This window comes from Actinoplanes sp. NPDC024001, from assembly GCF_040638955.1.
Taxonomy (GTDB): Bacteria; Actinomycetota; Actinomycetes; order Mycobacteriales; family Micromonosporaceae; genus Actinoplanes.
Window position 1 is genome coordinate 1 of the sequence record NZ_JBEZZB010000033.1, and the last position, 57,671, is coordinate 57,671.

A 57,671-nucleotide genomic window follows, 5' to 3' on the forward strand; every position below is an offset into this window, starting at 1 on the left:
GCGCGACCCACGGGCGGTGGCCGAGGCGGTCGGCGCCCTCGACCGGCTGCGCAACGAGCAGGACCCGGTCCGCTCGGCCGCGCTGAGCGCCCTGGCCGGCGTGGCGGCGCTGGTCACCGCGGACCTCGCGCCGGCTCTCACCCGGCTCGCCACGGACGCGGTGGAGGCACGAGACGTCTCCGCGCAGTCGCTCGGCGCGCTCGGTGATCTCGCCGCCGGGGTGCTGCGGCAGCACGTCGGCGAGGCGGCCCTGCGGGACTGGGCGCTGCGCACCCTCGACCTGGTGGCGGCCCGCTCCACCATGCCGTCGCTGGGCCGGCTCGACCGGGTGCTGCGGCGGGGCCAGGAGTCCCTGGTCTTCGACCGGTTGCGCGACTGGATCGAGGCCGGCATGGCCCGCGGCCACTACGAGCCACTGTTCGCACTCGTCCACGCTCTCGGGCGCCGGGCCCGGCTCGTGCCCGGACTTCAGGATCAGCTGCGCCGATCGATCAGTCGCGGTGTCGTCGAGTCGGTGGCCCGCACCGCGATCAGCCTGTGGCTCGCCGACCCCCGGACGCGGGCTGCCCGGGTCGCCAAGGTTCTGGACTTCGACGCGTCGGCGGTGGTGGTCGCACCGGTCTGGCGGATCCTCTGCACCGAGCGCACCGACCTGCTGGACCGGGTGCTCGACGAGGCGCCGCGGGGCCGCTTCGTGCAGGACGGTGTGCGGTGGGTGCCGGGCCCGCCGGAGCACGCCGAACGGTGGCTGCCCCGGCAGCACGTCGCCTACGCCGAACAGCAGCTCCGCGTCGCCGAGGACGCCGGTGCCACCCCGGCGGCACGAGCTCGCGCGGTGGCCGCGGCGGCCCGCCTGCCGGTGCTCGGCGGTGCGATCGCGATGCGCTTCGCGGAGGCGGCCGACGTGGTGGTCGCCGAGGCCGCACTCGGTGCGCTGGCCTGGTCGGACCGGCCCGGCGAGGCGATGACCACGCTGCTGCGGCACGCGGGCGGCGACCGGGCCCGGGTGGCGATGTACGCCGCGAGCCGCGTCGCCGGGCACCTCCCGCCGTCCCGCCTGCCCGCCCTGCTCGACGACGTGCTGCTCGGCGACACCAAGGTGACCAGCCGCAAGGAGGCGGCCCGGCTGCTCGGGCGGTACGGGCCGGAAGAGTCGATGACCACGCTGCTCCGGGCGTACGAGAAGGAGAACCAGCACCGGGACGTGCGGACCGCGATCGTGGCCGCCGCGCGCAACCGGCTCTGGTCCGCGCCCAGCTGGACCATCCTGGCGGCCGGCGTGCGTGGCAGCCGGGAGGAACACCGCGCCGTGCTGGCCGCGGCCGCGGCCGGCGTCGCCGGGCGCCACCGCACGCGGTACGCGGAGCTGATCGTCGCCGCCTGCCGCGGCGCCGACCGGCAGATCCGGCGGGAAGCCTTCACCCGGCTGCCGGAGTGGGCGCCCTGGGTCACCGGCCTCACCGAGCTGGTCACCGAACGGCTCGCCGACCTGGAGGCGGAGCTGGAGCACTACGAGGCCGGCCCGCTGATCCAGGCCGTGCACGCCGACGGTCTCCGGCCCCTCTGGGAGCGTCTGATCGAGCGGGACGCCGCCGACGACGAGGGGAACGCCGAACGCGACCGCCCCGCCTGGCATCGCCTCGACGAGCTGGCCCAGGCCGTGGTGAGCTGGTCGAACCGGGCCGGCTCCGGCGCGGACCGGGGCCCGGCGCTGGCCGTCGCCCGATGGCTCGCCGGGCAGCCGGCATACCTGGCTCACGCCGTACGGATGATCATCGGCCTCGGCCGCCTGGAGAACCTGGACGAGGCCGCCGACCTGGTCGCCGGCCGCCCGGTGCTGGCCTGGCACGCCGCGCGGCACGTGGCGTCGGTGGTGTCGGCGTGCGAGACGGCGACGGACCCGGCCCGGATCCTGGCGCTCGCCACCGAGCTGGGCCGGCGCGGCGACCTGGCGCGGGGCCTGTTCGCGGTCCAGCTCGCCGGCCGTGGCTTCCGGCACGACTGGGCGGTGGAATGGCGGGACCTGCTGCGCTCGCTGCGCCGCCACCCGGACCCGGACGTCCGCGACGAGGCGACCTCGATCGCCATGAATTGGTGACGCCCGGGGTTTGACCTGGAGCGCGCTCCAGGTCCTAGCGTCGGGCACATGGACACGATGGAACTGGGACGCACCGGGGAACAGGTCAGCAAGCTCGCGCTCGGCGCCATGCAGATGGGCAACGCCACCGACGAACAGACGTCGTTCCGCATCCTCGACCGCTATGCCGAGATCGGCGGCTCGTTCCTGGACACCGCCGACTGCTACGAGTGGTGGTCCGAGCCGGGCAGCCGGGGCGGGCACAGCGAGGAGCTGCTGGGCCGCTGGATGAGGGCCGGTAACCGCCGCGACGACGTCTTCCTCGCCACCAAGGGCAGCGCGGTGCCGGAGCACTCGCCGGACCTCTGGGCCGCTGACGGCACGGCGAACTGGGACCTGGCCCGGCGCACCTTCGCCGGCGCCGGCGCGGACACCCTGCGGCACGCCCTCGACGGCAGCCTGCGGCGGCTCGGCACCGATCACGTCGACCTCTACTACGTGCACGTGGACGACCGGAGCACGCCGCTGGAGGAGACCCTGGAGGCGCTGGCCGGGCTGGTCACCGCCGGCAAGGTCCGCTACCTGGGCTGGTCCAACGTCCGGACCTGGCGGCTGGAGGCGATCCGGCAGCTCTGCGACCGGTACGGGTGGCCGGCGCCGGTCGCGGTCCAGCAGCAGCACTCCTATCTGCGGCGCAGGGCCGGCCTGGACAACGCCTCGATCGTCGACGCCGAGCAGTGGGACTACCTGGCGACGCACCGCGACCTGACGCTGGTCGCCTACTCGCCGATCCTCAAGGGTGTCTATGACGACCCGGCCCGGCAGCGCGAGCACTGGATGATGGAGTCGTACGCGGGTCCGGACACCGACGCGCGGCTGGCCGCGGTGACCGAGCTGGCGGGGGAGGTGGGGGTGACGCCGAACCAGCTGGTTCTCGCGTGGCACCTGCATCAGAGTGAGCCGCCGGTGGTGCCGTTGATCGGTCCGCGCACGTTCGAGCAGTTCGAGAATCTGCTGCCGGCGCTCGACGTCAAGCTCGACGCCGACCAGCTGGGCCGGCTGGACGGGGTGTAGGCGAGGGTTTGCCGGCGCCGGCAAGCCCCCGCCTACACCGCGGCCGGCGACGGCAACAGCTCCAGGATCCCGGTGGCGTCGGCCGGATGCGCGAGCAGATACCCCTGCGCGTACTCACACCCCAGCTCACCCAGCACCGCAAGATCCGCCGCGTCGTCCACGCCCTCGGCCACCGACTCCATCCCGAGGGCGTGTGCCATCCCGACCATCGCATCGGCGAGCGCCCGTCGCGCTGGGTCCCGCGAGACCCCACCCACCACCGTGTGGTCGATCTTCACGATGTCCCACCCGTGGTCAGCCACCCGCGCCATCGACGAGTACCCGGTGCCGAAGTCGTCCACCGCCAACCGCACACCGAGCCCGCGCAACGGCCCCAGCGCCGCCGCGACCGTCTCCGGCGCGGCCAGCCCGGCCTCGGTCAGCTCCAGGGTCAGCGCGGTGGCCGGGGTGCCGGCCCGGCCCAGCGCCTGCAGCACCACCCGGACCGTCGCGTTGTCGAGCTGGCGCGGTGACAGGTTGACCGCGACCGGGATCCACCGGCCGGTGCGGTTGTACCAGGCGCGCTGCTCGTGCAGGGACTGTTCGAGCACCACCGCGAACAGCTGCGTGACCGTGCCGGTGGCCTCGGCGACCGGCACGAACGCGGCCGGCGGCAGCACCCCTTCGGTCGGGTGCTGCCAGCGGGCCAGGGCTTCGACCGAGCTGAGGCTGCCGTCGTCGACCCGGAACACCGGCTGGTAGACGCAGAACAGCTCGCCCGGCCGGGTCAGCGCCCGGTGGAAGTCCGCCTCGCGCCGCAGCCGCTGCACGGCCTCGGCGCGGCTCTGCTGGTCGAACCGGACGATCCGGCCGCGCCCGGCGGCTTTGGCCTGGTACATCGCGGTGTCGGCGTCCTGCAGCAGCGCCTCGGCGTCGGCGCCGGGGTCGCCGGTGGTGCGCAGGCCGACCGAGAGCGACGCGAAGAAGTCGCTGCCGTCGGCGAGGCGCAGCGGGCGGGCGAGGTGTTCGGCCATCCGTTCGGCGACGGCCGCCGCCTCCTGCTCGGTGACGGCCGGCATCAGCACGACGAACTCGTCGCCGCCGAGCCGGCAGACCACGTCGCCGGCCCGGACCGACTCGCGCAGCCGCTCGGCGATCGCCACCAGCAGCTGGTCGCCGGCGTCGTGCCCGAGGCTGTCGTTGACGGTCTTGAAGTGGTCGAGGTCGCAGAAGAGCAGCCCGACCCGGGCCGGCCCGCCAGTCGGCAGGGAGCTGAGCGCCAGCCCCAGCCGGTCCATCAGCAGAGTGCGGTTGACCAGGCCGGTGAGCGCGTCGTGCCCGGCCCGCCGGGCCAGTTCGTGGATCGGCGCGATCAGGCGCAACGCGACCAGCGCCACCGAGACCCAGGTTCCGGCGGTCAGCGCCACGCCCGCGCTCGGGTCCCAGAACAGGTGCAGGGTGGGCAGCAGCAGGGCCGCGCCGAACAGCACGAGCGCGCGGGGCACGGTGAGCATGACCAGCATCGACCGGCGCGGCGTGGTGGTGACCATCGACGGGTGCAGGCCGGCGGTGGCGATCAGGACCGGCATCGCCATCCAGCCCAGATCGATCAAACCCCCTTCGGCGTACGTGCCGGTGAGGCTCTGATGCGTGTAGAGGGCGTCGGAGACGAACCAGGCCACGAGCCCGATCAGCAGGGCGCGTACGCCCGGGGTGCGCAACTCGACGCCGAGTGCCAGGGCGAGCGCGCAGTACACCACGACGAGCGTGCTGAGCGGCGCCGACACCGCGACGAACTGGGCGAGTGGGCTGCCGCCGACGGCCATCGTGGGTTCGACCACCAGGATCCACGCGATGCCGGCGAACGGCGCGAGGATCACCGCCGCGTCGATGAACGCGGTGCGGCCGGCGCGGGCCGCCAGCATCGCCGTGCCGATCGCGATGCTGAGGTGGCCGAGCAGGTAGAGGGCGTCCGCCACCGACGGGAAGGGCGCGGCGTAACTCGCGAAGATCACGTCGCCGAGCCCGGAGGCGGCCAGGCCGGCCACGATGACCAGCCAGCCGGCCCGTCGTTGCGGGCCGTTGCGGACCAGCCCGTACCAGCAGACGACCGGCGCGGTGCAGTTGATCAGGACGTACACCCAGCGGGTGGTGGGGTTCAGCGGCACGGCCACGTATCCCACGGCGGCCACCGACGCGACGGTCAGGTAGATCCACCACGCGTGACGGGTCATGTCCCTCGTATCGGCCGTTGCGGCGCAGGCGGAAGGGGGCAGCGGGTTCTTCGTCGGTGTGGCTGTCCGTGAACCCGCTGGTCTCCATACCGTCATGAAGAGTTGATTTCCAGGATTGACAATCTATGGCCGGAGGCGGAATCTGAGGCGGACGCCACACGTGGCTCATCCCCTCGTTCCGGGAGAGATATTCATGCGCATAAATAAGGTGATCACTGGCGTGCTGATCGCCGGCGTGGCGCTGGCGGGGTGCTCCTCCGGCGGGGCCACCGGGCCGGCGAGCGCCCCCAGGATCGAGCTGGCCGAGACGACCCCGGCCGCCACCGGGGACGTGGCGAAGGTGACCTGGGCACTGCCCACCGGCGAGCCGGCCTCCCTCGACCCGGCCCGCACCGGCGACTACTCGGCCAACACGGTCGTCGCCAACCTCTGTGAGAGCCTGCTGCGCCTGGAGACCGACTACTCCACGTCGCCGGGGCTGGCCAGCGCGGTCACGCAGAAGGACCCCACCACCGTGGTGATCACCCTGCGCGACGGGGTGACGTTCTGGGACGGCTCACCGCTCACCGCCGGCGACGTGGTCTACAGCCTCGAGCGCAACATGGACCCGAAGGTCGCCTCCTACGCGGCGCACGTCTACGCCAACGTCGGCTCGATCGACGAGACCGGGCCGCGCGAGGTGACGGTCCGCTTCACGAAGCCGGACGTGCAGTTCATCCCGGACCTGGCCGGCGTGCCCGGCGCGATCATCCAGCAGAGGTACGCGACCGAGGCCGGCCCGGCGTTCGGCACCGCCGGCGGCGGGATGATGTGCACCGGCCCGTTCAAGCTCGCCGGCTGGCAGAGCGGGCAGCGGATCACGACCGAGCGCAACGACACCTACTGGGACGCCGGGCGCCGGGCGAAGGCGGCCGCGTTCGACTTCGTCTTCCTCACCGACAGCAGCACGCTGACCAGCGCCCTGCTCGCCGGCGAGGTCGACGGCGTCTACGGCGCCCCGGTCGGCAGCATCGCCGCGCTGCAGCGCTCGGAGGCCGGCCGGCTGTACTTCGGGCCGAGCACCGAGACGGTCAGCCTGGGCGCGGTCGCCGCCGACGGGCCGGCCGCCGATCCGAGGATCCGGCAGGCCCTCGACCTGGCCATCGACAAGACCAGCTTCATCACCAGCGTGCTGAAGGGCGCCGGCGAGCCGCTCAAGACCTTCACCCCGCCGCTGGCCTGGCGGGGCAGCCCGGCCAAGAGCGTGTACGACGCCGGGTACGCCGCGCTGCCGGACACCAGCAGGGCCGACGTGGAAGCCGCCAGGAAGCTGGTGGCCGAGGCCGCCCCGAGCCGGACCGACCTGGTGCTGGCGACACCCGCCGGGGACCAGTCGCTGCTGCAGACCGCCACCATCACCCAGGCGGCCGCCCAGCAGATCGGCCTGACCGTCACCATCAAGCAGTTGCAGCCCGCCGAGTTCTCCGGCCTCTTCTACGACCCGGCGCTGCGCCAGGGCATCGACCTGATCGCCACCACCGGCTACCTCGAGGTGCCGGGCGCCCTCTACTACGCGCCGGGCTTCGTCTTCCCGGGCGCCACCTTCAACTGGACCAACTACCACGACCCCGAGGTCATCGCTAACATGGCGGCGGCTGCCTCGGCGACCGACCCGGAGGTGTCGGCGGAGAAGTTCGTCGCCGCGCAGGCCAGGTTCGGGCCGGCCAAGCTGCAGATCACGCTCGCCGGCTCCTACAACCGCCTGTTCCTCAACAAGCGCCTCACCGGCCCTCCCGCCTCCTTCTCCTACATCAGCTCTTCCTGGGCAGCGCTGGTGGGCAGCGCGGCATGACCGCCTGCACCGAGCGGCACCCAGCCGCACCGGCCTGTGACGGTGCAGGCGAGGGCCAGAAGGGCATGCCATGAACAGCACAGTGATCTGGTTCCTGACCCGCAAGCTCGGCGCGCTGGTGGCCACGGTGGCGGTGGCCAGCCTGATCATCTTCGGGGCGCTGTACCTGGCGCCCGGCGACCCGGCGACGCTGCTGGCCGGCGGGCACCAGCCCAACCCGGCGGCGCTCGCCGAGATCCGGGCCCGCTACCACCTCGACGAGCCGTTCCTGGCGCAGTACTGGCACTGGCTCTCCGGCCTGCTCTCCGGCGACCCCGGTGACTCGATGGTGCTCAAGGAGCCGGTCACCGCCCTGATCGGGGCTCGCATGGCGAACACGGCGCTGCTGGTCGCGTACGCCTCGCTGGTGATCCTGATCGTGGGGGTGACCGCCGGCGTGCTGGCCGGCGTCGCCGGCAAGGCGGTCGACGGCCTGCTCACCGTGACCACCACGGTCCTGATGGCGGCGCCGGCCTTCGTGGCCGCGATCCTGCTCATCTGGATCTTCGCGACGACGCTGTCCTGGTTCCCGGTCTACGGCTCCGGCACCGGCTTCTGGGACCGGATCCACCACCTGACCCTGCCCGCGCTGGCGCTCAGCGGCGGCTACCTCGCCTACGTCAGCCGGATCACCCGGACCGAGGTCCGCGCCGAACTCGCTGCCGACCACGTGGCCGCGGCCCGGGTCCGCGGACTGCCGCGCCGCACGGTGCTGCGCCGGCACGTGCTGCGCAACGCCGCGCCGCCGATCCTCGCGGTCTCCGGTGTCACCGTCGCCGGGCTGTTCGCCGGCACCGCGGTGGCCGAGCAGGCGTTCGGGGTGAGCGGGCTCGGCTCGCTGCTGGTGCAGAGCGCCGCCCGCCAGGACCTGGTCGTGGTGCAGGCCCTCTCGCTGCTGCTGGTGACCGTTTTCGTGCTGGTCAACACGCTGGTCGACGTCACCAACGCGGTGCTGGACCCCCGCCTGCTGAAGGAGCGTGCCGGATGACGAAGGTGCCCGTGGCGGCCGGAACGGTATGCCTCGTGGTCGTCTGCGTCGCGATCGCCGCACCCTGGCTGGCGCCCCACGACCCGAACGCGGTCAATCCGCTGAACGCCTACGCCCCAGCCTCGGCGCAGCACCTGCTCGGCACCGACGACCTGGGCCGCGACCTGCTCTCCCGGCTGATCCACGGCGCCCGGACCAGCCTGACCGGTCCGCTGATCGTGGTGCTCGCCGCGGGCACCGTGGGCAGCACGCTCGCGATCACCGCGGCCTGGTTCGGCGGCTGGTTCGACAACCTGATCTCCCGGGCGCTGGACGTGCTCTTCGCCTTCCCCGGCCTGGTCCTGGCGATCACCGTGGCGGCCCTGTTCGGCACCGGATTCGTCACCCCGGTGGCGGCGCTGTCGCTGGCATTCGTGCCGGTCATCGCCCGGGTCATGCGGGCCGCCGCGCTGCGCGAACGGTCGCTGCCCTACATCGAGGCGCTGCGCGTGCAGGGCTTCTCCGGCTGGCACATCTGCCTGCGCCACCTGCTGCCGAACCTGGCGCCGCTGCTGGTGGTCCAGGCGGCGATCGGTTTCGGCTACGCGATGATCGACCTCGCCGCGATCTCGTTCCTCGGCCTCGGCCTGCAGCCGCCGTCCGCGGACTGGGGGCTGATGATCGCCAACGGTCAGCCGTCGATCCTGGCCGGATTCCCGCAACAGTCCGTCGCGGCCGCGGTCGCCGTCGTGGTCACCGTGGTCGCGTTCACCGCGCTCGCCGAACGGCTGGCACGTCGATTCGGTGGAGATCTGCGATGAGCATGCCGTTGTTGCGCTTCGAAAGCCTGCGCGTCCGGCTGGGGGAGCGGCCGATCCTGCGCGACGTGACCCTCGACGTGCACGCCGGGGAGGCGGTCGGCCTGGTCGGCGAGTCCGGCTCGGGCAAGTCGATGACGGTCAAGTCGGTCGTGCGGCAGCTGCCGGAGGGCGCCACCGTCGCCGGGAAGGTCAGGTTCGGCGGCGCCGACGTGCACGCGATGACCGCCGCCGAGCTGCGCCGGATGCGGTCGCGCGAGGTGGCCATGGTCTTCCAGGACCCGCGCGCCACGGTCAACCCGGTGCGCACGGTCGGCGACTTCCTCACCGAGGTGCTGCGGGACCAGGGCCTCGGCAGAGCCGAGGCGACGCGGCGCGCTGCCGGGTTGCTCGCCGAGGTCGGCGTCGACCACGTCGAGCGCAGGCTCGGGCAGCGACCGTACGAGCTGAGCGGCGGGCTGTTGCAGCGGGTGGTGATCGCCGCCGCCCTGGCCGGCGAGCCGCGGCTGATCCTGGCCGACGAACCGACCACCGCCCTCGACGTGACCACGCAGGAGGAGGTGGTGGCGATCCTCAACGAGCAGCGGCACCGGCGCTCGGCCGCGCTGCTGTTCATCTCGCACGACCTGGAGCTGGCCGCCGCGGTCTGCGACCGGATCGCGGTCATGTACGCCGGGGAGATCGTCGAGATCCTGCCCGCCGGGCGGCTGCACTCGGACGCGCGGCACCCGTACACCCGGGCGCTGCTGCGGTCGCGCCCCGGCACGGTGCCGCCGGGCGAACGGCTGGAGACGGTGCCGGGCGTCCCGCAGTCGGCGGACGCCGTGCCCGCCGGCTGCGTCTTCGCCGACCGCTGCCCGCACGCCGAGGAGCGCTGCCGATCGGTGCGCCCGGCGCTGCTGGCCATCGGCCCCGGATCCGCCGCCTGTCACCTGGAGGTGCCGTGCTAGAGGTTCGTGATCTGCGGAAAGTCTTCAAGGGCGGGTTCGTCGCGGTGGACGGGGTGAGCTTCTCCGTGCCGGCCGGCGGATCCCTGGCCCTGGTCGGCGAGTCCGGCTCCGGCAAGACCACCTGCGCCCGGATCGTCACCGGGCTGGAACGGGCCACCTCGGGAACCGTGCTGCTGAACGGTGCGACCTCCCTCGCGGACCGGCGGCACCGTGCTTCGGTCGTACAGATGGTGTTCCAGGACCCGTATCAGAGCCTCGACCGGCGGCAGACCGTGCGCAGCTGCCTGGTGGAGGTGCTGAGACATCACACCGCGCTGGACCGGCCGGCGCGCGAAGCGCGCGCGGGCGAACTGCTCGATCTCGTCGGGCTGGACCGCCGGCTGGGCGAAGCCCTGCCGCGGGCGCTCTCCGGCGGGCAGCGGCAGCGGGTGGCGATCGCCCGCGCGCTCGCCCCCGGCCCGAAACTGCTGGTCCTGGACGAGGCGGTGGCCGCGCTGGACGTCTCCATCCAGGCGCAGATCCTCAACCTGCTGGTCGACGCCCGCGCGGCGACCGGGGTGGCCTACCTGTTCATCACCCACGACCTGTCGGTGGTGCGGCACGTCTGCGAGGACGTGGTGGTGATGTCCCGCGGCGCAGTGGTCGAGTCCGGACCGGTCGAGCGGGTGCTCACCGAACCCTCCGCCGAGTACACCCGCCGGCTGATCGGATCGGTGCCGCGTCCCGGCTGGGTGCCGTCCCGGGCGGTCAGTCGTGGCTGAGCCGTTCCAGCAGACCTTCCGCCGCGGCGCGGACCAGCCCGCCGGAGGCGACCGGCAGCTGGAGCTCGGCCATCATCGAGTTGCCCATGGCCAGGCACCACAGCCCGTAGGCCACGGACCGGCGGGCGCCCGGGGAAGCGGCCGGGTACTCGGCGGCGAGCGCGTTCTCCACCGCCTGGATCGCCTGCGTGTAGTGGCCCTGCATGGTCTCGCGGATGCTCGCGTCGGCGATCCCGGCGGTGATCAGCTCGCGGATCACCGTGTCGTCGTCGCTGATCGGCAGGAAACCGCTGCTGAACAGGTAGTCCATCGCGATCGGCAGTTTCTCCCGGCCGGGCGCCGCGGCGATCTTGCCGATGAACTCCGCCTCGTATCCGGTGTAGAGCCAGCCGGCGAACTTGCGGAGCAGGTCGTCCCGGTTGCCGACGTAGTGCCGGACGTGGCTGCGGCTGAGCCCGGACTCCTCGGCCACCCGCTCCAGGGTCGTCCCGGCCAGACCGTTCTTCTGCAGGCACCGGCCGGTGGCCTGCATGATCTGCTCGGTCCGCGCGGCCGCCATGCTCGGGCGTCCCATCCCGGCCCCCTCTCGCCTCTGCCCTCAGCCTAGTTGATTGTCATTTCGGAAAAGAAAATGAGGATGTTCATGCATGCGCTGCCTGATCCGCGGCTGGTCTTCGCCTTCGAAGCGCGGGTGGACGTGGCCGACTCCCTGCACGTGGGCCGGGGACCCGGCGAGGTGCTGATGTTCACCCCGATCACCGGCGGCACGGTGTCCGGTCCGCGGCTCTCCGGGCGGGTGCTCGCCGGCGGCGGGGACTGGTCCACCACCCGCGGGCAGACGACCGAACTGGACGCGCACTACCTGCTGCAGGCCGATGACGGGGCGGTGATCGACATCCGCAACCGCGGCTTCTGGCGGGCCACACCGGAGGTTGACGCCCGGGTCGAGGCGGGCGAGGACCTGCCGGAGACCGACTACTACTACCGCACCAGCCCGGTGTTCCGCACCGACGCGCCGGGGCACCGATGGCTCGCCGAGTCGGTCTTCGTGGGGCTGGCCCGGGGCGAGAACGGTCAGGTCTGCATCCGCTTCTTCGAGGTGCTCTGATGAGCATCCCGGTGCAGCGAACCGGGCCGGGGCCGCTCTCCCCGGACGCCACGCAGCACATGGTGCGGATGCGCGACGGCGTCCGGCTCGCCACCGACGTCTACCTGCCGGGCGGGGAGGTGCGGCCCGGCCCGGTCGTGCTGACCCGGCTGCCGTACGACAAATGCGGCGAGTACACCTTCATGCCGCGGGTGGCGGCCTACTTCACCGCGCGCGGCTACACCATGGTGGTGCAGGACGTACGCGGCAAGTTCCGCTCCGAGGGCGAGACGCTGCTCTTCGTCAACGAGGCGTACGACGGCCACGACACCCTCGACTGGATCGTCCAGCAGGAGTGGTCGGACGGTGTGGTCGGGATGTGGGGCGACTCGTACTACGGGTTCACCCAGTGGGCGGCCGTCTCCACCGGGCATCCGGCGCTGCGGGCCATCGCGCCGCGGGTCACCGGCACCCGGCTCGGTGAGCTGCCCGGGCCGGTTCCGGGAAAGCGCACCCACGACGTGGAGATGGGCGTCGCCCGGTTCTACCCGCTCAGCGTGTTCCACGATCGGGACATGCTGTTCTGGGAGCTCGACTGGACGCGGCGGCCGTACGCGGCCCAGGTCGAGGAGTTCTTCGCGGCGGTGGGCAGCCGGTCGGCGTCGTACGACATGTGGTTCCCGCACCCGGTGAACCTGCGGCGCTTCCCGGCCGGGCATCCGTTCGACGCGCCGGCCGTGCCGGTGCTGATGACCGTCGGCTGGTGGGACAACTGCGCGCCCTGGCAGTGGCACGACCACCGGGAACTGCAGCGGCGGCCGGCCTGGGCGAGCAACGAATACCTGCTGCTCGAGGCGATCGATCACGAGAACAACAGCCACTTCGAGCGCGGCGTGCCGAACACCGCCCCGTCGTTCCTGCCGCGATACCTGGACCCGGCGATCGAGTTCTTCGACGTGTTCCTGCGCGGGCGGGACACCACCCTGCCGCGGGTGCGGTGGCAGCTCGCCGGTTCCGGGGACCCGTCGTGGCGCACCTGCCCGAGCTGGCCGCCGCCGTCGGCGCACGAGATCGTGCTGCACCCGGCTGCGGACGGCGGCCTCGGCTCCCGGCCCGGCCCCGCCGGCACCGTGACCTGGACGCACGACGCCGCCGACCCGGTGCCGTCGCCGGCCGGCGACGCCTTCGCGTTCCTCGCCGAATACCCGGACGAGAGTTCCCTCGCCGAACGCGCCGACGTGCTCACCTTCACCGCCGCACCGCGAACCGAACCGCTGGACCTGGCCGGCCCGATCCGCCTCGACACCGTCGCCGGCTCGGACGGGCCGGAGATGGACCTGTTCGCCCGCCTGGCCGACGTCGCCCCGGACGGCAGCGCCCGGCTGATCGCCCGCGGGCAGCAGACCGTCCTCGACCCGGGCGACAGCTTTCCCGTCTCGCTCGACCTCGGCCACACCGGTTACCGGCTGGCCGCCGGCCATGCCCTGCGGCTGACCGTGGCCAGCAGCGACGCCCCGGAGTTCGTGCCGGCCCCCGGGACCGGCGAGCACCGCTGGCTGGCCGGCAAGACCACCCCCAACCGCCAGCGCCTCCACCTCGGCGACACCCGCCTCACCCTGACCGTCCTGTGAAAGGTCCTTCGATGAACAACCTCACCGCGACCGAGATCGCCGCCCGGGTGCGCGACGGCCGGCTCACCGCCGCTGCGGTCGTCGACGCCCACCTCGACCGGATCGCCTCGGTGAACCCCAAGGTCAACGCCGTGACGGTGGTGCTCGCCGACCAGGCCCGCGCCGCGGCCGCCGCACTGGACGCCCGGATCGCCGCCGGTGCGGACCCGGGCCCGCTGGCCGGCGTACCGATCACCGTGAAGGAGAACATCGACCTCACCTGGTCGGCGACCACGTCCGGGCTGCCGTTCGCCGCCGGTGCCGTTCCGCCGGCGAACGCCACCCTCGTCGACCGGCTGCTCGCCGCCGGGGCGATCCCGGTCGGGCGCGGCAACATGCCGGACATCGGGCTGCGCTGGGACACCGACAACGACCTGTTCGGGCGAACCGTCAACCCGTGGGACCCGGCCCGCGTCCCCGGCGGTTCGAGCGGCGGCGACGCGGTGGCGGTCGCCACCGGCATGGCCGCCGCCGGGCTCGGCAACGACTACGGCGGCTCGCTGCGGCTGCCGGCCCACGCCGCCGGCATCACCGCCCTGCGCCCGTCCGCCGGCCGGGTGCCCGCGCCGTCGCGGGCCGTCGAGCCGCTGCCGCTCTCCCTCCAGCACATGGCGGTGAACGGCCCGCTCGCCCGCTCCGTCGCCGACCTCGACCTGCTCTTCAGCGTCATGCACGGCGCCGACGACTTCGACCCGCTGTCCCTGACGGTGCCCCACCCGCGTTCCTACGACGGCCCGCGGCGGGCAGCGGTGACCGTCGACCCCGCCGGTTGGGGCGTCGATCCCGAGGTCGCTTCAGCCGTCAGATCAGCCGCGTCCGCGCTGGCCGCTGCCGGATGGGAGGTGGAGGAGGTCTCACCACCCGCCGTGGACCGATGCGCCACCCTCTGGCGGCAGCTCTCCTCCACCGAGAACGCGCCGATGCTGCTCACCCCCGGCGTCTTCCCCGGCCCGCTGTCAGCCGGCACCGTCCAGTACTTCCGCGACAACATCGCCGACGTCGACCTGCTGGACACCTCGGCCGCCTACCAGAACGCGTGGGCCGAGCGCTTCGTGCACGCGGCGGCCTGGCGGGAGTTCCACTCCCGCTATCCAGTGCTCCTCGGGCCGGTCACCACCCAGCCCATGCCCTTGATCGGGTACGACCTGAGCGGCCCCGCCGCGGCCACGGAGCTGTGGCGTGCCCACCGTTTGCTGGTGACCGCCAACTTCCTGGGCCTGCCCGCGGTCGCCGTCCCCACCGGACTGTCCGGCCGCCGCCCGCTCGGCGTGCAGGTGATCGCCCGCCAGCACGCCGACCATGTCGCCCTGGCCGCCGCCCGCGACATCGAGGCCGCCTTCCCCGCCCTGACCCCTCTCGACCCCGCCTAGCTCCCCGCCACCGCAGCCACCCACCCCAGCCTCAGCAGCTCCCAGCCCCAGCCGGGCGGTCCAGCTGCCGGTCAGCGCCCTCTCGGCCCGGCCTCGGCAGCTCCCAGCCCCAGCCGGGCGGTTCGGCTGCCGGTCAGCGCCCTCTCGGCCCGGCCTCGGCAGCTCTCAGCCCCAGCCGGGCGGTTCGGCTGCCGGTCAGCGCCCTCTCGGCCCGGCCTCGGCAGCTCTCAGCCCCAGCCGGGCGGTCCGGCTGCCGGTCAGCGCCCTCTCGGCCCGGCCTCGGCAGCTCTCAGGCGCGGCCGGGCGGTTCGGCTGCCGGTCAGTGTCGTCTCAGGCCGGCTGAGGCAGCTCTCGGGTGCAGCCGGAGGAATCGGCTGGCCACTCGGGCTGTGTGTGCGCGCTTGAGCAGCGCGGAGTGCCGGCTGACCAAGACGGGCGTTGGCATGCGCTCGCGAACGGACACTCCTGCGCCCACGACCGGGCCGCTGACGGGCTCGGCCGTAGCCCATGCGGGTATTCGGTCGCGGTATCCCGGTGTGGGCTACGGCTGAGTGGGTTCGGCCGTAGCTGGTGCGGGTCATGGGGTGCTGGTTGCCGGGATGGGCTACGGCCGGGGTTGCCGCGAGGGTGAGGCTCAAGCCCGCGCGGGCGGGGCCGGTCAGTTGCATGGGCCGCGGCCGGGCGGGATGCGCGGGCGGGATGTGCGGGTGTGGCCGGGCGGGGGCGCGGGGGCGGCTGGGGGATTGTGGGCGCGGGCCGGTGGGGTGGGGTGGGGTGGCAGGGGGGTGGCGGGGCGTGGACCGGCGATTTTCGCGGTGGCTGGGTGGGGGCGGGGCGTGTGAGGCTCAGCCACGTGCTGTTTCCCGGCGGTCGCGCTGGGGCCTGGGGTTGTGGGTGATCGCGCATGGCCACGGGCGGGGTGGTGTCTGGGGAGGTGTAGCGCGTACGGAGAAGGGGTTATGTCAGGGCCTGCCACGCGCTCACCAGTGACTGGCGGAAGCCGGCCGCCTCGGCGGCTGTCAGCTTGCTGATCATGCGTTCTTCCAGGGAGCGGACCGGCTCGGCGACCGACGCCAGGAGGGCGCGGCCGTCGTCGGTGAGGCGGATGAGCAGTTCGCGGCGGTTGCCGGCGTTGCGTTCGCGGCGGATCAGGCCGCGGGTCTCCAGGGCGCGCACCATGTCGGCCATCGACTGGGCGGTGACGAACGAGTCGCGGGCGAGCTGGGCGGCGGAGAGGCCGTCGTGGCGTTCCAGGACGGTGAGCGCGGTGTACTGCAGCGCGGTGATGCCGGCGGAGCGGACCAGCTCGTCGAGGTGGCTGCGGACCGCGAGTTCGAGCTGTTTGACCAGGTAGAGCAGGGACGGCATCACGGGGCTCCTCGGTTTCGCACGGGCCGACAGATTACCCCATTGACAGGAAACCTGATCGTCTACCAGGATCGAGATCAACAGGATTCCTGTTGATGACGCGCCCGTGGGAAGTGTGAGAGGTTGATGAGCATGGATCTGACTGGCAGGGTCGCCATCGTCACCGGCAGTGGGCGCGGGCTCGGTCTCGCCTACGCGAAGGCGCTCGCCGCGGCCGGCGCCTCGGTGGTCGTCAACGACGTGGACCAGGCGGTCGTGGACGCGGCGGTCGCCGAGATCCCGGGCTCGGTGGGCGTGGCGGCTGCGGTCGGCAGCAGCGAGACCGCGGACCGGCTGGTCGCCGCGGCCGTGGAGCGTTTCGGCCGGCTCGACGTGCTGATCACCAACGCCGGCATCCTGCGCGACCGGGTGCTCTGGAAGATGTCCGACGAGGACTTCGACGCGGTGATCGACGTGCACCTGCGCGGCACCTTCACCTGCGCCCGCGCCGCCGCGATCCGGATGCGGGAGCAGGGCGAGGGCGGCCGGCTGATCCTGATCTCGTCGCCGGCCGGGCAGCGGGGCAACTTCGGGCAGACCAACTACGCGGCCGCCAAGGCCGGCATCGCGGCGATGGCGCGGACCTGGGCGATGGAGCTCGGCCGCGCCGGGATCACGGTGAACGCGGTGGTGCCGGTCGCCGCCACCGAGATGACCAGGACCATCCCGGCGTTCGCCCCGGTGATCGAGGAGGCCGAGCGGACCGGGCAGCCGTTCCCCGCCTGGCTGCGCCGCGACGAAGGGCTGGGAACCGTCGAGGACGTCACCGGGCTGATCACGTTCCTCGCCTCGGACGCGTCGAAGGACATCACCGGCCAGGCGATCGGGATCGGCGGCGACAGGCTGGCGCTGTGGTCGCACCCGGCGGAGCGGTCGGTCAAATATGCCGACGGCGGCTGGACGGCCGACGCGATCGAGGCGTCCTGGGACTTCGAGCCGGAGACCTACGGCATCCCGGCGCCCCGGTCATGAACGTCGAGGAGCTCACCGCGATCGACGTGCACACGCACGCCGAGGTCAGCAGGGACGGGCACACCTCGCTGGACCCGGCGCTGCTCGGCGCCTCGGCCGACTACTTCAAGGCGCACGGCCACCGGCAGCCGACGATCGACGAGATGGCTGACTACTACCGTTCGCGCCGCATGGCGGCGGTCGTCTTCACGGTCGACGCCGAGCACGCCACCGGACATCCGCGGATCGCCAACGAGGAGATCGCGGCGAACTGCGCCGAGCACGCGGACGTCCTGATCCCGTTCGCCAGCATCGACCCGCACAAGGGTCGCGCCGGAGTCCGCGAGGCCCGGCGGCTCGTCGAGCAGTTCAACGTCAGAGGCTTCAAGTTCCACCCGAGCATCCAGGGGTTCGCGCCGGACGACCGGATGGCGTACCCGCTCTACGAAGCCATCGAGGACCTCGGGGCGGTCGCGCTGTTCCACACCGGGCAGACCGGCATCGGCGCCCGGGTTCGCGGCGGCGGCGGGATCCGCCTGAAGTACTCCAACCCGATGCTCGTCGACGACGTCGCCGTGGACTTCCCGGACCTGCGGATCATCCTGGCCCACCCGTCCTTCCCGTGGCAGGACGAGGCGCTCGCGGTCGCCACGCACAAGGAGCACGTCCACATCGACCTCTCCGGCTGGTCACCCAAGTACTTCCCGCCCCAGCTGGTCCGGTACGCGAACAGCCTGCTCCAGGACAAGGTGCTGTTCGGCTCGGACTACCCGGTGATCACCCCGGACCGCTGGCTCGCCGACTTCGAGACGCTCGACATCAAGCCCGCCGTCCGTCCCAAGATTCTTCGTGACAACGCCGCCCGCCTTCTATTCAGGGAGAACGCCAAATGACCACCACCGTGAACGGCCTCGACGGACTCAAGTCGCTCGTCGGGCAGGACCTCGGCTCGTCCGAGTGGCTGGAGATCACCCAGGAGCGGGTGAACACGTTCGCCGACGCCACCGGCGACCACCAGTGGATCCACGTGGACGTCGAGCGTGCCAAGGCCGGCCCGTTCGGTGGCCCGATCGCCCACGGTTACCTCACGCTGTCGCTGGTCATCCCGCTCTTCTCCAGCCTGCTGCGGGTCGAGGGCATCAAGATGGGCGTCAACTACGGCCTGGAGAAGGTGCGTTTCCCCAGCCCGGTCCGGGTCGGCGCGAAGATCCGCCTGAACGCGAAGGTGGTCAGCGTCGAGGACGTGCCCGGCAACGGCGTGCAGAGCACCTTCGACTTCACGATCGAGGTGGACGGCTCGTCGAAGCCGGCCTGTGTGGCCCGCCCGGTCTACCGGCACTATGCGTAACCAGGGTCTCGGATCGTGGCCGGCGCGCCGGGCGGCGATGTCGCCCGGCCGCACCGCCCTGGTCTTCGAGGACCGGCCGGTCACCTATGCCGAGCTGCACCGGCGGATCCTCCGGCTGGCGGGGGCTCTGCGGGACGCAGGGGTGCGGCGCGGTGACCGGGTCGCCTATCTGGGGCAGAACCATCCGGCGTTCGTGGAGACGATGTTCGCCACGTATGTCCTGGGGGCGGTTTTTGTCCCGCTGAACTTCCGGCTCACGCAGCCGGAGATCGAGTATCAGCTTCGCGATAGCGCGGCGGTCGCGCTGATCCACGCTCAGCCGGTTGATGCTGATATTTCGGTAAAAATTGGGCTTCAAGCGTATGAAGCGTTCCTCGCGTATGAGCCGGTCGAACTCGACGAACCGGTGACGCACGACGACGTGGCCTGCATCCTCTACACCTCGGGGACCACCGGCAACCCCAAAGGCGCCATGCTCACCCACGGCAACCTGATCTGGAACTGCTACAACCTGCTGGTCTGCGTCGACGTGGCAAGCGACGAGGTCACCCTGGTCAGCGCCCCGCTGTTCCACGTCGCGGCGCTCAACCAGTGCCTGCTGCCGACGTTCCTCAAGGGCGGCACCTCGGTGATCATGCCGGCCTGGAACGTCGACGAGTGCTTCGACCTGATCGCCCGGCACCGGGTGACCTGGATGTTCGGGGTGTCCACGATGTTCGCCGGGCTGGCCCAGTCACCCCGCTGGGCCGATGCCGACCTCTCCTCGGTGCGCAACCTGATGACCGGCGGCGCGCCGGTGCCGGAGGCGCTGATCCGCACCTATCAGGAGCGGGGCCTCGCCTTCTGCCAGGGCTACGGGATGACCGAGACCGCGCCCGGCGCGACCTTCCTGGAAGCGCGGGAGAGCCGCGAGCACGTCGGGTCGGCCGGGCTGCCGGTGTTCTTCACCGACGTACGCATCGAGGGTTCGCCGGGAGAGGTGCTGGTCCGGGGCCCGAACGTCACGCCCGGTTACTGGAACGACGAGGCGGCGACCGCGGCGGCCTTCACCGACGGCGACTGGTTCCGTACCGGCGACCTGGCGGTGATCGACGAGCACGGGCACTTCCGGATCGTCGACCGGACCAAGGACATGTTCATCTCCGGCGGCGAGAACGTGTACCCGGCCGAGGTGGAGGCGGCGATCTTCGAACATCCGGCGGTGGCGGAGGCGGCCGTGGTCGGGGTGCCCGACGAGAAGTGGGGCGAGGTGGGGCGGGCGTTCGTCGTACCGATGCCGGGCAGCCACCTGGACCCGGCCGACGTGCCGGCCTTCCTGGCCGGCCGGCTCGCCAAGTACAAGATCCCGGTCTACGTCGACGTGGTCGACGACCTGCCGCGCACCGGCTCCAACAAGGTCCGCAAGGGCCCCCTGCGGGAGCGCCCGCTCTAGGGCCAGGCGGCCGCGACCAGCTCGGGCAGGCACCGGGCGGCCGGGCCGTGCAGGTTCACCCGGGCGATCGGGTCCAGCGGCGTGGGCTGCGGGTTCACCTGGATCACCGCGGCGCCGGAGCGGGCGGCGAGCCGGGGGATCTCGGCGGCCGGATAGACCAGTCCGGACGTGCCGATGGTCAGCAGCACGTCGGAGCCGGCCGCCGCGCGAACCGCCGCTTCCAGGGCGGCCTCCGGCAGGGCCTCGCCGAACCAGACGACACCCGGACGGATCAGGCCGCCGCAGGTGGCGCACGCCGGCGGGGTGAGCCGGCGGCCGTCCTCCGGCTCACCGGCCGGGGCGGGCAGCGTGGCCGGTTCGGCACAGACCGAACACCGCGGCGCGAACAGGCTGCCGTGCAGGTGGACGGGCTGCGCCGAACCGGCGCGTTCGTGCAGGTCGTCGACGTTCTGGGTGACGACGGTGGCCTGCGGGGCGTGCGCCTCGATCGCGGCCACCGCGTGGTGCCCGGGGTTCGGCCGGACGCTGCTGACGCGGTGGCGGCGCCACTCGTACCAGCCCCAGACCAGGTCGGGATCGTCCTGGAAGGCCTGCGGGGTGGCGAGCGACTGGGCGTCGAAGCGTTCCCAGAGGCCGGTCAGCGCGTCCCGGAAGGTGGGCACGCCGCTCTCGGCCGAGATGCCGGCGCCGGTGAAGACCGCCACCCGCTGCGCCTGCGCCAGCAGCTTGGCGGCCTCCCGCAGCCCGTCCATGCGATCCCCTCTCGACGGTGATCCGTACCCGGCACGCAGAGTGTCGCAGTGCCGTGCCCGGCGCCGCATCACTGTTCCGCCCATGGGTCGTTGACCGGTCGAGCGAGGAGGTGGGTCGGATGTCCGGAGAGGACCAGGTCCACGTCTGGGCGCGCCGCCTGCGGGTGGCCGGCGCGCGCGTCCTCTCCACCGTGGGCAACCTGGCCACACCGGTCGAGCGCCCGGCCCGCTCGGAGTCCGGCGTGAACACGCTCGTCGCGACGGTCACCCTCGCCACCGGCCTGATCTTCCTGCTGGTCATGCTGGTCACTTGGCTCACCCGATAGCGTTTTTTTCTCGGTACGGCTGACGAGAGCGCCCGTGCCCAAACGCGATCATCCAGCCGCTCCGGGCCGCCCGGCGACCGCCGGGCATAAGCACGCGGAGACCCCGTGTGCCCCCGCCCTCCGCCGACAGCCCGTGAAGCAGCAACACACGCGACGTGAAGTCCCCACGCCGGCCCGCGCCGGCTGGCGGTGTGTGAGGTTGTGGCGTGCCGCGCCCGAACGGGAACGTCCGGTCGTGAGCGCGTCCCGCTAATGCCGATCCTGGTCGGCTGGCTCTCAGTGCTGTCCTGAGCGCGCATACACAGCCCCGACGGCCAGCCGGTCCGTCCGGCTGCGCCGCAGGGCTGCTTCGACCGGCCGGGAACGACACTGACGGTCAGCCGAGCTCCACTGTTCACCGGACAGTCCCGACCCCGCGCTGGGCTGTGCTGGCTGGCGGTCTGTGGAGCACGGTGCGCTGTGCTTTTACTTTCCTCACGGTGGGCTATCCGCGAATCTTGGCTACTTTCGCCCATATTCGAACCCGGAATTGCCAAGATCTCGTGCGGCGGCGTCGGAAAGCGGAAAATGCCGCGGATAGCCGACCGATCGCGGTGGGTTGCCGTGCCGAATTGCGGTTGGTTTGCCGTGCCGAATTGCGTGGGTTGGCGTGTCGCCGTCACCGGGCAATTCGGACGACTGTTGCCGTCGCGGAGCGCGCGGCCAGTGGCGGCGTGCGAAACGGGGCGCAAGTCTCCACGGTGGGCCAGCGTGTAGTGGGCGTGTCGACGGGAAGGTGCGGGCTGGTGGTGGGGAGTTGGCGTGGGAGATGCGGGCTGGTGGTGGGGAGTTCGCACGGGGAGGTGCGGGCTGGGGTGGGAGCTGGCGCGGGGTGTTGGGGGTCAGGGGGAGAGGAGCAGGCGGGCGCAGGCGGCTGGGTCGTCGGCGAACGGGAGGTGGCCGCAGCCCGGTAGGCGTACGTGGCGGGCGGTCGGCAGCACGGTCCGGGCGCGCCGTGCCTGGGTGCGGTAGGGCAGGACCGCGTCGCGCGTACCCCAGGCGATGGTGACCGGGATGCGGACCAGCTCGCCGGCGTCGGTGTAGGTCCAGGGGCGCAGGCGGCCGAAGCTGCGCCGCGCGTCGGCGAAGCCGGGCGCGGCGGCCAGCGCGCGGGCCGCGAGCAGGCAGTCGGCGGCGTCCAGCCGGGCCGGATGGGCGTAGAAGACCGCGCAGAACGCGGCCCGGCCGGCGCGCGAGTCCATGATCCGGGGGAGTGCCGGCCCGAGGCGTTCCGCGCCGGTGCGGGCCGCGCCGACGACGGCCTGGCACCAGCGGCGCCCGGCGCCGCCCCAGAAGCCGACCGGGGAGAAGGCGGTGACGCGCCGGGCCAGCCCGCGCCGGCCCAGTTCGAGGGCGATGCCGCCGCCCAGCGAGCTGCCGGCCACCTCGGGCTGCCGCACGCCGAGCCGGTCGAGGAACGCGGTCACCTCGTCGGCGAGGTGGGCGACCGAACCCGGCGCGGTACCGCCCGGCGGCGGCGCGGGCCAGGGCGGGGAGTCGCCGAAACCGGGCAGATCGAGGGCGATCACCTCACGGTGCCGGCTCACCGTGTCGAGAACCGGCGACCACACCTGCCAGTGGCTGCCGATGCCGTGGATCAGCACGAGCGGGGGTCCCTGCCCGCGCCGGCTGTGCGAGAGCTCCGTCATCGCCTCAGCCAACCAGGGTTTGGCGCTCCGAGCCACAACCGGAAGCCCGTTGTTGACATGTTGCCAATAAGGGTGTGATGGTACGGCGATGTCGCACGACTACGACGTTCTCGTCGTCGGCTCCGGCTTCGGCGGGAGCGTGACCGCGCTGCGTCTGACCGAGAAGGGTTACCGGGTCGGCGTGCTCGAGGCGGGCCGGCGCTTCACCGACGAGCAGTTCGCCAAGACCTCCTGGCGGCTGCGTGACTATGTGTACGCTCCGGCGCTCGGCTGCTACGGCATCCTGCGGCTGACCCTGCTCAAGGACGTGCTGGTGCTCTCCGGCGCCGGCGTCGGCGGTGGTTCGCTGGGATACGCCAACACCCTGTACGAGCCACCCGACCCGTTCTACGCCGACCCGCAGTGGGCCGCGATCACCGACTGGAAGTCCGAGCTGGCCCCGTACTACGCGCAGGCCAACCGGATGCTGGGCGTGACGGTCAACCCCGTGGAGACGGCCGCCGACCATGCCCTCAAGGCGGTCGCCGACGATCTCGGCGTGGGGGCGTCGTACCGTCGTACCCCGGTGGGTGTGCTCTTCGGCGACGAAGCCGGCGCCGACGTGCCGGACCCGTTCTTCGGCGGGGTCGGCCCCGCCCGGCGGACCTGCACGTTCTGCGGGGCCTGCATGACCGGCTGCCGCCGCAACGCGAAGAACACGACCGTGAAGAACTACCTCTACCTGGCCGAGCGGGCGGGCGCGGTGGTCCATCCACTCACCACGGTCCGCACGGTCACCCCGCTGCCCGGCGGCGGTTACGCGGTGGACACCCGGCGGACCGGTGGCCTGAAGCGCCGGCGGTTCACCGCCGGGCAGGTGGTCTTCGCGGCCGGCGCGCTCGGGACCCAGCGGCTGCTGCACCGGATGCGCGACGGCGGCCCGCTCCCGAAGATCTCGGCCCGGCTCGGCGAGCTGAGCCGCACCAACTCGGAGTCGATCCTGGGCGCCCGCACCCGCCGCCGCGACCGGGACTACAGCCACGGCGTCGCGGTCACCTCGTCGATCTACCCGGACCCGGTGACCCACGTCGAGCCGGTCCGGTACGGACCCGGCAGCAACCTGCTCGGCCTGCTCGGCACGGTCCTGGTCGGGGACACCGGCGGCCGGAGCCGCTGGATGTTCGCCGCCCGGACCCTGGCCCGCGCCGGCAGGGACCTGCGGCTCTATCTGTCGCCGCGGGACTGGTCGCGGCAGACCATGGTGCTGCTGGCGATGCAGCCGCTGGACAACTCGATCACGGTCTACCGCAAGCGCGGCCGGCTGACCAGCCGGCCCGGCATCGGCGAGCCCAACCCGCTGTGGAACCCGGCCGCCCACGACGTGGCCCGCCGCACCGCGGAGAAGATCGACGGGGTGCCGCTCGGCTCCTGGACCGAGGTGGCCGGACGGCCGGTGACCGGCCACTTCATCGGCGGCTGCGCGATCGGCGCCGATCCCGGCAGCGGGGTGGTCGATCCCTATCAGCGGCTCTTCGGCTATCCGGGGCTGCACGTGGCGGACGGTTCGGTGGTCGCGGCCAATCTGGGCGTGAACCCGTCGCTGACCATCACGGCCCTCGCCGAGCGGGCGATGTCCTTCTGGCCGAACGCCGGTGAGCCGGATCCGCGGCCCCCGGCCGGGGCGGAGTACCGGCGGGTGGAGCCGGTGGCGCCGAAGAACCCGGTGGTGCCGGTGGGCGCACCGGCGGCCCTGCGGATCGTGTCATGACCCGGGTGGCGATCATCGGGGCCGGGTTCGGCGGGGTGGCGGCCGCGGCCGAGCTGCTGCGGCAGGGGTTCCGCGACATCGTGCTGCTGGAGAAGGCCGACCGGCTCGGCGGGGTGTGGCGGGACAACACCTATCCGGGGTGCGCCTGCGACGTGCCGGCGCCGCTCTACTCGTTCTCGTTCGCGCTGAACCCGGACTGGTCGCGCCGCTATCCGCCGCGCGAAGAGATAATCAGCTATTTGAATCGATGTGCTGAGAAATCAGGTGTGAGCGGGCTTATCCGGTTCGGCGTCGAGGTGGCTTCTGCCTCCTGGGACGGGCGGCAATGGTGCATCACCCTCACCGACGGTGTCACGCTGGAAGCCGATGTGCTGGTCCCCGCGGTCGGCCAGCTCTCCCGGCCCAGCATCCCCTCGCTGCCGGGCGCCGAGACCTTCCGCGGCCCGGCGATGCACACCGCCCAGTGGGATCCGGACGTGCCGGTCGACGGCCGCCGGATCGGGGTGATCGGCACCGGCGCCAGCGTCATCCAGCTCGTTCCGGAGATCGCCGGCCGGGCCGACCGGGTCACCGTCTTCCAGCGCACGGCACCCTGGACCCTGCCCAAGCCGGATCGCCGCTACGGTCCGGTGCGCCGCGCCGCGTACCGGAAAGTGCCCCTCCTGATGCGGCTCTCCCGGGCCGCGACCTGGGGGTTGACGTTGATCCAGGGCGCCGCGGTGGCCGGCAACCCGGTGGTCAACCCGCTGGTCCGCGGCTATTCGTGGGCGCAGCGCCGCTGGCAGGTGCGCGACCCGGAGCTGCGCGCCAAGGTCACCCCGGTGGAACCGCTCGGCTGCAAGCGGGTGCTCTTCACCAACGCCTGGCTGCCCGCCCTGACCCGGCCCGACGTCGACCTGGTCACCGAGAAGATCGAGGAGATCACCCCGGACGGCGTGCGGACCGCGGACGGTGTGGAGCACCCGTGCGACGTGCTCGTCTACGGCACCGGCTTCGCGGCGACCGAGTTCCTCGCGCCGATCCGGATCACCGGGCGTGACGGCGTGCGCCTGGAGGACGAGTGGCGGGGCGGCGCGCACGCGTACCTCGGCATGACCGTGCCCGGCTTCCCGAACATGTTCCTGATCTACGGGCCGAACACCAACACCGGCAACACCTCGGTCATCTACTTCCACGAGTCCCAGGCGCGCTATCTCGCGCAAGCGGTGCGGCGGGTCGCCGCCGAGGGCAACCCCTTGGAGGTACGGGCGGAGCGCGCCACCGTCTACGACCAGGAGATTCAGGAACGTCTCGCCGACAGCGTCTGGACCGGGTGCCAGAGCTGGTACCGGACCGCCTCCGGCCGGGTCGTCACCAACTGGCCGGGCAAGGCGGTCGAGTACCGCCGGCGCACCGCCCGCCTGGACCCCGCCGACTTCATCGAGCGGGTGGAAGAGGCAGCGCCTCAGCGGGCTGAGGCCGGTTGAGGTGGTAACCCTGCAGCAGGTCGACGCCGGCCGCCGCCAGGTCGGCGGCGGTGGGCTCGTCCTCCACGCCCTCGGCCACCACGGTCATCCCGAGCGAACGGGCGATCGCGATGACCGAGTCGATGATGGTGGCGTGCGCGGGGGAGTCGTGCATCCGCACCACGAACGAGCGGTCGATCTTCAGCTCGTCGATCGGCAGCTGCGGCAGCAGGCCCAGTGAGGTGTACCCGGTGCCGAAGTCGTCGATGGCGGCCCGCACGCCGGTGGCCCGCAACTCGGTGAGCTGCGCGGCCACCAGGTCCGGCCGGGTCAGCACGGCGGTCTCGGTGATCTCCACGGTGAGCAGGGACGGCGGCAGCCGCTCCAGGTCGAGCAGGGTGCGGATGGTCGGCACGGCCCGGTCCTGCGCCAGGTAGGCCGGCGGCAGGTTGACCGACACCGGCACGTGGTGGCCGGCCCGGTGCCAGACCGCGGCCTGGTGCAGGGCCTCGGCGAGCACCCAGTCGGTCAGCTCCAGGATCACGTCGGAGCGCTCGGCGTCGGGCAGGAACACGCCGGGTGGCAGCAGGCCACGCTGGGGGTGCTGCCAGCGTACGAGGGCCTCCACCCCGTGCAGCTCCCGGCTGCGGGCGTCGTGCAGCGGCTGGTAGTGCAGCCGCAGGTGCCCCGAGCGCAGGCCGGCCCGCAACTCGGTGAGCTGCCGCAGGTCGACCCGCTGGTTGGTGTCCAGCCCCGGCGCCCACTCCACCACGCCGGTCCGCTCGTGCTTGGCGCGGCGCATCGCGGCGGCCGCCCGGCGCATCAGCACGGTCACGTCGTGGTGATCCGCCGGACTGATCCCGACGCTCGCCTCGACGCTGATCGGCAGCCCGTCGACCGGGTGCGGCCCGCGGATGCCGGCGGCCAGACGGCGGCCGACAGCCTGCGGGCTCTGCCCGGGCGGCAGCTCGGCGACGAGCACGACGAACTGGTCGCCGTCGAGCCGCGCCGCCAGGTTCCCGGCGCCGCAGGCGTCCCGCAACGCGGCCGCGACCAGGTTCAGCAGGGTGTCCGCGCCGTGATGGCCGAGCACGTCGTTGGCGTCCTGGAACCGGTCCAGGCCCAGGTGGATCACCGCGGCCAGTTCCCCGGCGTCGAGCCGGCGCTGCCCCTCCGCCTGCACCCGGGCCCGGTTCGGCAGCCCGGTCAGCGAGTCGGTCCGTGACATCCGGGCGAACCGGCCGGCCACCGCCGCCAGCAGCTCGATCACCGAGGCGGCGCCGAACCGGCCGTCCGGCCAGCTGATCAGCACCGGCTCCTCGCGCTCCACGCCGGGCCGGGCCAGCGCGGCCTCGGCGGCGACGTCGATGTCGGTGCCGGCCGCGAGCTCCAGCGCGTCGGCGCCGGCCAGGTCGGCCGGGCCGAGGCCGGCGTGCCGGGCCCGTTCGACGACGGCCCGGCTGAGCAGCCGGTGACCGGTCGCGGTCCGGACGATCACGCCGGGCGCCAGCGCGTCCGCGGCGAGCGCGGCCTCGATCTGGGCGAACGAGGTGCTCGACGGCATCGGCGTCAGCGGTACGCCGATCTCGCCGAGCTGACGCGGGCTGCGCGGACCCGAACCGGGCCCGGTCACGGGGTGCGTCCCCGCTCGAAGCAGGCGACCGCGATCATGGCGTCGTCCCCCTCGCGGTGGGTGCGCAGCCGGATGTGGACGGGACCGGCGGCACCGGTACGCGTGGCGTCCACCCGCTCGCCGCGTACGGCGTCGGCCCAGAGTTCGGCGAGGCTCGCGTGCTCCTCCGGAACCACGAGGGCTTCGAGCGCGGCCGGCAGGTTCGGGCCGGCGGGCGCCACGAACGACGCCGTGGCCAGCCGGTCCACGAGGTCGGCCAGGTCGTGCTCGGTGTTGTGCTCGCGGGTGCGGTCCAGCAGCATGCCGTCCCAGACGGTCGCGCCGCCGGGCTCGCGGTGCGGCCGGGAGACGCCGTACAGCCAGCAGCGGGTGCCGTCGCGGCGGACCGCGCTGCCCCGCCACTCCCAGCGCTGCAGGGTGCGGGCAGACTCCAGCACACTGGCGATGAAGGACTGCCGGTCCTCCTCGGCGATGGTCTCGATCGCCCGGTTCGGGGTCGCGATGATCTCCTGCGGCTCCAGGTGGAAGACCTCCCGGCTCGCCTCGGAGACGAAACTGAAGCGGGTGGTGCCGTCCGGCTCCATCCGGAACCGGTAGAGCATCCCGGGCGCGTTGTTGACCGTGTTCCAGAACCGCTTCTCGCCGGCGGCGAGCGCGGCCTCGCTGCGCCGCCGGGTGGTGTCGTCGATGGCGATCGTGCAGACGCCGTAGACGGAGCCGTCCGGGTCGGTGAGCGGCACCCGGGTGACCACGTACTGGCGGATGTCGTCGCCGAACGGGACCTCCTCCAGGACGGTCTTGGCCGTGCCGGTCCCGATGACGGCGACGTCGTGGGCCCGGCCGACCGCGGCCACCGAGGCGGAGACCAACTCCGACTCGGTGCGGCCGACGATGTCCGCGGCGGTGACCTGGAAGATCCGCTCGTACTCGCCGTTGACGAACAGGTAGCGGCCGTCCAGGTCCTTCGCCGAGATCATCGCGGTGGTGTGCTGCAGGATCGCGCTGATCAGGGTGTTGCTGCGCTGCAGCTCCTGCCGGGCCCGGTGCCCGTCGGTCTCGTCCGAGATGAACGCGGCGTAACCGTCCGCGCCGAGCGAGTCGATCAGCATGGAGATGTGCAGCTCACGGCCGTCACGGTGGCGGGCCGGAACCTCGACGCGGCGGCCGACGGCGTCACCGTCGCCGACCACCAGGCGGCGGGCGAAACCGGCGCTGTGCGCCGCCCGCAGCGCCGGCGGCACGATGGTGTCGGCCAGCGGCTGACCGAGGATCTCCTCGCGGCGCCAGCCGAAGAGCCGCTCCGCGGCCGGATTCCAGTCCCGGATCAGCCCGGCCCGGTCCACCTGCATGAACGCCAGCCCGGTGGCGTCCACGGCCCGGTCCCGGACGGAGGCCACCGGCGGGGCGCTGGTCTGAGGAGCGTCAACGGTCAACACGCCCCGCAATATCGACGCCCCGGCCGCCCACTTGAGGCCACCCCGCCGTCTCGCCCATCCCCGAAATCGGCGCGGAGGGGTCAGGCGAGACGGGCGCGGAGGGGCGGGCGGGGACGGGCACTGAGGGGTCAGGCGGACACGGAGGGGTCAGGCGGGGACGGGCACGGGGCGCCACTGCTCGGAGCCGAAGACCTCGTAGCGGATCCGCTCGTCGGGGATGCCCCGGCGGTGCAGGCCGGCGCGCACCGACTGCATGAACGGGACCGGTCCGCACAGGTAGACCTCGGCGTCCGGGTGCAGCGGGATCAGGTCGGTGTCGATCCGCCCGGCGTAGGTGTCCGGTTCGCCGGCCGGCTGCTCGTACCAGGACAGGCTCCGGAAGGTGCGCAGCCGGGCGCCGTTGCCGCTCATGTCGGTGCGCAGCGGGTGCCGCTGCGGGGTGCGGTCGGCGTGCACCGCGACGACCTCCCGGGTCGGCTGGGTCCGGGCCACGTGCTCCAGGATCGCCGCCATCGGGGTGATCCCCACCCCGGCGCTGACCAGCAGCAACGGGCTGTCGCCGGCCCGCAGCGTGAGGTCGCCGTACGGCTGGCTGAGCCGCAGCCGGTCCCCGGCCGACACGTGGTCGTGCAGGTAACCGGAGACCACCCCGTCCGGGGCACCGCCGGCGCCGCGGACCCGCCGTACCGTGATCCGCAGTGTGCCGCCGGTGGCGGCCTGCGACAGCGAGTACTGCCGCAGCTGGCGCCCGGCGCCGGGCAGATCGGCGGCGACCGTGACGTATTGGCCGGGCTTGAAGTGCGGAGCCGGGCCGCCGTCCGCCGGGACCAGCACGAACGAGACGGTGTCGTGGGCCTCGGCGATCTTCTGGGCCACCGTGTACTCCCGCCACGGGTCGGCGCCGTCCACCCCGGCCTCGGCGTAGATGCGGGCCTCCCGGCCGATCAGCCGCGCGGCGAAGAGCCAGTAGACCTCGTCCCAGGCGGCGGCGATCTCCGGCGTGACCGCGTCACCGAGCACCTCGCCCACCGCCCGCAGCAGGTAGCGGCCGACCATCGTGTACTGCTCCGGCCGGATCCCGAGCGCGCAGTGCCGCTGGGCGATGCGCTCCACGATGTGCTCGAAGGCGACCCCGTCCGGCCCGGCGCCGATCAGGTGCGCCGCGTATGCCGCGACCGCTCCGCTGAGCGCGCTGCGCTGCTCGCCGGTGGCCTGGGCGCTGCGGCTGAACAGGTTCAGCAGCTCCGGGTTCTCACCGATCATCGTCCGGTAGAAGACGCCGGAGATGGTTTCGAGGTGCTCGCCGACGACGGGCAGGGTCGCCTCGATGACCGGGGCGCTGGATGCGGACAGCATGGTTCCTCCGAGTTCTCCCGGCTGACGCCGAGCGCCGCTCCGCGCGGGCGGAGGCAGCACTGGGCGTCAGCCGGGTGGGCGGGCTGGCGCTGAGCGTCGCTTCGCGCGCTCGCGAGCAGCGCTCGGCGTCAGCCGGGTGGGCGGGCTGACGGTGGGTGCTGCTTCGCGCGGGCGGAGGCAGCACTGGGCGTCAGCCGGGTGGGTCAGGGGCGGCCGAGGGTGAGCAGGATCTGGCGGACCGGCGGGGCGGCCAGGTCGCCGATGGTGATCGGGTCGAGTGAGGCGTAGAACGCCTCCTGTGCGACGCGCAGCGCGCCCCGGAGCCGGCACTGGCCGCTGCTCAGCGGGCAGGGCGACAGCCCGGCGCAGTCCACCACCTCGGTCTCGCCCTCCAGGTCGCGGACCAGCCGGCCGACCGAGGCGCCGGCCGCCTCGGTGGCCAGCCGGACGCCGCCGCCGCGGCCGCGCACGGTGTCGAGCAAGCCGAGGTGCTGCAGCCGCTGGACCACCTTGGCGAGGTGGCTGCGCGGCACCGCGACCGAGGCGGCCAGCTCGTCGATGGTGAGCAGATCCTCGGGCCGGGCTGCGGCGAGCATCAGGATCCGGAGCCCGATGTCGGTGGAGCGGTTCAGTCGCACGAGACGAACCTACTAAAAGAGGAGTCTAGAAGTCCTCTTTAAGTGATGAGATCACCGACACAGCCGGGGAGGCTGTGCCGGTGATCTTTCAGCTAGCTGAGCTTGAAGACCGTGGCCTTGCTGCCGACGGTGATCTGCCCGGCGACGTGCCGCAGGTAGCCACCGGTGGTGACCCGGATGGTCACCCCGTCGCGGGACGCCGCCCGGACCACCGGCGTGCCGGTGGCGCCGAGCGACACCGTGCCGCCGCTGACCGTGACGAACTTCGCCGGCTGGTCCACCGACTGGATCGTCTCGGTGCCGTCCGCCGCCGCGACGAACCGGAACTGGGTCAGCTCCAGCTCCCGCGGCGCCCGCTCGGCGACGATCGCGTCACCGGTGTGCTTGACGAACGAGCGCGGCGAGTCGCTGGGGGAGAGCCGGACGATCGGCCCGCCCGCACCGACCGGGATGCCGAACAGCGGCGTGCCGTCGGAGTGCCAGTACAGCTTCTGCACCCGGGTGTGCCGGTTCGGGTCGTACAGCGGGTCGCCGGTGATCGCCTCGTAGTCGCGGGCGTGGTAGACCAGCACGTCGGTCTTCCCGTCCTCGGCCACGGTGAACGAGTTGTGCCCGGGACCGAAGCGGGAAGTCGCCCGGTTGGTGACGAAGATCGGGTCCGGGCTCTTCACCCAGCTCGCGCGGTCCAGCAGATTGTCGGAGGCGTCCGCGGTGAGCAGGCCCATGCAGTACCGGGCGTCGGTGGCGCTGGCCGAGAACACCAGGAACACCTTGCCGTTGCGGATCAGCACGGCCGGGCCCTCGTTGACCTTGAAGCCCTGGATCTCCCAGCTCCTGGTGGGCGTGGCGATCCGGGTCGGCTTGCTCTTCAGCGTCCACGGGTTCGCCATCTCGGCGATGTAGAGGCTGGTGTTGACCGCGATCTCCGGCTCGCTCTGCGCCCACACCAGGTACTGCTTCCCGCGGTGGGCGAAAGTGGTGGCGTCGAGCGTGAAGCCCTCCCACTCGGTGATCAGCTTGCCCTTGAGGGTCCAGCCGGCCGGGTCGCGCGGGTCGTCGAGGGCCGACTCCATGACGTAGGTCCGGATCCGGAACACGTCGTCGGAGTCGCCGGCGGCGAAGTAGATGTACCACTTGCCGCCGATGCGGTGCAGTTCCGGCGCCCAGATGTGCCCGGCCATGGTGCCGCTGGCCGGGCGCCGCCAGATCACGGTCTCCTCGGCGTCCTTCAGCCCGGCGATGGTCGGCGCGCCGCGCACGACCAGGCGGTCGTACTCCGGCACCGAGCCGGTGAAGTAGTACATGCCGCCGACCGGCCTGGTGATGAACGGGTCGGCGCGCTGGGTGATCAGGGGGTCGACGGTGGGCACACCGTAGATTTCAGCATCGCTGCGGAGCTGGGGCGCGCCTTCCGCGCCGCTGGCCGCGAGCGCGCCCAGCGCGCCGGCGGCGCTCACCCCGAGAGAACCCCGCAGCAGGGTACGACGATTCATGAGCTCCACCTATCGGGTCTTGATGCGCAGGAAGGTGACCGAGTTCGCCGGAAACTCGCGGGTGAAGGTCGAGCCGATGCCACTGACCGTGCTGGTCACCGGCTGGATCGGCTCGGCGGAGCGGGTGTTCTGCTCACCCGGGTCACCGGTGATCACGGTCATCCGCGCGGTCCGGGCCACCTTGCGGCCGGCCAGGTCGATCTTCGTTACGGCCGCGGTGTCCTGCGCGTTCACCACCTTGACGATCAGCTCGCGGGCTTTCGTGTCCTCGGTGATGACCTGCGCGAACGGTTCGCTCACCTTGTTGTCGTCGAAGCTGCCCCACTCGACCCCGTCGAGGAACAGGGTCACCTTCGTACCCCGTACCTGGACTTTGAGGTTGTAGGTCTTTCCGGTCTCGACCGAGTTGGGCTTGGTGAGGATCTGCTCCTTGGCGCTGGTGATGCCCTTCTCGACGGCGCCCTGGGTGTTGTTCCAGCCGCCCAGGTTCCACCAGTAGAACTGCCCGGTCTCCTGGATGCCGAACGCGACCAGGAAGCCCTCGGCGCCGGCGGTCTTGGTGGCCGTCAGCGTGTAGTCGTAGTCGGTCTCGCTGATCGTGGCCGCCTTGACCATGGTGTCCTCGGAGGCGGTGTCGGTCTGGGTGTAGGCGTTGTTCGTGACGCTCCAGGCGCCGCGCGGCTGCACGGCGGTCCAGCCGTCCGCGTTCCCGTCGTTGAAGTCGTCGCTGAACAGCACGGTGCCGTCCGGCCTGGTGACCTTCACGTCGTCGTAGACCGCGGCGGTCCGCCAGGTGGAGAGCCCGACCGCGCCGGTGATCGGCTTCGGCTGCAGCACGTTGCCGCTGGCCGTCGACGGGACCACCCGGTCACCGACGTTGTTCATGAACAGCTTCTGCACCTGGTAGCTGGTGGAGCCCCACGACTCGTCGTTGTCGAACCAGATCATGTCCGGCCGCCACTGCACGTTGTCGATGTTCGCCAGCAGCGGGGCGTAGGACGCCATCTTCACCACGTCGGCGTTGCGCTCCAGGCCGGTCATGTACGCGGCCTCGGCCAGCGAGTTGAACAGCTTGTTGTCCAGCGACGCGTACTCGCCGAGGAACACCTTCGGCCCGTTGCGGTCGTAGCTGTCGTAGCGCGCGTTGTTCTGCAGGAACCAGCTCGGGCTGTTGTAGTAGTGCTCGTCGACCATGTCCGAGCCGTGCGCCCGGTTCTTCGCCCACAGGTTCTCGAAGGTGGCGCCCTGGTCGTCCGGCCCGGAGTTGCTGATCACCGTGATGTTCGGGTGCTTCGCCTTGATCGCGGCCTCGAACTTGAGGAACGCCGCCCAGTACTCCTCCGGCAGGTTCTCCTCGTTGCCGACCCCGAGGTGGGTGAGGCCGAACGGCTTCGGGTGGCCCATCTCGGCGCGCAGCCTGCCCCAGGTCGAGGTGACCGGCCCGTTGGCGAACTCGATCAGGTCCAGGGTGTCCTGGATGTGCTTGGCCAGCAGCGCCTCGTCGTTGGTGGCCCGGTTCTGGCCGCAGCCGACGACCATGGCCGGGACGACCGGCAGCGGCATGGCGCCGATGTCCTCGGAGAACTGGAAGTACTCGTAGTAGCCGAGACCGTAGGACTGGTTGTAGCCCCAGAAGTTGGCGTTGGTGGCCCGCGTCTCGACCGGTCCGACGGTGTCCTTCCACTGGTAGGACCGGGCCCGCGGATAGTTGTTCGCCGCGTCGTACGGATAGTGGCTGTTGGTGTTGACCAGGCAGCCGCCGGGGAAGCGGACGAAGCCCGGCTTCAGCGCGGCGATCTTCTCGGCCAGGTCCTTGCGCAGGCCGTTGTCGCGGCCCTTGTAGGTCTCCTGCGGGAACAGCGAGACCTCGTCGAGCCGCAGGGTGCCGGTCCCGTCGGTCTGCACGGAGAGCCGGCCCACGTCGCTGGTGGCGGTGGCGCGCAGGGTGCCGGTGTACTTCGTCCAGGTGTCGCTCTTGACCGCGACGGTGATCGGGGCGGCGAGCGCGGTGCCGGCCGCGGTGTGCAGCGAGACCTTCAGCGAGGCGCCGGCGTCGGCGCGGGCCCACACCGAGAAGTCGTAGCGGTCGCCCCTCTCCACGGCCAGCCCGGTGTTGTAGCCGGCGTTGGTGACGCCGGCCGGGCCGGTCAGCCGCAGGTACGTGCGGTTGCGCTCGTTGAGCCGCTGGTCGTCGTTCACGGTGGTCGCCGTGCCGGTCGCCGTCCAGCCGGTCAGGCCGTTGTAGGAGCGGTTGTCGACCGGCAGGAACTCGAACGAGCGGTTGCGGACCAGCTCGGCGTAGAGGCCGCCGTCGGCCGCGTAGTTGATGTCCTCGAAGAAGACGCCGTACATGGACTTGGGGATGGCCGCGCCGGTCGCGCCCGGTTTCACCGAGATGGTGTAGTCCGGTTCGACGGCGGCCGCGGAGACCGGCGGGGCGACCGCCAGTGGGAGCGAGACCAGAACAGCGGCCGCGCCCACCAGGCGGGTCGGGATTTTGGGCATGGGGCTCCTCCGATGCGGATCGCAACGGTGTGTCGGGGATGTTTCGGATGGAGAGGCTCTGCAATGTGTACGCAAACATCAACGGCCCTGTCAAGAGTCCGGCGTCGATGTCTGTCCTGCTAAAGAGCCTTTACGGTCGCGAGATCGCGATGTTGTTAACGTTCACCAGCGAGAACGCCGGCCGGGGTGGCGCAGGAATTTTGCAGCGCTGCACGAAACGGACGTTCATGTCTCGTTCACCTGAGGGGCACCTCGCCTGGGTGGAGGCCACATCTGGGCTCCTTAGCGTCCGGTCAGCCCGTCACCACCGGTGACGTGAGACCGAGGAGATTTGATGCCCGACAAGATTCGTCGTCTGCTTCCGCTGCTGGGCCACAGTGGCGGCAGCCGGGACGCGATGACCTGTCTGTACCGCTGTGGCAACGCGTGTGACCACCCTGCACCGAACGAGTCCGCCAACCCGTACCTGGGCGACATCGTCAACGCCGAGATGAGCCGCCGCGGCGTGGTCCGCGCCGGCGCCGTCGGCGCGATGGTCCTCGGCTTCGGTGGCGCGGCCGCAGCGGCGGCGGGGCCCGCTGCGGCCGCGGCGCCGGTCGAGACCGCCGCCCGGCACCATCCGATCAAGGCCGGCAAGCTGACCTTCGAGCCGGTCGCGCCGAACACCCTGGACGCGGTCACCATCCCGGACGGCTACCGCACCGAGGTGGTCATGCGCTGGGGCGACGCGGTGGTGCCCGGTGCGCCCGCGTTCGACCTGCACAACCAGACCGCGGCGAGCCAGTCGAAGCAGTTCGGCTACAACAACGACTTCGTCGGGGTGCTGCCGATCCCGGGAAGCAAGGACCGCGCGCTGCTCGTGGTCAACCACGAGTACACCAACGAGGACCTGATGTTCCCGGGCTTCACCGGCCTGGACAACCTCTCCGTGGAGCAGCTCAAGGTCGCGATGGCGGCCCACGGCCTCTCCGTCGTGGAGATCGAGCGGGTCGGCCGCAGCGGCCGGTGGAAGCCGGTCAAGAGCCGCCGCCTCTACTTCAACCGCCGGATCACGGCGCTGGACACCAAGTTCAAGCTGACGGGGCCCGCGGCCGGCACGCCGCTGCTCCAGACCGCTGCGGACCCGTCCGGCCGGATCGTGATCGGCACGCTCAACAACTGCGCCGGCGGCGTCACCCCGTGGGGCACGGTGCTCTCCGGCGAGGAGAACTTCAACCAGTACTTCGTCGGTGGCGACCAGGCGCCCGCCGACGCCAAGCCGAAGCTGGCCCGCTACGGGTTCTCCACCAGCGCCCGTTACCCCAGCGGCAACCGCAAGTGGGACCGGGCGCAGGAGCGCTTCGACCTGGCCAAGCACCCGAACGAGGCGAACCGCTTCGGCTGGATCGTCGAGGTCGACCCGTTCGACCCGGACGCCCCGCCGCGCAAGCACACCGCGATGGGCCGGTTCAAGCACGAGGGCGCCAACGTCATCGTGGCCCGCAGCGGGCACGTCGTCGCGTACATGGGTGACGACGAGCGCTTCGACTACCTGTACAAGTTCGTCTCGGACAAGAAGTACATCGACAGCAAGTCGCCGTGGGCGCGCAAGCACAACCTGACGCTGTTGGAGTCCGGCACGCTCTACGTCGCCAAGGTGACCGGGGACAGCCCGGCCGCCGAGATCGACGGCACCGGCAAGCTGCCCTCGGACGGCAAGTTCGACGGCAAGGGTGTGTGGATCAAGCTGGTCTCCGGCAACAAGTCGTACGTCCCCGGCATGACCGCGGCCGACGTGCTGACCTTCACCCGGCTCGCCGGCGACGCGGTCGGCGCCACCAAGATGGACCGGCCCGAGGACGTGCAGCCCAGCCTGCGCACCGGCAAGATCTACGCGGCGATGACGAACAACACCAACCGCGGTGTCGGTACCAACGCGCCGGCCGACGAGGCCAACCCGCGCAACGCCAACAAGCACGGTCACATCTTCGAGATCGTCGAGGACCGCAACGACCACACCGGCACCAGCTTCACCTGGTCGCTGCCGATCGTCTGCGGCGACCCGAAGGCGGCCGACACCTACTTCGGTGGGTACGACAAGAACGCCGTCTCGCCGATCTCCTGCCCGGACAACGTCGCCTTCGACAGCGCCGGCAACCTGTGGATCTCGACCGACGGCAACGCGCTGGGCAGCAACGACGGCCTGTTCGCCACCGCGATCGAGGGTAAGGAGCGGGGCCACCTCAAGCAGTTCCTCACCGTGCCCAAGGGCGCGGAGACCTGCGGCCCGTTCATCACCGGCGACGACCGTTCGGTCTTCGTCGCGGTCCAGCACCCCGGCGAGATCACCGGCGCCTCGGTGGAGAAGCCGGCCTCGGTCTGGCCGGACGGCGACTACGCCAAGCCCGCCGTGATCGTCACCTGGCGCGCCGACGGCGGCCCGGTCGGCCTCTGATCGGCGTAGCGGGGCCGCGGCGGAGAACGCCGCGGTCCCGCTTTGCATCGACGGGCTTGTCAGTGGGGTGGGTCACTCCTAAAGTTACCGGCGAGTTAACCTGCTGCCGGAAGGGCTGATTCGCGTGGAGTTCTGGCTCGATCTCAACGAGGAGCAACAGGAGCTGCGCGACTGGGTGCACGGCTTCGCCGAGTCGGTGATCAGGCCCGCCGCCGCCGAGTGGGACGAGCGGGAGGAGACTCCCTGGCCGGTCCTGCAGGAGGCGGCGAAGATCGGGCTCTACGGCTTCGAGTTCCTGGTCAACACCTGGTCCGACACGAGCGGGCTGAGCCTGCCGGTCGCCAACGAGGAGCTGTTCTGGGGTGACGGCGGGATCGGCATGGCGATCTCCGGCACGTCGCTCGCGGTCGCCGCGATCTACGGCTCGGGTACGCCGGAGCAACTCGTCGAGTGGGTGCCGCAGTGCTTCGGCGACGCCGACGACCCGAAGGTGGCGGCGTTCTGCAGCACCGAGCCGGAGGCCGGCTCCGATGTGGCGTCGATGCGCACCCGGGCGGTCTACCACGAGGCGACCGACGAGTGGGTGCTCAGCGGGCAGAAGGCCTACGCCACCAACGGCGGCATCGCCAACGTGCACGTGGTCACCGCCAGCGTGGACCCGTCGCTGGGCTCGCGCGGGCAGGCGGCGTTCGTCGTGCCGCCCGGGACGAAGGGCCTGGCCGGCACGAAGAAGCTGAAGAAGCTCGGCCTGCGCGCCTCGCACACCGCGGACGTCTTTCTCGACGACGTGCGGGTGCCGGGCAGCTGCCTGCTCGGCGGCAAGGAGGCCCTGGACCGGCGCCTGGCCAAGGCGCGCGAGGGCCAGCGGGCGTCGAAGCAGGCCGCGATGCGGACCTTCGAGCTCTCCCGGCCGGCGGTGGGCGCGCAGGCGATCGGCATCGCCCGCGCGGCGTACGAGTACGCGCTGGAGTACGCGAAGACCCGGGTCCAGTTCGGCCGTCCGATCATCGAGAACCAGGCGATCGCGTTCGCCCTCGCCGACATGCGCATGGAGATCGACGCCGCGCGGCTGCTGGTGTGGCGGGCCGCCTGGATGGGCCGCAGCGACCGCCCGTTCGCCGCCGGTGAGGGTTCGATGTCCAAGCTGAAGGCGGGCGAGGTGGCCGTGGCGGTCACCGAGAAGGCGGTGCAGATCCTCGGCGGCGCCGGTTACCTGCGCGAGCACCCGGTGGAGCGGATGTTCCGGGACGCCAAGATCTACACCATCTTCGAGGGGACCTCGGAGATCCAGCGACTGGTCATCGCCCGCGCCATCTCCGGCATGCAGATCCGCTGACCGCCGTGGACGCCGCGTTCATCGCCGCGACCATGGCCCGGCGGGGGCTGCTCACGCCGGGGAACCCGGTGCGGATCGTGCGCCAGTTCGCCGCGCTCGGCCGGTGGGGCTTCGGCCTCGCCGGCGAGCTGCGCCAGGCGGCCGCCCGCAGCCCTCAGCGGATCGCCGTGGTCGACGACGAGCGGCAAGTGACGTACGCCGAACTGCTCGACCGCTCGCAGCGGCTGGCGCGCGCCCTGCCGGTGCAACCCGGGGAGCGGGTCGGTCTGCTGTGCCGCAACTCGGCCCGGATGATCGAGGCGCTGGTCGGGGTGACCACCCGCGGCGCCGACCCGGTGCTGATCAACACCGGGCTCTCCGCGCCCCAGCTGGCCGCGGTCGTCGCGGACCAGGGCCTGCGCGCACTGATCCACGACGACGAGTTCGCTCCCCGGGTGGCGGAGATCGAGAACGCGCTGGACGAGCGGCGGGTCGACGCCCTGATCGCGAACGCACCGCCGGGCGCGCCGGAGCCGCCGGAGCGACCGGGCCGCACCATCGTGCTGACCTCCGGCACCACCGGCGTGCCGAAAGGCGCCCGCCGGCCCACGCCGGGCGGGTTCCGGCCGCTCTGCTCGGTGATCGACCGGATCCCGCTGCGCACCGGCGACCGGATCCTGATCTCCGCGCCGCTCTTCCACACCTGGGGCTTCGCCGGGCTGCAGATCGCGCTGGCGCTGCGGGCCACGATCGTGCTGCGACGGCGGTTCAGCGCGGCGGACGTGCACGCCACGCTGACCGAACACGACTGTGCGGCGCTGATCGCCGTACCCGTGATGGTGCAGCAGCTGATGGACCTGCCGGCGCAAGCGAAGGCGCCCGGCCTGCGGGTGGCCGCGGTGAGCGGCTCGGCTCTGCCGGGTGGCCTGGCCACCCGGTTCATGGACCGCTACGGCGACGTCCTCTACAACCTGTACGGCTCGACCGAGGCGTCCTGGGTCTCCATCGCCACCCCGGCCGACCTGCGGGCCGCCCCGGCCACCGCGGGGAGACCGCCCTACGGCACGCGGGTCGCGGTGCTCGGCGACGACGGCGCGCCGGTGCCGCCCGGCACGGTGGGCCGGCTGTTCGTCACCAACGAGATGCTCTTCGAGGGCTACACGAACGGCGCCGCCACCCGCACGGCGGACGGCCTGCTCGGCACCGGTGACCTGGGGCATCAGGACGAGGCGGGCCGGCTCTTCGTCGACGGCCGGGAGGACGACATGATCGTCTCCGGTGGGGAGAACGTCTATCCCGGCGAGGTGGAGGACCTGCTGGCCGCGCTGCCGCAGGTCCGCGAGGTGGCCGTGATCGGCGTGCCGGACGACGAGTTCGGCCAGCGGCTCGCCGCCTACCTGGTGCTGCGCGACGACGAGAGGCTGGACGCGGACGCCGTGCGCGAGCACGTGCGCCGGCACCGAGCCCGGTTCAGCGTCCCGCGCGACGTCGTCTTCCTCGACGCCCTGCCCCGCAACGCCACCGGCAAGGTGCTCACCCGCGAGTTACCTCGGAGCGTGCCGGGGTAACCAGGCCGCATGCGCTTCGACGACTACGCCCGCATCGCGATCGTGACCGGCGCCGACTCCGGTATCGGCGAGGCCAGCGCGGTGGCGCTGGCCCGGGCCGGGTTCGACGTCGGGATCACCTACCGCTCCGACAAGGCCGGCGCCGAACAGACCGCCGCGAAGGTGCGCGAGGCCGGCCGCGCCGCCGAGGTACGCCAGATCGACCTGTCCCGGCTGCCCGGCGCGGCCGACGTGATCGACGACCTGGCCGGCGCGCTCGGCGGGCTCGGCGTGCTGGTCAACTGCGCCGGGACCGGCATCTCCACGCCGGTCGTCGACACCGGCTACGAGCAGTGGCGCGAGGTCCTCGCGGTGGACCTGGACGGCCCGTTCCTCTGCGCACAGCGGGCCGCGCGGCGCATGATCGCCGACCGCCGGGGCGGGCGGATCATCAACATCACCAGCGTGCACGAGCACGCGCCCCGGGTCGGCTCGGGCGCCTACTGCGCGGCCAAGGGCGGGCTGGGCCTGCTCACCAAGGTGATGGCCCAGGAGCTGGCGGCGGCCGGGATCACCGTGAACGCGGTGGCGCCGGGCGAGATCGCGACGCCGATGACCGGCAACGAGGACGTCGACCCGCACACGGTGGAGCGCCCCGGCGTGCCGGTGGGCCGCCCGGGCGACGCCAATGAAGTGGCGGCCGTGGTGGCGATGCTGGCCGGGCCGGACGCCGCCTATGTCACCGGGGCGTCCTGGGTGGTCGACGGCGGCATGCTGCTGATGGGCCCGCAGGCCGGCTCGCACCTGCCGACCGCCGAATGGCGCAACGGGTGATCTCGAGTTTTCCGCAACTTGCACGTTTCGGTGCCATCGACTGGACCTTCCGCACCCTCAGTGACCATCGTGATACGCGGTGTGCCATCGGGTGCGGGGAGGATCCGGCATGCGACTGCTCGAGAACAGCGCGTTCGACGAGCTGTTCCAGACGTTCGAGAGTTCGGCGTTCCATCTGGAGGTCGCCGATCAGTACGACCTTCCCGAGGAGTCCGAGCCGATCCGCCGCTTCCTGGCCGGTGAGCCGGACGACCTCGCCTGGCAGAAACCGTGGCTGGACCTGATCCGGCGGGCCACCTCGGCGGGCCGCCGGGTGGAGCGGCTGCGGGTCGTCTCGGTGCCGCACCGCGACTACACCCGATGGCTGCTGACCATCTCCGCCTCGAACATCGAGGCCGGCGAGGACATCCGCTGGCTGCGCCGGGACGCGGTGAACGGCCTCGCCCTGGCCGCCGACGACTTCTGGCTCTTCGACCGCGAGCGGGTGGTGTTCACCCTGTTCGCCGCGGACGGGTCGTTCGCCGGCGGCGCGGAGACCCGCGACCGGGCGATCGTCGCGCACTGCCGGCGAGTGCGCGACGAACTCTGGCCGGTCGCGGTGCCGCACGCCCGGTACGCCCGCTGATCAGTAGGCGGGAACCATCCAGCGGGCCTTGTAGTAGACCGCCGAGACGCCGGCCCCGTCGGTCACCGACGGGTTGCCCGGGTCGATGAACTGGACGGCGCTGCCGTTGCTCTCGTTGTTGATGTTCCCGTAGACCCGGGCGACCCGCCCGGTGGCCGGGTCGTCGGCGATGCTCTTCGCCATCCGGGTCGCGTTGACGACCGCCGCGTTCGGGTGGTCGGCGCACCAGCGCGTGCCGACGCCGCTGCTCGCCGGGTCGGGCCAGGGGCCGCCGGCGTTCACCGCGCAGGAGCCACCCTCGGTCTTGGCGAACTGGATGATGCCGGCGTTCGCGGCCACCCAGAGCCGGTTCGCATCGCCGCTGACGTGGCTGATGTCGTGCCCGTACGCGGGCGGATCGTGGGCGAACTGCAGCTGCCGCGGGATCTCGTAGGAGTCCAGGACGGACAGCGCGCCGGCCGTGTACCGGTACTTGACCAGCAGGTTGTCGCCGATCGCCCACAGCCACGGACCGGCCGGGTCGTAGAGCACCTGGTGCGCGCCGGGCAGCGCGACCTCGGTGAGCGGGCTGCGGTCGGCCGGCCAGTTCTGCCCCTGCGCCGCCGAGTAGACCTGCACCTTGCCGCTGAGCGACAGGGCCACCGCCACGTTGCCGTCCGGCATCAGTTCGGCGCCGTGCACGTTGCTGACCCCGGTCCCGCCGACGTTGACGCCGAACTTGCGGCCGGCCAGCGCCGGGTACGGGACGACCCCGACGAACCCGCTGCGGTTGTCGGCCACCACCATGACCTGCCCGCTGCCGTAGTGGCCGGCCGGGCGCAGCTTGACGTCGACGCCGCCGCCCCACGTGCCGGCCGGGACCAGGTTGGTGTCGGTGATCGAGTGGTACTTGTCCGGCGCCCACCGCTGGAACGGTCCGGCGGTGTCCCAGGCGGCCGGGTCGGAGCCGTCGTACAGCTCGATGGCCTTGGTGTCGGCGTGGCCGTTGGTGGTGGCGATCACCGACCGGCCGGTGTTGAACTCGATCTCCAGCGTCGGGATGTGGTACGCCACCGTGCACGGGTCGGTCGCCGAGACCGGTCCCGGGTTCATCGCGCAGAAGTCCTTGTACGCCTTGGAGTCCGACTCCCCGGCGGAGAGCATGATCCCGTGGTTGGCGAGCCCGCCGGACACCCACCGCTGCACCATCCGGGTGACGTCGAGGCGCTGCAGCCCGTCGGAGGTGGACGGGTCGACGAAGTTCGGGTGGTCCGGGCAGGGCACCGGCGCGGTGGCGTTGCCGATGCCGAAGAACGCCGAGGCCTGCAGGCTGGTGTCGGCCACGGTGCCGGGCTGGTTGGCCCAGGTGACGGTGCTCTGGTTCCAGGCGGCGGCGATCGGGGTGGCGTACATCCACCAGCCGTCGCACGAGCCGGTCCACGAGTTGTAGAGCCGCAGCGACGCCTTGGTGATCACCGTCGACCGCGGCAGCTTCGTGAGGTCGAACTGCAGCAGGCTGCGGTACTTCTTCTTGCTGTCCGGGTGCAGCCCGATGTGCAGGAACGCGCCGGCGCTGTGGTCGGCGGAGTCGGCCGTGGTGATGTAGGTGTCCTGCTTACGGGTCACCAGGTTCCGCGGGCCGCTCTGCACCACCGGGCTCACCGTCGGCGTGCCCGCCGCGGTGGCCGTCACGACCGGCGCGGCGGTGGCCGGACTCCCCGGGAGCAGCGCTCCGGTCAACGTCACGATGATCAATAGTCTGCGCAGCACCGGCGCACACTATCAACATCCGCCGATGTCACCGGGTGGCGTGCTCCGGGGCCGTCCGGCGGGCGTCGCCGCGGTGCGGCAGCGTCGCCGGGTCGGGCAGATCGAGCAGGTCGTCGTCGACCGGAGCGGCGATCAGCCCGTTGCGGTGCGCGATCAGCCGTCCCGTCGAGACCAGGTCGTCCAGCATCTCGGCGAGCCGGGCCGCACCGGCCCGGTTGCCGCTCCAGCCGAAGAGCCGGCCCGCCGCGGCCAGCAGGTCGTCGCCCTCGACCAGGCCCGCGTCCAGCACCAGATATTCCAGGGCCAGCTGAAGTTCGGCGTCGGCCACCTGGTCCGGCTTGCGGGTCACCCCGTCGCCGGGCACCCGGACCGCCGGGATCGGCGCGTCCGCCGCGGTCACGAAGGTGCCGTCGAAGCCGGCGCCGGACGCCCGGACCGCCTCCTCGATGGCGGTGCGGATCGGCTGGGTGACCCGGCTGATCTCCCACGCCTCCCGGATCCGGCCGACCAGCGTCGCGATGTGCACCGGGCCCTCCACCTCGGCGATCCGGGCGACCGCGCGGACCAGCAGGTCCCGGGTCACCCCGTCGTCGGCGCGGGCGGACGCCGGCAGCGGCTCCACCTCGGCCCGCTCGTAGGGCAGCGCCCACTCCGGGGGCTGCGCCGGCCGGATCGAGAGCTGTTCCTCGTCCGGTGCGGCGAAGACGTCCGGGGTGGCCAGGGCGTTCTCGATCGCCACCCGCAGGCGGGCCTCCTCGGTGGCCCGGTCGGCGTACCAGTCGACGCTGAACACCCGGTGCAGGTGCCAGCCCAGGCCGTGCAGCACCTGGTCGTGCACCCGGTCGCGGTCACGGGCCACCGGGGAGAGCTGATATCCGGGACCGTCGCACCGGATACCGACCGCATAGGGCCCCGATTCGCGGCCGGGATGCCGTACCCCGATCTCGATACGGCATCGCCCCGTGCCGACCTGGGCGTCGGCCGCATGACCCCAGCCCCGGATGGTGTCGAGGACGGAGTCCTCGAAGGCCGAGCCCGCCACGGCCGGGCCCGCGGCGCCGGCACTGCCGGCGAAGTCGAGGTACGCGACCAGCCGCCGCTCGCCCTCACCGGCGGGTTCCTCCCGCTCGCCCGCCGGGATGCCGGTGACCACCTCGACCCGCTGGCGGGCCCGGGTGATCGCCACGTCCAGCCGGCGTGCCCCGGTCGGGCCGCCGGCCGCGCCCAGATCGGCGCCGGTGGACAGGATGATCACGTCGCGTTCGTCGCCCTGCGCCGCCTCGGCGCAGCGCACGAAGAAGTCGCCGAGGTAACTCTCCAGGTCGGGGCGGCCGGCCAGGGCCACCTCGACGGCGTCGGCGACCGCGTCGGCCTGCCCGGCGGTGAGCGTGACGACGCCGAGCGACAGCGACGGGCGGGTGGAGTAGTGGTGCAGCACCCGGGCCGCGACCAGTTCCGCCTCGGCGGTCGCGCCGTCCGCCTCGAACAGCTGCACGCCGAGGTCCTCGCCGACCGGGTGCGCGCCCGGGAAGGTGATCAGGCGGCCCTGGTAGAAGGCGTCGTTGGCGAACCCGATCAGGCTCTCGTGCCGGCTGCGGTAGTGCCAGGTGAGGCCGAGGCGGGTGAAGGCGCCGCAGTCGTTCGCGGCCACCAGCACGGACGGCTGGCCGCCGGCCGGCGGGAGCTGCGCGTCGTCGCCGACCACGATCAGCGACCGGCCGCGGTAGGCGCAGGCGACCGCGGCGGCCGGGGTCATCCGGGACGCCTCGTCGATGATCACCACGTCGAAGCGGGCCTCGGCGGGCAGCAGGCGGCTGACCGCGGCCGGCGGCATCACGAAGCACGGCTTGAGCGCGGCCACCGTCTCCCAGGAGGCGGCGAGCAGGTCGCGTACCGGCCGGTGGCCGTGCTGCTTCAGGCCCTCGGCACGGATCAGCGCGGGCGCTCCGTCGGCGGTGACCGCCGGGCGGCGCCCGTTGACCGCCTCGATCACCGCGGCCGCCGCATCGGGCAGCAGGGCGGCGTCGAGCCGGCGGAACTCCTCGATCAGTTCCCCGCGCTCGGCCGAGCCGAGCGGCTGCAACCGCTCGTCGCCGGCGATCACGTCGTCGGCCCAGGCCCGGTACGCGGCGCGGGCGATCGCGGCGCCGGCCCGCCGGGCGTCGATCCCGTGGTCGGCGCAGTGGTCGACCACGGTGTCCAGGCCGTACTCGGCGAGCGCCTCGCGGGCGGCCAGGTAGTCGAACCACTCCTGCTGCCCGCCGGCGTCGTCGCGCAGGTCGCGCAGCAGGTCCCGGGCGGTCTCGTAGCGGTCCAGCGCGGTGGCCAGACGGACCTGGCGGGCCGGCCCGAACGCCTCGATGATCCGTCCCCGGGCGTCCTCCCAGGCCTCGATGAGCGGCGCCAGGTCGGGCGCCTCGCGGCCGGCCGACATGGCGTGCGCCTGCTCGGTGCTGAGCGCGGCGTCCGTCCCGGTGCGCAGCACCCGGGCCTGCGCCGCCCACTCGATCGCCTCGGCCAGCGCGCTCTGATCGGTGCCGATGCCCTGGTAGGCCGGGCCGAGCGTGGTGACGTAGGTGGGCGCGGCCGCGGCGAACGCGGCCTCCGCCTCGATCGCGTTGCGGCGGGCGGTCAGGACGACGCGGGCCTCCGCCACGTTCAGTTCCCGGCCCAGCATGTCGTCCAGCTGGTGCAGCAGGGTGGCGACCGCGCGCAGCGGACCCAGCTGGGCCCGCATCCAGGCGACGGCCGTCTGCACGCTGCCCTGGCCGAGCTCCGGGCGGGCCGCCGGGTCGGGTTCCGGGCTCAGCGTGGAGCGCCAGTGCCGGAACACGTCGCGGGCCTCGGTGACCGCGGACCGCAGCCCGTTGTCGGGGTGGCGGGTGCTGACGTACTCCACGACGGCCGGCAGCGCCTCCGGCGGGGTGACCCGCAGCGCCTCCTCGACGGTCTGCAGCGCCCGGCCGATTGCCCGGAAGTCGGTCTCCAGCCGCTGCCAGTAGTGCCCGAGCAGCCCGGCGTGCTGCCGTTCGGCCGCGAGCAGCCCCTCGAAGGCCCGCCGCCACGCCACCGCCAGGTGCAGGTTGGCGATCGCGTCCTCCAGGCCGGTCCCGGGGGCGGTGAACCCGGCCACGGTCTCCTTGTCGCGCCGGTGCGGGGCGAGCAGCTTCCGGGCGCCGCGGTGCACCGTGGCGAAGCGTTCGGCCAGGTCCTCGACCGGTTCGCGGAGCACCGCGTCGGTGAACAGGTCCTGTGCCTCGGCCCGGGCGGCGGCCACCGCCTCCACGTGCCGGCGCAGCGAGGCCGCGGCGTTGTGCACGGCGCTCTGCGAGCCGGGCGCGAACCAGGCCGGCTCCGGCTTGTCCGGGCGGCCGCCCAGCTCGGCGACCAGGTTCACCAGCTCGACGTCGGAGAAGGTGACCACGTCGGGCAGGCCCAGCCGGGTGGTCACCCGGTCCAGGTTGCGCTGCTGGTGCTCCAGCTCGTCGGCGTCCGCGGCGAACCGGCCGGCCAGCGTCTTGGCCTCGGCGGCGGTCAGCGCCTCCAGCCGGACGGCGGGCGGGTCCAGCCGCGGCGGCTCGGGGAGGCTCTCCGACTCCAGCGGGGCGGCCAGGGCCTCCCACGGCACGCCCAGCCGTGTCTGCACGTGATCGACCGACCGGCGTACCGCCTCGACCTGCTCGGCCAGATCGTCGGCGGCCTGCCGGACCGGGCGCAGGGTGGGGCCGGTGAGCCAGCTGTCGGCGACCTCGGGCGGCCGGACGGCGGCGTGCGCGGCGAGCTCGGCGAGCGCCGCCGCGTCGGCCGGCAGCCGCAGGTGGAACGCGGCCGCGAGGGCGGCGTGCGGCGCGGCGGCCTCGGCCAGGTCCTCCAGGGTGAGCTGGCCCAGGAACAGGATGTCGTCGAGCGACTCCCGCTCGACCACCTCGCGCCAGCGGAAGCCGCCCCGCTCGGTGGCCGGCCGCCAGGCCTGGGCCAGCCGGTCGCTGGCCTCGGCGATCCGTCCCAGCGCCTCCGCGGTCAGCGCGGCCGGCTGCAGCCCCGGCGCCGGCGCCTGCGGCGCGCCGTCCAGCCGGGACAGTTCGCCGAGCACGTCATGCAGGCTGCGGCCGAGCGGTTCCCGGATCTCCGAGACCGCTTCGGCGTACGCGTTGAGCTGCTCCCGCCGTTCCCGCAGGGTCTGGCGGTCCGTCTCGTCCATCCCCGGCTCGGGCAGCGGCACCGCCTCCAGGGCCGCGGCCAGGGTGGCCGCCACCTGCTTGCGGGAGGCCTTGGCGCCGTGCAGGTCGAGCAGGTAGTTCCCCAGCCCGGCGGCGGCGAGCCGCTGCTGAACGGTGTCCAGCGCGACCGCCTTCTCGGAGACGAACAGGACCCGCTTCCCGGCGTGCGCCAGCGCGCCGATCATGTTGGCGACGGTCTGCGACTTGCCGGTGCCGGGCGGGCCGTCGATCACGAAGCTCCGCCCGTCCAGCGCGGCGGCCACGCAGGCCCGCTGCCCGGCGTCGGCCTCCAGCACCAGCGGCACGTCGTCCGGCGGCGCGAGCACGTCGATCTCGTCCGGGCCGACCGGCTCGAAGGCGAACGCCCCGGCGGTGCCGTCGGCGGCGGCCAGCGCCCGGACCACCGGATGGTCGAGGATGCGCTGCTCGTTGTCGAGCAGGTCGGCGCGGACCGCCTCGGTGGCCGGGTCGAGCCGGGCCAGCACCACGACGTCGCTGGTGCGCCAGCCGGCCCGGCCGGCGATCGCGGCGTCCATCTGCTCCCGCAGGGCGACCGGGTCGTCGCCGGCGCCGGGCAGGTCGACGCCGGCCGCCCGCAGCCGGGCGGCCAGCGCCGGGTTGACGCACGGGTCGCCGGAGCCGGCCCGCAGCCGCGGGACGTCGCCGGGGCCGAGGGCCACCAGGTCGACCGGCAGGAGCAGCAGCGGGCTGGCGTACCCGGCGCCGTCGGTGTCCTCCCAGTGCAGCAGGCCGATCGCGAGGTGCAGCACGTCCACCCCGCGGTCGGCCTGCTCCTGCTGGGCGTGCCGGCGCAGCCGGCGCAGCAGCGGATGCAGCACCTCGTCGGGCAGTTCGGTGCGCAGCGTGTCGCGCTGCCGCCCCTTGCCCTTGGCCCCGGTCAGGGTGCAGTCCCGGCCCTGGCGCAGCGCCTCGACGACCCCGCGCGGGTCCGGGGCGACGATCTCGACCAGGTCGGCGCCGCCTCGCGGCAGGTTGAGCAGGCGGTTGGCGGCACCGGGGTCGGCGATCCCGTCGCGCCAGGCCGCGAGCGCCGCCCGGGCGTCGTCACCCGGGCCGGTCTGTCCTTCAGCATCGTCCGGCCGCATGTAGCCATTCCAGCAAGGCGATCGGGACCATGCTGGCGATTCGCCCATATCACCTCAGGTAGCGAACCCGTGCGCGGATTCCGGGCGCGCTGCTGCTCAGCGCCGGCGGGCCACCAGGACGGCGTCGTGGATGGTGATGGGGTTGCCCTCCGGGTCGGTGAACGGGCGCGGCCGGGCGTCCGCCGCGACCACCTCCCACTCGGCGGCGTCCAGCTCGGCGGCGATCTCCTCGGCCGTGAACATCATGTCCGGGAAGTGCATCCGGCCCACCCCGGAAGCCAGGTCGGACGGGTGGTGACCGACGATCAGCAGGGTGCCGCCGGGTGCCACGGCGCCGGCCAGGTGGGCGTACAGCTCCTGCCGCGCCACCGGCGGCAGATGCATGAACTGCGCGGAGACCAGATCGTACGCACGCTGCTCCGGCGCCTGCGAGCGCAGGTCGGCGTGCCGGAACGTGATCCGCCCGGACACACCGGCGTCCGCCGCGTGGCCGGCCGCCCGCTCCAGCGCGACCGTCGAGATGTCCACCGCGGTCACCTGCCAGCCGCGCTGCGCCAGCCACACCGCGTCGGCGCCCTCACCGGAGCCGACGTCCAGCGCCCGCCCGGCGCTCAGCTGCTCCGCCTCCGCCACCAGCTGCGGGTTGGGCCGGCCGCTCCACACCGCCGGCTTGCTGCGGTAACGCTCCTCCCAGGCGTCCTCCTCGAACATGGTGGCGATCCGGTGCCGGTACTCGGCCACCGCGTTGCGGGTGTCCTCGGCGATCAGGTCCATGTTGATCGCCGCGCCGGCGGTCTGCCCGGCGGCGGCCGCCACCGCGACGGTCGCGCCGAGGTTGGTCACGTTGCCGGCCACCCAGACGCCGGGCACCGAGGTCGCGCCCATCTCGTCGGCGGGGATCCGGGTGCCCAGCACGAACCCGTTCATCTCGAAGTCGGCCGGCTTGAGCCCGAGCGACTCCAGCACCGTCGAGCGGGCCACGAAGCGCGGGCCGACAGCGATCGCCTCCAGCGCCACCACCTCGCCGTTCTCCAGCTCCACGCCGGTCAGCCGGTCGTCGGCGGTCCGTACCGCCACGACCCGGCCGGCCACCACCGGAACGGCCCGGGCGGCCAGCTCCTCGGCCTGCTCGGCGCTCGGTTCGGGCTGCCCGTTGAGCAGGAACACCACCTTCGGGCTGATCTGCCGCCACATCTGCGCCTGGTGCGTGCTCAGCGGCCCGGCCGCCAGCACACCGATGCGCCGGTCCCGCAGCTCCCAGCCGTGGCAGTACGGGCAGTGCGCCACGTCCCGCCCCCACCGCTCGGCCAGCCCCGGCACGTCCGGCAGCTCGTCGATCAGGCCGGTGGTCACCAGCAGCCGCCGCCCCCGCACCGCACGGCCGTCGTCCAGCGTCACCCGGAAGACGTCACCGTCACGGACCGCCGAGACCGCGCGCCCCTCGGTCAGCTCGGCGCCGTAGCCGGCCACCTCGGCCCGCCCGGCGGCGATCAGCTCGGACGGCGCCTTGCCGTCGTGCCCCAGGACGTTCTGCATGTGCGCCGCCGGGGCGTTGCGCGGCTCCCCGCTGTCGACCACGAGCACCGAGCGCCGCGACCGGGCCAGGGCGAGCGCCCCGCCCAGTCCGGCCGCGCCGCCGCCGACCACCACCACGTCGTATGTCTGCTGTTCCACCGTTGTCCCCTTCCGTCTCCACCACCGTGCTCCACCCTCCCGAGAAACAGCAACTAATGTTGCTGTTATGGCAAAAGACCTGGAGGCATCGCTGGCGGCGGTCGGTCCCCGGCTGCGTGAGCTGCGGCAGAAGCGGGAGATGACGCTCACCCAGCTGGCCGAGAACACCGGCATCTCGGTCAGCACCCTGTCCCGGCTGGAGTCCGGGGCCCGCCGGCCCACGCTGGAGCTGCTGCTGCCGCTCGCCGAGGCGTACCAGGTCAGCCTGGACGAGCTGGTCGACGCGCCGGAGACCGGCGACCCGCGGGTGCGGGCCCGGCCGATCGAGCGCGGCGGCCGCACCTACATCCCGCTCACCCGCCGGCCCGGCGGGTTGCAGGCCTTCAAACAGATCCTGCCGCCCGACCCGGCCGGCTGCGACCTGGAGCAGAAGACCCACGAGGGGTACGAGTGGCTCTACGTGCTGTCCGGCCGGGTGCGGCTGGTGCTCGGTGAGCACGACATCGTGCTGGAGCCGGGGGAGGCGGCGGAGTTCGACACCCGGCTGCCGCACCTGATCCTCAACCCGGGGCCGGAGCCCGCCGAGATCATCAACATCTTCGGGCCGCAGGGCGAGCGGCTGCACGTCCGCGCCCGCTCCACCACCCGCTAGGAGACCAGGTTCCGCAGGGGCTGCCCGGCCCGGAAGGCAGCCACGTTCGCCGTGATCAGCTCGGACGCGCCGACCGGCCGGCCGCCGGCCGCGTGCGGGCTGATGATGATGTTCGGCTCGTCCCACAGGGGCGACTCGGCGCCCAGCGGCTCGGTGGCGAAGACGTCCAGGGCGGTCCCCGCGAGCCGCCCGGAGCGGATGGCGTTGAGCAGGGCGACCTCGTCCAGCGTGCTGCCGCGCCCGACGTTGACCACCCAGGCGTGCGGCTGGAGCTGGGCGAGCACGCCGGCGTCCAGCACCCGGGTGGTGGCCGGCGTGGCCGGCAGGATGGAGATCAGCACGTCGGTGCGGGGCAGCAGCTCGGCGAAGGCCTCCTCGGTGACCACCGGGAAGCCGTGCCGGGTGCCGGCGCTGCGGGCGACGCCGGTGACGTCGGCGCCGAGCGCCGCGAGCAGCGGAGCCAGGGTCGCCGCGATCCCGCCGAAACCCCAGATCACCACGGTGGCGCCGCGCAGCGTCCGGAAGGCGCCGGGGTCGTCGACCGGCTGGAGCCCGCCGAGTTCCCCCGCCCAGCGGTGCCCGATCTGCGCCCGGACCAGCAGGTTGAGCCGTCGTGCGGCGGCCAGCACCAGCGCCAGGGTGTGCTCGGCGACGGTCTGGTCGTGCAGCCCGAGACCGGCGGTGATCAGCACGTCGGGGCCGAACCCGGCGGCCAGGACCGCGTCCGGGCCGGCGGCGAGGGTCTGCACCCAGCGCAGGCTCTTCAGCCGGGTCGCGGCCTCGCTGAGCGCCTCCGGCGGGTTGCCCCAGACCACCAGCACCTCGGCGTCGGTGTGTTCGTCGGGGACCGGGCGCCGCACGTCGTAGGTGATCGCGACGGTGCCGGCCGGCAGATCCGGGTCGAGGGCGACGGTGTCGGGCAGCAGGACCTTCATGAAGGTCAGCTTGCCCGAGTCCGCTCGTAGAGCGCTACTGTCGCCCGCTCCGGCTGCCAGAAGCCGGCCCGCCGGTACCCGGCGGCGAGATACCGGCGCAGGGCCGGGCGCGCGGCGGCCGGATCGTCCCGTTCGCTGCCCGCGACGACCCAGATCCGGTCGGCGCCGGCCAGGTGCGCGACGTCGTCCGGATACTCGTCGGCGGTGAGCTTCGCGGCCTCGGCGGACGGCACCCGAACCAGCGGGTCGCCGGGCCGGGCCGGGAGCCGGTTCAGGTAGTAGTCCAGGCCGGCCCGCATCGCCCGGTTCCCCGGCGGGTAGACGACCACGTCGCCGCTCTGCTGGCGGTCGCCGACGATCCGGGCCACGGTCCGGTAGTCGGGGCCGTTCTTCGCCGTCGGCGACCGGACGGCGCGGTGGGCGGGCACGGTCACGGCGGCGAGGAGCAGGAGCACGGCGACGATGCGGAGCACGCCGTACCGGGCCCAGCCGTCGCGGCCACCGGCCAGGGCGATCGCGGCCAGCATGGCGAGCGGCGCCAGCACGACCAGCAGGTAACGGGCCACCCACATCGGTGAGACGAGCGCCGAGACCAGCGCGAGCGCGACCAGCGGGCCGGCCGCGAGGGCCGCCATCGGGGCGATCCGGCGCAGCGGCCGCCACGAGGCGAGCACCACCAGGCCGATCAGCAGCCACGCGGCCTCCGGCGAGCCGACGACCTCACCCGGCATCGCCCGGACGGCGGCCTGGGTGATCGGCCGTACCCAGTGCAGCTGGGTGTCCTCCTGGTGCAGGCCGAGGTAGGCGATCGGCAGCAGCGGGAGCATCGCGGCGAGCACGGTGCCGGCCCACGCCGCGGCGGTGCGACGGCGCCGGGTGCGCCACACGAAGAGGCCGACCAGCACCGCGTGCGCCACCAGGGTGGTGAGGGCGACCAGGTGGAACAGGCCGATGCCGAGCAGGCTCAGGCCGTAGCCGGCCCACCGGTACGGGCCCGGGCGCCGCACCGCCCCCACCAGGAGCAGCAGGGCCAGCACCGAGAAGAAGCAGGCGAACGCGTACGGGCGGACCTCAGCCGCGTACCGGGAGGTGTTCGGCAGCACGGCCAGGATGAGCCCGGTGACGAGCCCGATCATCGGGTTGAACAGCCGCCGCCCCAGCTCGGCCGCCACCGCCACCCCGCCCGCCATCGCGAGGATCGACGGCAGCCGCAGCTGCACCTCGGAGGTGCCCACCACGGCACTCCAGTAGTGCAGGAAGACGTAGTACGGGGCGAAGACGGCGTCGATGTTCTGGGCCATCTCCCAGATCTGCGGGACGGTCCGCTGCGACACCTCGGCGGAGGTCACCTCGTCCCAGCTCAGGCCGGGCCGGCCGGCCTGGATCAGGCCGAAGGCGAGCATCAGCGTGCCGGACACCAGCGCCGGCAGCAGCCGCACGAGCTGGTGGTGGCCGGCCGGCGCCGGTGGCGGTGGTGTGGCGACCGGCGGGCGCACCGGTGTCGTGCTCGGACGCGCTGTGGTCTGCCCTTCGAGCACCGGTCACCCCCGTCTGCCTGTCCCTCGGTAAGGAACACGCAAATCCGGGGGCCCCGGATCAACCCGAGACGGAGCCGAACAGATGGGGGCGCTTCGATCGGAGGGCGAACTCCCAGCCCTCGCCGGTGGGACCGGCGGTGAACGTCACTCGTGCGGGCAGCAGAACCGGCGCCTTGAAGGCGACGTCCACCGTGTACGCGTCCGGCAGCCGGCCCTCCAGCGCGGCCAGCGAGCGGGCCTTGGTCCACATGCCGTGCGCGATCGGCCGGGGGAATCCGAACAGCCGCGCGCCCACCCGGGAGGTGTGGATCGGGTTGCGGTCGCCGGAGACCGCGGCGTAGTCACCGCCCACCCGGGCCGGCACGCGCCAGACCGCGCCACCGGGATCGGCGGCCGGCTCCTCAGGGCGGTCACCCGTCGCCCGGGCCGGGCCCGAGATCCTCAGGTACGTCGAGACGCCCCGCCACACCTCGGTCCCGTCGGCCGACGCCGTGGCGATCGCGTCGAACTGGCGGCCGCGCGGATGGTCCCGCAGGCCGGCGACGCGAACCGACAGGTCCAGGGGAGTGTCCGCCGAGACCGGGCGGTGCACCGTGATCCGGTTGGCGACGTGCACCAGGCCGATCAGCGGCAGCGGGAAGTCGGGCGCGGTCATCAGCCGCATGGCGAGTGGGAACGCCAGCACGTGCGGGTAGGTGGCCGGCAGCGTGTCGGACAGGCGGAAGCCGCACACCCGGTCGTAGAGCGCCAGGTGCGAGCGGTCCACGACCACGCCACGCTGCACCATCTCCACGTCCGGCAGGGCCGTGCCGCGTCTGGTGCCGGGCAGCAGGCCGAGGACGGCCCGCGCGTAGGCGGCGCCGGTGCCCGGCCCGGAACTCAGCTCGACGACCGCGACCATGTCAGGCTCCCAGCAGGCTCTGGCCGCAGACCCGCACCACGTTGCCGGTGATGGTCGCGGAACCGGGCGAGGCGAACCAGGCGATCGTCTCGGCCACGTCGATCGGCAGGCCGCCCTGCGACATGCTGTTCAGTCGCCGCCCGGCCTCGCGCAGCCCGAGCGGCATCTTCGCGGTCATCGCGGTCTCGATGAAGCCGGGCGCCACCGCGTTGAAGGTGATGCCGCGCCCGGCGAGCAGCGGCGCGTGCGACTGGACCAGCCCGATCACCCCGGCCTTGCTGGTCGCGTAGTTGGTCTGGCCGCGGTTGCCGGCGATCCCGGCGATCGACGCCACCCCGACGATGCGGCCGCCGGAAGGGATCAGGCCACGCTCCAGCAGCAGGTCGTTGACTCGTTCCGGGGCGGTCAGGTTCACCCCGATCACCGAGTCCCAGCGGGCGCCGTCCATCCGGGCGATCGTCTTGTCCCGGGTGATCCCGGCGTTGTGCACCACGATGTCGACGCCGGCGTGCGGGCCGGCGGCGAGATAGCCGGCGAGCCGGGCGGGCGCGTCCTCGGCGGTCAGGTCCAGTTGCAGGGCCCGGCCGCGGGTCTCGTTGGCCACGTCGGCGAGCGCGTCACCGGCGGCCGGCACGTCGAGCGCGATCACGTCGGCGCCGTCGCGGGCCAGGGTGCGGGCGATGGCCGCGCCGATGCCCCGGGCCGCGCCGGTGACCAGGGCGAGCTTGCCGTCGAGCGGGCGCTGCCAGTCGGCCGGCGTGGGCGCCGCGCCGGCGCCGACCCGGATCACCTGGCCGGAGACGTAGGCGGAGCGGCCGCTCAGCAGGAAGCGCAGCGTGGACTCCAGCGCGACCTCACCGCCGGGCGCCACATGGACCAGCTGCGCGGTCACACCCCGGCCGAACTCCTTGCCGATGCTGCGGGTCAGACCCTCGAGCGCCCGCTGCGCGGTCGCTTCTCGCGGGTCCGCGGTGGCTTCCGGTGGGGTGCCCAGCACGATCACCCGGCCGGAGACGGTCAGCGAGCGAGCGTACGGGTGGAAGAACTCGTACAGCGCACGGAGCCGGCTGGAGTCCCCGATTCCCGTCGCGTCGAAGACCAGCGCGCCGTACCGTACGCCCTCGGAAGCCGCATCGGTGACCTCCGCGCCGGCGGCCTCCACCTGCTTGCGGACCGGCTCGGAGAGCCGTCCGCCGGGGGCCGCGCCGAGCAGGACCGGCCCGGTGGTGAGCGGGTCGCCGGGGCGGTAACGGCGCAGCCGGGGCGGATCAGGCAGCCCGAGGCGCTTGACCACGGTCCGGCCGAGGCCGGAGTTGGCGAAGTTCGCGTACCTGTCAGCCATGCGAGTAGCCTACCGGTGAGTAGCTTCTTTGCCGTCGATGTGGAGGATAGTCGTGCCGAACGTGCGCCGCGTTGCTGTCTTGGGCGGGAACCGGATCCCGTTCGCCCGCTCCAACAGCCGGTACGCCCAGGCGTCGAACCAGGACATGCTCACCGCCGCCCTGGACGGGCTGATCGCCCGGTTCGGCCTGGCCGGCGAGCAGCTCGGCGAGGTGGTGGCCGGGGCGGTGCTCAAGCACTCCCGCGACTTCAACCTGACCCGCGAGGTGGTGCTCGGCTCCCGGCTCGACCCGCGCACCCCGGCGTACGACATCCAGCAGGCCTGCGGCACCGGCCTGGAGGCGGCCATCCTGGTCGCCAACAAGATCGCGCTGGGCCAGATCGACTCCGGTGTGGCCGGCGGGGTGGACACCACCTCGGACGCGCCGCTGCAGCTCAACGAGGACATGCGCCGCGCGCTGCTGCAGCTGAACCGGGCCCGTTCGCTCGGCGACCGGCTGAAGGCCGTCGCGAAGCTGCGCCCGCAGCAGGCGCTCAAGCCGGAGCTGCCGCGCAACGCCGAGCCGCGGACCGGCCTGTCGATGGGCGAGCACGCGGCGATCACCGCGCTGCGCTGGCACATCGACCGGGCGGCACAGGACGAGCTCGCCCTCACCTCGCACCAGCGGCTCGCCGCGGCGTACGACAGCGGCTTCTTCGACGACCTGCTCACGCCCTATCTCGGGCTGACCCGCGACCAGAACCTGCGGGCCGACAGCAGCCTGGAGAAACTCGCCAAGCTCAAGCCGGTCTACGGCAAGGAGAACGCGACGATGACCGCGGGCAACTCCACCCCGCTGACCGACGGCGCCTCCACGGTGCTGCTGGCCTCCGAGGAGTGGGCGTCGGCGCACTCGCTGCCGGTGCTGGCGTACTTCGCCGACTCGGAGACCGCCGCGGTCGACTACGTGCACGGCGACGAGGGCCTGCTGATGGCCCCGGCCTACGCGGTGCCGCGGATGCTCGCCCGCAACGGCCTGACCCTGCAGGACTTCGACTACTACGAGATCCACGAGGCGTTCGCGTCGCAGGTGCTGGCCACCCTGGCCGCCTGGGAGTCCCCGGAGTTCTGCAAGGAGAAGCTCGGCCTGGACGCTCCGCTCGGCTCGATCGACCGCGCCAAGCTCAACGTCAACGGCTCGTCGCTGGCGGCCGGCCACCCGTTCGCCGCCACCGGCGGCCGCATCGTCGCCTCCCTGGCGAAGCTGCTCTCCCAGAAGGGCTCCGGCCGCGGCCTGATCTCCATCTGCGCCGCCGGCGGCCAGGGCGTGGTGGCCATCCTGGAGCGCTGAGCCGGCGTCAGTCGAACTGGAGCCGGACGACCACCAGATGATGGTCGGAGAAGGTGGGCACCGAGCGATGCTCCTTGTGCGCCGGTGACCAGCTGAGCGCGAAGTCGTCGAGGGGCAGCCCGCTCACCGTCGTGCCCTCGTCGGGCAGGCAGAACTGCCACTTCCGCCGGCTCCACCGGGCGGCGGCGTGCTCCCGGGTCCGGTGGTTGAAGTCGCCCGCGAGCACCAGCTCCAGCTCCTCGCCCCGGCGGTCCGCGTAGTCCCAGAACTCCGACCACATCTGATCGACCCGGACGTCGTCCTCCGCGACGCCGAACTCGAAGTACGGGAAGAGGTGCAGGGAGTAGACCAGCAGCCGCTGCCCGTCCGGGGCGTCGAGGGTGCAACCGACCATGCCCTTGTCGTGCAGGATCCATTCCCTTCCGCGCACCGAGGCGCGGATCCCCGGGTTGGTG

Annotated in this window: 42 protein-coding genes and 1 pseudogene (1 of these 43 running past the window's edge); 24 read left to right on the forward strand and 19 right to left on the reverse strand. The window is 72.7% G+C overall.

Annotated elements, in window-relative coordinates:
• A pseudogene (locus AB0F81_RS15305) lies at positions 1–2,098 on the forward strand (hypothetical protein); the annotation flags it as partial.
• A gap of 48 nt (positions 2,099–2,146) precedes the next feature.
• Positions 2,147–3,151 carry an aldo/keto reductase gene (locus AB0F81_RS15310; protein WP_360196865.1) on the forward strand — a complete coding sequence of 335 codons (1,005 nt, stop codon included), beginning with the start codon at positions 2,147–2,149 and terminating at the stop codon, positions 3,149–3,151.
• 32 nt (positions 3,152–3,183) lie between these two features.
• Here the strand turns inward: AB0F81_RS15310 and AB0F81_RS15315 are convergent, their stop codons facing one another.
• The gene (locus tag AB0F81_RS15315) at positions 3,184–5,364 is read right to left on the reverse strand and encodes an EAL domain-containing protein (protein WP_360196868.1); all 2,181 of its coding nucleotides are present in this window, start codon (positions 5,362–5,364) and stop codon (positions 3,184–3,186) included.
• 193 nt (positions 5,365–5,557) lie between these two features.
• On the opposite strand from AB0F81_RS15315, the gene AB0F81_RS15320 reads away from it, so the two are divergent.
• From AB0F81_RS15320 to AB0F81_RS15340, 5 genes are all read left to right on the forward strand, one after another.
• Positions 5,558–7,195: an ABC transporter substrate-binding protein gene (locus tag AB0F81_RS15320; RefSeq protein WP_360196871.1), complete on the forward strand. Its 1,638-nt coding sequence runs from the start codon at positions 5,558–5,560 to the stop codon at positions 7,193–7,195.
• 70 nt (positions 7,196–7,265) lie between these two features.
• The gene (locus tag AB0F81_RS15325) at positions 7,266–8,222 is read left to right on the forward strand and encodes an ABC transporter permease (protein WP_360196874.1); all 957 of its coding nucleotides are present in this window, start codon (positions 7,266–7,268) and stop codon (positions 8,220–8,222) included.
• Complete coding sequence (locus tag AB0F81_RS15330; RefSeq protein WP_360196877.1) at positions 8,219–9,022, forward strand: ABC transporter permease; 804 nt, start codon at positions 8,219–8,221, stop codon at positions 9,020–9,022. Before AB0F81_RS15325 ends, AB0F81_RS15330 begins: the two co-directional genes overlap by 4 nt.
• Positions 9,019–9,969, forward strand: a complete 951-nt coding sequence (locus tag AB0F81_RS15335; RefSeq protein WP_360196880.1) for an ABC transporter ATP-binding protein — start codon at positions 9,019–9,021, stop codon at positions 9,967–9,969. Before AB0F81_RS15330 ends, AB0F81_RS15335 begins: the two co-directional genes overlap by 4 nt.
• Positions 9,963–10,730 carry an ATP-binding cassette domain-containing protein gene (locus tag AB0F81_RS15340; RefSeq protein ID WP_360196883.1) on the forward strand — a complete coding sequence of 256 codons (768 nt, stop codon included), beginning with the start codon at positions 9,963–9,965 and terminating at the stop codon, positions 10,728–10,730. The genes AB0F81_RS15335 and AB0F81_RS15340 overlap by 7 nt, the downstream gene beginning before the upstream one ends.
• On the opposite strand, the gene AB0F81_RS15345 is transcribed toward AB0F81_RS15340, so the two are convergent.
• Complete coding sequence (locus AB0F81_RS15345; RefSeq protein WP_360196886.1) at positions 10,717–11,304, reverse strand: TetR family transcriptional regulator; 588 nt, start codon at positions 11,302–11,304, stop codon at positions 10,717–10,719. The two genes, AB0F81_RS15340 and AB0F81_RS15345, sit on opposite strands and share 14 nt — an antisense overlap.
• 69 nt (positions 11,305–11,373) lie before the next feature.
• Between AB0F81_RS15345 and AB0F81_RS15350 the strand changes: the two genes are divergently transcribed.
• From AB0F81_RS15350 to AB0F81_RS15360, 3 genes are read left to right on the forward strand one after another with little or no spacing between them, the layout of a single operon-like run.
• Positions 11,374–11,838: a DUF3237 domain-containing protein gene (locus tag AB0F81_RS15350; RefSeq protein ID WP_360196889.1), complete on the forward strand. Its 465-nt coding sequence runs from the start codon at positions 11,374–11,376 to the stop codon at positions 11,836–11,838.
• Entirely contained in the window at positions 11,838–13,448 is a 1,611-nt protein-coding gene (locus AB0F81_RS15355) for a CocE/NonD family hydrolase (protein ID WP_360196892.1), read from the forward strand. Before AB0F81_RS15350 ends, AB0F81_RS15355 begins: the two co-directional genes overlap by 1 nt.
• A gap of 11 nt (positions 13,449–13,459) precedes the next feature.
• Positions 13,460–14,857, forward strand: a complete 1,398-nt coding sequence (locus tag AB0F81_RS15360) for an amidase (protein ID WP_360196894.1) — start codon at positions 13,460–13,462, stop codon at positions 14,855–14,857.
• A 957-nt stretch (positions 14,858–15,814) separates the two neighbouring features.
• Here AB0F81_RS15360 and AB0F81_RS15365 read toward each other — a convergent pair.
• Positions 15,815–16,225 (reverse strand): MarR family transcriptional regulator, encoded by a 411-nt coding sequence (locus AB0F81_RS15365; RefSeq protein WP_360196897.1) that lies wholly within the window; start codon positions 16,223–16,225, stop codon positions 15,815–15,817.
• Positions 16,226–16,357: 132 nt separating this feature from the next.
• Here AB0F81_RS15365 and AB0F81_RS15370 point away from each other — a divergent pair, with 132 nt between their 5' ends.
• Genes AB0F81_RS15370 through AB0F81_RS15385 form a run of 4 tightly spaced genes read left to right on the forward strand, consistent with a single transcriptional unit; the run spans position 16,358 to position 19,995 of the window.
• Positions 16,358–17,236, forward strand: coding sequence for an SDR family NAD(P)-dependent oxidoreductase (locus AB0F81_RS15370; protein WP_360196900.1), 879 nt, complete (start codon positions 16,358–16,360; stop codon positions 17,234–17,236).
• Complete coding sequence (locus AB0F81_RS15375) at positions 17,233–18,108, forward strand: amidohydrolase family protein (RefSeq protein WP_360196902.1); 876 nt, start codon at positions 17,233–17,235, stop codon at positions 18,106–18,108. Before AB0F81_RS15370 ends, AB0F81_RS15375 begins: the two co-directional genes overlap by 4 nt.
• A complete protein-coding gene (locus AB0F81_RS15380) occupies positions 18,105–18,563 on the forward strand; it encodes a MaoC family dehydratase (protein ID WP_360196905.1) in 459 nt (152 codons plus the stop codon). The genes AB0F81_RS15375 and AB0F81_RS15380 overlap by 4 nt, the downstream gene beginning before the upstream one ends.
• Positions 18,556–19,995 (forward strand): long-chain fatty acid--CoA ligase, encoded by a 1,440-nt coding sequence (locus tag AB0F81_RS15385; protein WP_360196908.1) that lies wholly within the window; start codon positions 18,556–18,558, stop codon positions 19,993–19,995. Before AB0F81_RS15380 ends, AB0F81_RS15385 begins: the two co-directional genes overlap by 8 nt.
• On the opposite strand, the gene AB0F81_RS15390 is transcribed toward AB0F81_RS15385, so the two are convergent.
• Entirely contained in the window at positions 19,992–20,747 is a 756-nt protein-coding gene (locus tag AB0F81_RS15390; RefSeq protein ID WP_360196911.1) for an NAD-dependent deacylase, read from the reverse strand. The two genes, AB0F81_RS15385 and AB0F81_RS15390, sit on opposite strands and share 4 nt — an antisense overlap.
• 119 nt (positions 20,748–20,866) lie before the next feature.
• Here AB0F81_RS15390 and AB0F81_RS15395 point away from each other — a divergent pair, with 119 nt between their 5' ends.
• On the forward strand, positions 20,867–21,073 hold the full coding sequence (locus AB0F81_RS15395) for a hypothetical protein (RefSeq protein WP_360196914.1): 207 nt from the start codon (positions 20,867–20,869) through the stop codon (positions 21,071–21,073).
• 881 nt (positions 21,074–21,954) lie between these two features.
• On the opposite strand, the gene AB0F81_RS15400 is transcribed toward AB0F81_RS15395, so the two are convergent.
• Positions 21,955–22,761 carry an alpha/beta hydrolase gene (locus AB0F81_RS15400; RefSeq protein WP_360196916.1) on the reverse strand — a complete coding sequence of 269 codons (807 nt, stop codon included), beginning with the start codon at positions 22,759–22,761 and terminating at the stop codon, positions 21,955–21,957.
• A gap of 88 nt (positions 22,762–22,849) precedes the next feature.
• Between AB0F81_RS15400 and AB0F81_RS15405 the strand changes: the two genes are divergently transcribed.
• A complete protein-coding gene (locus AB0F81_RS15405) occupies positions 22,850–24,508 on the forward strand; it encodes a GMC family oxidoreductase (RefSeq protein ID WP_360196919.1) in 1,659 nt (552 codons plus the stop codon).
• Positions 24,505–25,974 carry an NAD(P)/FAD-dependent oxidoreductase gene (locus AB0F81_RS15410; protein ID WP_360196922.1) on the forward strand — a complete coding sequence of 490 codons (1,470 nt, stop codon included), beginning with the start codon at positions 24,505–24,507 and terminating at the stop codon, positions 25,972–25,974. The genes AB0F81_RS15405 and AB0F81_RS15410 overlap by 4 nt, the downstream gene beginning before the upstream one ends.
• Here AB0F81_RS15410 and AB0F81_RS15415 read toward each other — a convergent pair.
• The 6 genes from AB0F81_RS15415 to AB0F81_RS15440 all read right to left on the reverse strand — a co-directional run bounded on the left by AB0F81_RS15415 (position 25,925) and on the right by AB0F81_RS15440 (position 35,014).
• The gene (locus AB0F81_RS15415) at positions 25,925–27,586 is read right to left on the reverse strand and encodes a bifunctional diguanylate cyclase/phosphodiesterase (RefSeq protein ID WP_360196924.1); all 1,662 of its coding nucleotides are present in this window, start codon (positions 27,584–27,586) and stop codon (positions 25,925–25,927) included. The genes AB0F81_RS15410 and AB0F81_RS15415 overlap by 50 nt on opposite strands.
• On the reverse strand, positions 27,583–29,022 hold the full coding sequence (locus AB0F81_RS15420) for a PAS domain S-box protein (RefSeq protein ID WP_360196927.1): 1,440 nt from the start codon (positions 29,020–29,022) through the stop codon (positions 27,583–27,585). The genes AB0F81_RS15415 and AB0F81_RS15420 overlap by 4 nt, the downstream gene beginning before the upstream one ends.
• 147 nt (positions 29,023–29,169) lie before the next feature.
• On the reverse strand, positions 29,170–30,378 hold the full coding sequence (locus tag AB0F81_RS15425) for a globin domain-containing protein (protein WP_360196930.1): 1,209 nt from the start codon (positions 30,376–30,378) through the stop codon (positions 29,170–29,172).
• A 203-nt stretch (positions 30,379–30,581) separates the two neighbouring features.
• Entirely contained in the window at positions 30,582–31,016 is a 435-nt protein-coding gene (locus tag AB0F81_RS15430) for an Rrf2 family transcriptional regulator (protein WP_360196932.1), read from the reverse strand.
• 92 nt (positions 31,017–31,108) lie between these two features.
• Complete coding sequence (locus AB0F81_RS15435; protein WP_360196935.1) at positions 31,109–32,509, reverse strand: glycoside hydrolase family 43 protein; 1,401 nt, start codon at positions 32,507–32,509, stop codon at positions 31,109–31,111.
• A 9-nt stretch (positions 32,510–32,518) separates the two neighbouring features.
• Complete coding sequence (locus AB0F81_RS15440) at positions 32,519–35,014, reverse strand: alpha-L-arabinofuranosidase C-terminal domain-containing protein (protein ID WP_360196938.1); 2,496 nt, start codon at positions 35,012–35,014, stop codon at positions 32,519–32,521.
• 334 nt (positions 35,015–35,348) lie between these two features.
• Here AB0F81_RS15440 and AB0F81_RS15445 point away from each other — a divergent pair, with 334 nt between their 5' ends.
• The 5 genes from AB0F81_RS15445 (at position 35,349) to AB0F81_RS15465 (ending at position 41,769) form a co-directional block, all read left to right on the forward strand.
• Positions 35,349–37,448 carry a PhoX family phosphatase gene (locus tag AB0F81_RS15445; RefSeq protein WP_360196941.1) on the forward strand — a complete coding sequence of 700 codons (2,100 nt, stop codon included), beginning with the start codon at positions 35,349–35,351 and terminating at the stop codon, positions 37,446–37,448.
• 124 nt (positions 37,449–37,572) lie between these two features.
• Positions 37,573–38,784 (forward strand): acyl-CoA dehydrogenase family protein, encoded by a 1,212-nt coding sequence (locus tag AB0F81_RS15450; protein WP_360196944.1) that lies wholly within the window; start codon positions 37,573–37,575, stop codon positions 38,782–38,784.
• 5 nt (positions 38,785–38,789) lie between these two features.
• Positions 38,790–40,331, forward strand: coding sequence for an AMP-binding protein (locus tag AB0F81_RS15455; protein ID WP_360196947.1), 1,542 nt, complete (start codon positions 38,790–38,792; stop codon positions 40,329–40,331).
• Between the two features lie 9 nt (positions 40,332–40,340).
• On the forward strand, positions 40,341–41,144 hold the full coding sequence (locus tag AB0F81_RS15460; RefSeq protein WP_360196949.1) for an SDR family oxidoreductase: 804 nt from the start codon (positions 40,341–40,343) through the stop codon (positions 41,142–41,144).
• A 109-nt stretch (positions 41,145–41,253) separates the two neighbouring features.
• Positions 41,254–41,769, forward strand: a complete 516-nt coding sequence (locus AB0F81_RS15465) for a DUF6879 family protein (protein WP_360196952.1) — start codon at positions 41,254–41,256, stop codon at positions 41,767–41,769.
• On the opposite strand, the gene AB0F81_RS15470 is transcribed toward AB0F81_RS15465, so the two are convergent.
• The 3 genes from AB0F81_RS15470 to AB0F81_RS15480 form a co-directional block, all read right to left on the reverse strand.
• Positions 41,770–43,518 carry a DUF6528 family protein gene (locus tag AB0F81_RS15470; RefSeq protein WP_360196955.1) on the reverse strand — a complete coding sequence of 583 codons (1,749 nt, stop codon included), beginning with the start codon at positions 43,516–43,518 and terminating at the stop codon, positions 41,770–41,772.
• Between the two features lie 28 nt (positions 43,519–43,546).
• Positions 43,547–48,844 (reverse strand): DUF3320 domain-containing protein, encoded by a 5,298-nt coding sequence (locus tag AB0F81_RS15475; protein ID WP_360196958.1) that lies wholly within the window; start codon positions 48,842–48,844, stop codon positions 43,547–43,549.
• Between the two features lie 96 nt (positions 48,845–48,940).
• Positions 48,941–50,518, reverse strand: coding sequence for a bifunctional NAD(P)/FAD-dependent oxidoreductase/class I SAM-dependent methyltransferase (locus AB0F81_RS15480; protein ID WP_360196961.1), 1,578 nt, complete (start codon positions 50,516–50,518; stop codon positions 48,941–48,943).
• Positions 50,519–50,585: 67 nt separating this feature from the next.
• On the opposite strand from AB0F81_RS15480, the gene AB0F81_RS15485 reads away from it, so the two are divergent.
• Complete coding sequence (locus AB0F81_RS15485) at positions 50,586–51,170, forward strand: XRE family transcriptional regulator (protein WP_360196964.1); 585 nt, start codon at positions 50,586–50,588, stop codon at positions 51,168–51,170.
• Here the strand turns inward: AB0F81_RS15485 and AB0F81_RS15490 are convergent.
• The 4 genes from AB0F81_RS15490 to AB0F81_RS15505 all read right to left on the reverse strand — a co-directional run bounded on the left by AB0F81_RS15490 (position 51,167) and on the right by AB0F81_RS15505 (position 55,886).
• Positions 51,167–52,105, reverse strand: a complete 939-nt coding sequence (locus AB0F81_RS15490) for a phosphoglycerate dehydrogenase (protein WP_360196967.1) — start codon at positions 52,103–52,105, stop codon at positions 51,167–51,169. The genes AB0F81_RS15485 and AB0F81_RS15490 overlap by 4 nt on opposite strands.
• Positions 52,106–52,110: 5 nt before the next feature.
• Positions 52,111–53,601 carry a glycosyltransferase family 39 protein gene (locus AB0F81_RS15495; RefSeq protein WP_360196970.1) on the reverse strand — a complete coding sequence of 497 codons (1,491 nt, stop codon included), beginning with the start codon at positions 53,599–53,601 and terminating at the stop codon, positions 52,111–52,113.
• Between the two features lie 100 nt (positions 53,602–53,701).
• On the reverse strand, positions 53,702–54,544 hold the full coding sequence (locus AB0F81_RS15500; protein ID WP_360196973.1) for a MaoC/PaaZ C-terminal domain-containing protein: 843 nt from the start codon (positions 54,542–54,544) through the stop codon (positions 53,702–53,704).
• Between the two features lies 1 nt (position 54,545).
• On the reverse strand, positions 54,546–55,886 hold the full coding sequence (locus AB0F81_RS15505; RefSeq protein ID WP_360196976.1) for a 3-oxoacyl-ACP reductase: 1,341 nt from the start codon (positions 55,884–55,886) through the stop codon (positions 54,546–54,548).
• A gap of 52 nt (positions 55,887–55,938) precedes the next feature.
• Between AB0F81_RS15505 and AB0F81_RS15510 the strand changes: the two genes are divergently transcribed.
• Positions 55,939–57,216 carry an acetyl-CoA C-acetyltransferase gene (locus AB0F81_RS15510; RefSeq protein WP_360196979.1) on the forward strand — a complete coding sequence of 426 codons (1,278 nt, stop codon included), beginning with the start codon at positions 55,939–55,941 and terminating at the stop codon, positions 57,214–57,216.
• Positions 57,217–57,223: 7 nt separating this feature from the next.
• Here AB0F81_RS15510 and AB0F81_RS15515 read toward each other — a convergent pair whose 3' ends face one another.
• Positions 57,224–57,671 carry the 3' portion of an endonuclease/exonuclease/phosphatase family protein gene (locus AB0F81_RS15515; RefSeq protein WP_360196982.1) on the reverse strand. 311 nt of this gene lie beyond the right edge of the window, so only the last 448 of its 759 coding nucleotides appear in the window; its start codon lies off the right edge, out of view — the gene reads right to left on this strand; it ends in the stop codon at positions 57,224–57,226.

Coding starts and splice junctions, on each gene's coding strand:
- AB0F81_RS15310 (WP_360196865.1), top strand. CDS start 2,147: ATGGACACGATGGAACTGGGACGCACCGGGGAACAGGTCAGCAAGCTC.
- AB0F81_RS15315 (WP_360196868.1), bottom strand. CDS start 5,364: ATGACCCGTCACGCGTGGTGGATCTACCTGACCGTCGCGTCGGTGGCC.
- AB0F81_RS15320 (WP_360196871.1), top strand. CDS start 5,558: ATGCGCATAAATAAGGTGATCACTGGCGTGCTGATCGCCGGCGTGGCG.
- AB0F81_RS15325 (WP_360196874.1), top strand. CDS start 7,266: ATGAACAGCACAGTGATCTGGTTCCTGACCCGCAAGCTCGGCGCGCTG.
- AB0F81_RS15330 (WP_360196877.1), top strand. CDS start 8,219: ATGACGAAGGTGCCCGTGGCGGCCGGAACGGTATGCCTCGTGGTCGTC.
- AB0F81_RS15335 (WP_360196880.1), top strand. CDS start 9,019: ATGAGCATGCCGTTGTTGCGCTTCGAAAGCCTGCGCGTCCGGCTGGGG.
- AB0F81_RS15345 (WP_360196886.1), bottom strand. CDS start 11,304: ATGGGACGCCCGAGCATGGCGGCCGCGCGGACCGAGCAGATCATGCAG.
- AB0F81_RS15350 (WP_360196889.1), top strand. CDS start 11,374: ATGCATGCGCTGCCTGATCCGCGGCTGGTCTTCGCCTTCGAAGCGCGG.
- AB0F81_RS15355 (WP_360196892.1), top strand. CDS start 11,838: ATGAGCATCCCGGTGCAGCGAACCGGGCCGGGGCCGCTCTCCCCGGAC.
- AB0F81_RS15360 (WP_360196894.1), top strand. CDS start 13,460: ATGAACAACCTCACCGCGACCGAGATCGCCGCCCGGGTGCGCGACGGC.
- AB0F81_RS15365 (WP_360196897.1), bottom strand. CDS start 16,225: ATGCCGTCCCTGCTCTACCTGGTCAAACAGCTCGAACTCGCGGTCCGC.
- AB0F81_RS15370 (WP_360196900.1), top strand. CDS start 16,358: ATGGATCTGACTGGCAGGGTCGCCATCGTCACCGGCAGTGGGCGCGGG.
- AB0F81_RS15375 (WP_360196902.1), top strand. CDS start 17,233: ATGAACGTCGAGGAGCTCACCGCGATCGACGTGCACACGCACGCCGAG.
- AB0F81_RS15380 (WP_360196905.1), top strand. CDS start 18,105: ATGACCACCACCGTGAACGGCCTCGACGGACTCAAGTCGCTCGTCGGG.
- AB0F81_RS15385 (WP_360196908.1), top strand. CDS start 18,556: ATGCGTAACCAGGGTCTCGGATCGTGGCCGGCGCGCCGGGCGGCGATG.
- AB0F81_RS15390 (WP_360196911.1), bottom strand. CDS start 20,747: ATGGACGGGCTGCGGGAGGCCGCCAAGCTGCTGGCGCAGGCGCAGCGG.
- AB0F81_RS15395 (WP_360196914.1), top strand. CDS start 20,867: ATGTCCGGAGAGGACCAGGTCCACGTCTGGGCGCGCCGCCTGCGGGTG.
- AB0F81_RS15400 (WP_360196916.1), bottom strand. CDS start 22,761: ATGACGGAGCTCTCGCACAGCCGGCGCGGGCAGGGACCCCCGCTCGTG.
- AB0F81_RS15405 (WP_360196919.1), top strand. CDS start 22,850: ATGTCGCACGACTACGACGTTCTCGTCGTCGGCTCCGGCTTCGGCGGG.
- AB0F81_RS15410 (WP_360196922.1), top strand. CDS start 24,505: ATGACCCGGGTGGCGATCATCGGGGCCGGGTTCGGCGGGGTGGCGGCC.
- AB0F81_RS15425 (WP_360196930.1), bottom strand. CDS start 30,378: ATGCTGTCCGCATCCAGCGCCCCGGTCATCGAGGCGACCCTGCCCGTC.
- AB0F81_RS15435 (WP_360196935.1), bottom strand. CDS start 32,509: ATGAATCGTCGTACCCTGCTGCGGGGTTCTCTCGGGGTGAGCGCCGCC.
- AB0F81_RS15440 (WP_360196938.1), bottom strand. CDS start 35,014: ATGCCCAAAATCCCGACCCGCCTGGTGGGCGCGGCCGCTGTTCTGGTC.
- AB0F81_RS15445 (WP_360196941.1), top strand. CDS start 35,349: ATGCCCGACAAGATTCGTCGTCTGCTTCCGCTGCTGGGCCACAGTGGC.
- AB0F81_RS15460 (WP_360196949.1), top strand. CDS start 40,341: ATGCGCTTCGACGACTACGCCCGCATCGCGATCGTGACCGGCGCCGAC.
- AB0F81_RS15465 (WP_360196952.1), top strand. CDS start 41,254: ATGCGACTGCTCGAGAACAGCGCGTTCGACGAGCTGTTCCAGACGTTC.
- AB0F81_RS15475 (WP_360196958.1), bottom strand. CDS start 48,844: ATGCGGCCGGACGATGCTGAAGGACAGACCGGCCCGGGTGACGACGCC.
- AB0F81_RS15485 (WP_360196964.1), top strand. CDS start 50,586: ATGGCAAAAGACCTGGAGGCATCGCTGGCGGCGGTCGGTCCCCGGCTG.
- AB0F81_RS15490 (WP_360196967.1), bottom strand. CDS start 52,105: ATGAAGGTCCTGCTGCCCGACACCGTCGCCCTCGACCCGGATCTGCCG.
- AB0F81_RS15500 (WP_360196973.1), bottom strand. CDS start 54,544: ATGGTCGCGGTCGTCGAGCTGAGTTCCGGGCCGGGCACCGGCGCCGCC.
- AB0F81_RS15505 (WP_360196976.1), bottom strand. CDS start 55,886: ATGGCTGACAGGTACGCGAACTTCGCCAACTCCGGCCTCGGCCGGACC.